Genomic DNA, 57,671 nt, shown 5'->3' with positions numbered 1-57,671 from the left:
ATGCGATTGCTGCTGCAACGCTAATTGTGCCAATTAAATTGTGACCACACGCATGACCTAGTCCTGGTAAAGCGTCGTACTCCGCTAAAAATGCGATTGCAGGTCCTTGTTTTCCAGAGCTTTTTCGCGCGATAAATCCCGTTTCATGTCCAGCTATATTGTGCTGCAACTGAAATCCTGCACTGCCTAGCAATAAACTTAACGTTCTAGATGCATAAAACTCTTGGTTACCAATTTCCGGATTCGCATGAATATCATGACTTGTTTCTATGTACTTTTCCTTATTTCTTTCGATACTCTCTTCAATTGTTTTTCTTTGTGACGCTACTCCTGTCGCTCCCATTTTTCTTCCTCCTTTTATTTTCACATAAAAAAGCCTCTTTCTAAAAGATAGAAAGAGGCTTCTGTATATACAGTCAAAATGAGCTTCTTTCTTATCTTTCAAGTTACCTTGCTGGAATTGGCACAGTATTCATAACGAATCCGCTGCCGAGGTATCATAGGGCCAGTCCCTCCACCTCTCGTGATAAGAATTTTCATAAAATTATATTAAATTATTTTTTATTCTAAGTTCATTCCAAGTAAAAGTCAAGGAATTCCTATCCGAATTTACCGAATATCTAAAAATCCTTTTAATACACCAATTGTCTCAGGTGCTTGCAGTCTTGCACATACGTACGGAAATTCCGTACTACCTTCAAACATCATTTGAGATGTAAGCGGTGCGCCTGCCCAGAAGATTTCATCATCAATTACGATAAACGGGAATGCTTTATTTTGTCTTTGTAACTTTACATTTTTCAGTGGAACTGGTCCATCACTATACACTGTTATTTGCGCATTTGTACGCATTAACGCTTGCCATACTCGTTTATCCACTTGTTTTGTACTTGGAAGTGAAATAATAATTTTTCGTTTTGCGGCTAAAATATCTTTTAATAACCCTTTCGGCTCTTCAAGATTCATTTCCATAAACCAGCGTAAACGTTTCGAAATTTTCCGTTCCCACAATTGTCTTGATGTCGTGCGATCATACACATCTCCGTGACGTTCTATATGAGCTGTTAATTGTGATAATGCTTGTTTTCTCGAAAGGTTTTTACGCATATAATGGCAATCTGATAATTGAATGAACTTCCCTCTCGCCCTTGTCACTGCTACATTGACGAGGCGATGGTTTTTGTGATCAAAGAATAATACGCCAGGTCGTTCTTGCGGATAACTGTCAACCGTATCAAAGATCATCATATCTCTTTCAGAACCTTGGAACTTATGAACTGTCGCCGCTAAAACTGGTATGTTTTGATATTTCGTTCTCTGCAACATTTCTCTAATACACGTTGATAAAAAGCGTGACTGCGCCCTGTAAGGTGTCACAATACCAATTGATTGCACACCGTCTAACAATCCGATTAACATCATTTGCATTGCTACTAAACCAGACATAATGTTAAAACGTGAACCAGAAGCAGCATCTTTTAACGAAAAAGCTCCCATTTGGCTCGTATCAAATAAAACACTCGCTTCATTTGCGAACGGCTGCAATTGCGCAAGTTCTTTACGCTCTGAAACAGACGGATGATCGTATACTCTATTTTTATAAATAAACGAATTCGTAAACTTCGATATATCCGCATGCATACGTCTTTGTTCCTGCAACATAAATAGGTTTGGGTGTGCTTCTGATTTATTAACAGACTCAACAATCCCAGCATGGTAAAACATATCTTCCCCAAGCCATTTGCGAACGAGTTCATGATTTGCCATCGCAATTGGAGGTAACTGTAAAAAGTCACCGCAAACGACGATACGTTTTCCAAGTGAAGCAGCTAATGCAATTTGCGGAACATATGCCATACTTACTTCATCTACAACAACTAAATCAAATGTGCGCTCATAAATAAGTGAATCAATGGCACATTTTGATAAAGTTGCGCCGATTACTTTTGCATTTTCAATATATTCTTTTTCTACTTCTTTAATTTTAGCCTTTTGCTTTCGAAGATCACTTTCAATCTCTTGTATGCGCTTCTTATCAGCAGATGTTGCTTTATACGATAAGATTTTTTCACGAAGATCTTGTCGTGTCTCTTCTAAATAGAGTCTTTCCTCACCCCAAGATCCGTTCGTCGTTTCAACTAACTTCGACGCAAGTAACGTTTCATGATTTCGTATATGTTCATGTTGACTATAACCGTAACGAACAATTTCGCCAGGCGTCCATTTCTTTTTCTTCTCAATTTGCTTCGTTACTTCACTCATTAATACGTCTACTGCCGCATTACTATGAGCCAACACAAGTACCGATTTTCCTTTTTGATAATGAGCTGAAATAATACGTGATAAATTGTAAGACTTCCCTGTTCCTGGTGGTCCCCATACGTACGTCGTCGGATTGTAAAACGAACGATACGCCAATTCATTTTTCGGATTTTTCATCTTCTCAATATGTTTCGGACTGCTCGTCCCATCAACAAGACGCTTTATACGATTACGTTTCAGCTTATCTTTACGTGCTTCTTTCAACCTCTCTTGTAGTTGCTCTAACAATTGCCACGGTTCACTATATAAAACAGCTTCTCGTATTTCACCTTGTATATAATCATTTAATTTCAGTTCTATTTCTAATCCATGTACAGACAATACTTCTCCTGTCGCTTCCTCACCATCAAACTCAATTCGAATGGGTGAACCTTCAGGTAAGCTTACTTCCGAAATAAGCTGAAATACGTATACTGTACTTTCATAATCTGTATATAAAAAACGACCATTCATGATAGAAATTTTACTACCACCTATCGTTTTCCAATGTTTAATTTCATATGCTAATGCATAATGCCACTCTTTCATCGTTTCCGATAATGAAGGAGTTTGAGTAGTTGTATTCATCGTATAATCTCCTTCCTTCTCCCCAAACATACTTTCTCACTATACCATATAACACGCTAAAATTTGTAAGGTTTTTATCTTGCTTATTTTCTTAATTTTCAATAATATATTGTATATAATTTTCAGAAAGAAGGAATCTACATGCCAGTTAGAAGAATTGAACACGTCGGACTTATGGTTGCAAACTTAGAAACATCTATTTCATTTTATGAAGAAGTAGTCGGCTTACAGCTCATGAAACGTATGGGTCATCCGAATCCAGACTTAAAACTCGCTTTTTTAGGTGTAGAAGAATCAAAAGAAACGATACTAGAACTCATTGAAGGCTACAACTCTTCTCTTCCGGCAGAAGGAAAAGTACATCACATTTGCTTTAAAGTGGATTCATTAGAGGATGAGATCGAAAGACTGAAGAAACACGCAGTAACCTTTTTACTAGGAGAAGAAATCGAAACATTACCAGATGGAACACGTTACATATTCTTCGCTGGTCCTGATGGAGAGTGGATTGAGTTTTTTGAGACGGAGAGATAAAGCAAACCTTTATTTTGCGGGATAGAAAAGGAGCCGGAATTCCGACCCTTGTTTTTAACCAGTAACAATGAAACATACCTCCAACCTAAGAATTTACCAAGATTAAAAACACAATCATTTTGTTAGGAGGAGAGAATGGGAAATACAGTCTTTATTATTGTTTTTTGGATACTGATACTATTTCCAATCCTTTATGTAATCAAGATAAAGGATTGGAATATAAAAATAGCTGCCTTATTTGTTGGAAGGATTCTATTAAGCATTTTCTATTTCATAAATGGAATGGTGTTAGGTCTGCAACGAAATTGGGTAGAATCTCCCTATGAAACAGAATGGGATTTCTTTGTAAAGTCTTTACTAAACGGAAAAACTGATGCACTTATACACTTGTTACTTCTAATTATTATCATTACTTTGGATCTATTCTTTACATTTTATTATATCAATAAAAAGAAATAGGAAATTCTATCCTATTTCTTTTTTTATGAGTAGCGCCATATCGCTATCAAACTAATGTTTTACGCTGCCCCTAAACAATAATTTTTTACATTTTTACTATGAGAATGTCAATTTTACTATTTTTGGGGTATTTATTTTTACTAGCTTGATGGACATGGGTTTGATTTATTTTCTTAGGTTAGTAGACATGTGGTGCTATCCCATTGCTATTAAGCTAAGAATTTAAGTGTAATATCATTTAAGGTAATACTTAAGATACAAATAAAATATCTTTTCCATGTCGCACTGTTTTATTGAAGTCTATCCCGAGTTGTAGCTAGTTCAATGCGACTGTAAATTCGGAGTTCGGTGCGCCAGCAAATACAACCGTTCCGTTCTCTGGTAGTTTCACTTTGTTATTATTACTAACAACGCTAAAATTGACGCATACTCCATTCCCATCATACACCGCGAATGAACTTCCTGATGGCAACTCCACATTCATCGTTTTCCCTGCTGCCTCTTGCGGAATCGTAAACCATTTCGCATGCCCATTTTTTTGCAGTGTAACTTTCGATAATTGACCTGCATCAAGGGATTTTACGTTAGATTCACTGACGTATAAAAAGCTGGCCATCTCCATATATTCAGTACCATTCTCTGTATAGAAATGAGCTTCCTTCGTATCCCTCCCATTCATCACAGGAATCTGAATTTGATGCGTCGCCGTATTCGGACCTGTAATTTTTTTGCCGTCCCAATAACCATCCTTGATCGTAATTTGTGTGTTAAGAGGTATTTGTTGTCCTAGATAATTTATAGAATTAAATTTTTCGTTAACAAGGTAGAACTTGCCGCCCTCGCGCTTCGCCCATGCAGCAGCTGTTTTCTTCGGTAACACATTGTTTTCTAATTTCTGAGCTAAATAGTGAGTCAGCACATTTTGCCCCAATCCCGGTGATAATTCATATGTGCTCTCTCTTAAATAAACTTTTCCATTCTTCTCAGTGACGAAGTTAAGCTTGGAAGTACCCTTTTCATTTATAAAGCTTCCATCCGCCGTATATACATATTTTTCTTCCGGTTTAGTTGGTAAAAACAGTTCTCCCTTCTTCGTAATCTCTATTTTGAAATGGCTTTGGATATTTCCATACAATCCTGCTTTTTTTACCACATCTTGAGGCACTTTAGCCTTGACTGGCTTGCCGAAGGATTTATCTGGTTTTATATCCTTAATTGCCCCTTTCTCTTTAAGCCTAGCTAGCAGTAATTTATTTGCCAACAGTTGATTTGTCATGCTGCTCCCACCGGAGGACAATACAGCTGCTGCCATCTTCTGTTCTGGAAGCACGACTAATGTAGCATGTTGCAGCATCGTATCCCCACCCTTAGTCAACGCTTTTATCCCATATTCACTGAATGGGTATAGTTTCACACTATCCCAGCCAAGACCATAGTTGAACATATTTCCGCTATCTCCTGGCCACATTCCTTTTTTATATTCTTCTTGTTCCATCGCCTTGACTGCTTTATTAGAGAGAATTTCTTTTCCCAGTCCCATAAATATTTGTGAGAATCGCACCACATCTTCTGCAGTAGAGGAGATTCCTCCCGTACCAATCACATTTACCATTTCACTTGGAAGCTGTCCCTGGTATGTCGGAGAATACTGTCCAGCCCGCTTTTCGTCTTCCCATTTGTCTTGCGATGTTATCGTTTGATTCAGTTTTAATGGCTCTGTAAACTTTTGATGTAGAAATTCAGTAAAACTCATACCGCTGACTCTTTCTACCAAGATCTCAGCCAGCGTAAAACCGTCATTACAGTATACTGAAAACGCGCCAGGGTCTGCCTTCAAGTTTTGGTTGGACAATTGTTGCAACAAGATATCATGGGCATAAGCATCATTATCTTTAAATAAAAATGCATTATTGAACGTCGAACCTTGCAAACCTGAGGAGTGATTCAACAGCATACGCGGTGTAATGCGTTTATATCGTTTATCTTTCATTTTGAACTCAGGAATATAGCCAGTAACAGGAGCATCCAAATCAACTTTTCCTTCGTCTACTAGTTTCATAACAGCCGCTGCTGTATATACTTTACTGGTTGAACCAATTCCGTATAAAGTATCTTTAGTTAATGGTTCTTTCCCTTCTATGTCGTTCTTGCCTGTCTGCCCCGACAAAATAAGTTTACCATTATCAATCAGCGCATACTGCACGCTAGTCGTCTCATAGGACTTCGTGAGTAGTTCAGCGTTCTCTGCAGCAATCTTCTCCAAATCTTTGCTAGCAACTTCTTGGCTAGATACAACCGGAGCCTTACTGCTAGAAGACGCTATCGCTCCTGTTGGCAGGCTCATCGTTAGAGCTAAAGTAGCGGCTAACACCCCAGATAATTTATTTTCCATAAAAAAATGCCTCCTTAGATAAATGATTAATTTCATCTTTTATTTGTTCAATTACAAACATCACATAAACTACTATTCTGGCTTTATCCCTACTGTCGTAACAAACAGTAAAACCTCTCTTTTTCACATGTATGTTAGTACCATAAATGATTTTTTTATTTAGAATGTACTTATTACTAGTTTGGTTTTCGTATAAATAAATCCTATTTATCCTCCCTCTTTTGTGCTTCTCTATATTTGTATCCTACATAATAAAAATTTCTTTTTTCTTATGCATTTCTTACAATTTCCTTACGTTCAAATCACTTCTATAATTAGGTAGGTTTTATTTTAAAATCCCCAGGATAATAACTGCTTATATAATCCCACGATTTCATAGAAGATGGATTAATACCCCTGCGCCAAATCATCATGCACATCTCTGATATTTCCTTGCATCCCCCCTCAACCTTTACAACAGTTCCAACCGGCATCAACACTTCTTCACGTTCTTATTACTAGTAATAACTAATCAACTCCTTACCTGAAAATAAATTAATATAGAAAAAGAGAGATAAGGTTAAAATACCTTTATCTCTCCTTTTCTCTCACAAATTTTGCGAAGTTTTTTTGTTTTTGGGTTCATCTGTTTTCTTAGCTTGATGGGCATGGAACGTTAAGAAAAAGCAGACTGAAAGAATTAAAGGAGAAGAAATTATTTCAATAAAATTTCTTTAAAGTACTTTTACATCACTTTCACAAATGTAAGAACTCTCATATATTACACTTCATACATCCTTTTCCAAGGAACAATATACCGATATACAAATCCCTATTTATATAGGGATTTTTTTGTGCAAGTCCCCTCACCGTCAATTTAAGAATTAAAAAAGAGGGGATTATCCCCCTCCTTTTTACGCTTGCTCCGACTGTCGAAATTATTTAATATACCCACGATTCAGTTCCGTTAATTTTTCATTGATGTTAAAAATTCTTACTCTAATATCTTTAACACCAACTGCTTCAAGTCTGTTCTTGTGCATTTCAGCGTATTTTTCAGCATCTTGTTTTTCCTCAAATACATAAATGCCTCCAGCTTCTTTTTTTTCTTCATTCTCAGTCCATATTTTCCAGTGAAATCCTTCTTCTTCGTTAATACTATTTGCTAAATCCCAAAATGTTTTTTCCATTTCTTCACCAAAAGGACCTTCAAACGGAAAATCAACTTGTAGTAAATATGCCACCTTCACTCACTCCTATTTTAATATAAAATTCTTCCCGTTCTTTTACTGATTATGATTCAAATGATAGTAATGTCTAAATCCGTATTGCTATTATTATTCAAGCACTAATTTGAGAATCCCCCTATTTGTAAAATAATCACATAATGATAGTAACTTGAACGCATAAAGTGAAAGTTTAATAGTTTTCGGTTATTTTTAAAAAATGTGATACAAACTTATCCCTAAACTAAGGACAAACAAAACAAGTGCAGGTATCGCTTTCTTAAAGGGATCTCTCGCTAATACAATTAGAGTTAATGCGGCTGCAAGCATCGTACCAGCTAATAACACTCCTGCCCATAAAGCTATTACTGGAATCCAGATTCCTATCAACATTCCAATCGCTCCTACAATCTCAAAAGCTCCAGTTAAGAAATTAAAAAACGAAGGTAAACCAAATCGTTTGAACTCATCTGCCATTTTCCCGGATATAATTTTCGTTCCTGTCATTAAAAAGAACAGAAACAACACTACTTTTACAATATTGATGAAAATTAAAATAGTAATCACACCTTTCTTATTATTTGGTAAAAACTCAGTATTGTTCAGATAGTAGTCACTACCTTTATCCTATTTCCTGAGATTACCCGTATGGAAGTCGCTTCAATTTACATTACCCTTTTCAATATTAAAGGGCCAGAAATTACATGCTATAGCATATATAATACAAAAAATTTGACTGGTACTAAGCAAAAAAGTGACCCTGAATCAGATATCATACAAAATAAAGTTATCTTCCCATTCGTCCAAACAAAAAATTATATGCTACAGCATATATAATACCTAAAACAAAGTTTGTTCCTTATGAATAGCATAGCATCAATAAGGAACAAATATTAATAGTGTGTATCATACAATTTGTTTAATAACGATTGTAATATTTTAATTTCTTCCTCGCTCAAATTACTCGTAACGAAATGGTGAGCGTCTTTCACTACAGGTAAGATTGTTTTCTTTAGCTCGTCGCCTTTTTCAGTTAAAAAAAGGTTATGTGAACGCCTATCTTGGTCATTCAAAGCCTTCCTTACAATCCCTTTTCTCTCCATTGACTGTATCATTCTAACAACAGTAGTTTGATCTTTATCAATAGCTTCCGCCAACTCTTTTTGAGTAGTGCTCCTTTGGCTACAAAGAACACTAATAATCCCCCACTGCTCTGGCGTAACTCCATACGGCTTTAATTTCTTCGTAAAATAATTGGTCATTTTCACATCAGTACGGTGAACAAGATAGCCTATTAAATCATGTAAGTTCATATATCACCTCTATAAATTAAGATATAAAAGGATACAGCATACCAGTCAATCATTCACAATGAATGTATTTGTTTCACCATATATATGCTATGGCACATATATTAAAGTAGATTATTTTAATTGTCAAATGATTTACCTATTATTTTTCGAAAACCAAATCGTCCCTTTAGATTATAGAAGGAATGACTAATTTGACGTATTTCTCTGGCGATTTCTCCCTTATCGTTTTATGATATGCTAATAACATTTGATAAAATATGGTATCTATAGACAGTCAAACACCTTTAAAGATACCTCATCCAGTTTTCTTGCTGTTGCAAGATAAACAGCATGTAATCAGTTAACCACCCACATTAGTAACGAAAACATAAAGAAAAGGCATTCCAAATATGAAACACCTTCTTTCGTTTTATAAAACCATCCAACACGCTGAACTTTTCAATTTAATATAATGACTCGTTTAACTAAAGAAATTGATTACGTGCATAACGCTCTTCTCACTTTTCTTGCAAAATTTAGTGGATCATCAACGTCTTCGATATTAACGTAAATTAAATTTGGATCATCACATAACCACTCATTGTGTATAGACGAAACGATTATTCCTTGTTTAATAATTGTCGCCACAAATTCAGTGACTTCTTTTTGTAAGAGTGCTACTCGGCCTAGGCATAATGCCCGTCCAGTTTTATTGTCTCGTGATTCGAATGAAAAGGAAGTTGTTACTCTAAAACGTTTTCCCAAGATTGTGGCTCGTATTTCATCACGGTTTATTGTTGCCACGCATTTCCCACCAGCGAATCCTTCTTGACCGCCAATGATTCTTGCAAACTGTTGACAAATTGATTCCTCATTAACCGCCATACCTTTAATCATTCCTCCTTTTACTATTAGATTATGAATTCATACATAGGTCTGAAACGGCAATGAATCTAATCTATTATAAAAAAATGATGGCGATCTACCGAAAGCTATTAACTCAATTATTCTTGATCGTATGAATTGTTATCAGAGTTTAAATGGTGCAGAATTTTTATTTTATGCCTAATGGACATCGGAGACTGAAAGCAAAACTCAGCTATTATAATGGTAAGACATTTTTAAAAAGCATAAAAAAGACACCCTAAGGTGCCATCCTCCGACTTGAGAATTATATCTATGTATGGAGAAATTTAGAAAAGACAAATACAAAAGAGAAGATTCTAACTATAATTTATAGAACTCTTATGCTATGACTTACTTACATATTTCCTTATTTACCAGAAGAAGAATCTCAGTTACATTATTTTCTGAACAGTCTCGTTAAAGCCATCCCAAGAAATCCAGCACCCATTCCTATTAGCCATCCAGTTTGGGCATTTCCTAACATAGATCCCACTCCTCCACCAAGAAACATACAGCCAACGAATACTAATCCTCCAATTCCCCAATTCAGCCGTTCCATAGTTCCATCACATCCCTTCCATAAAACATATGCGATTAACTAGCCTAACTTTCTTGCATAGGATTGGTAATTATTTTGCTTATGTTTTATTGAAGGGCATTCAAAAGATGCGGAGATTGAGTCATTTGAATAAATTACAGAAGGAGAATTTCATTTTTTCATATCAAATAACTTAAGAGTGTGTTCCACAATTTATGACTCCCCCCACCGCTATCCAGCTCAGATAAGAAAGCAAAAACGAAAATTATATGCATCATTGACTACTGTTAATGAGACGTTATGTTAACCTCACATGAAGACCCTATTCATCCAAATTTACACAAAGTTGTCCTTGCTGATGGTACAATTAAAATCATGGAGGGATATTATGGGAATTTTTTTGTAATAACACTACTTCTTATAGACGGCACTGCAATATTGTTATTTTTCTTGTCTGTTTCACCAAAAATTAAGGCTAAAAACCTATCTTCAATAATGATCTGTTTAGGAATAAATCTAATCATAAGTCCAGCGGCTTTTCTTATAGGTGGGATAGCTGATTATGCAGGTGTAGCAGCTAATTATGGGGCTTATTTTGCGGGCGAGTCGACAACAGCGCCTCCTCTAGTTAGTCGTGCACTTTATTTTTTGGGAGGATTTCTCTTTATTCAGGGAATACCGCTGCTCATACTACTTGCAGCTTTTTGGAAGTTTGCTAGAGCAAAGAAAATAAAACAAGTATAGAAGGATGAGTGGATGCATTTTAGAGTAGGGATCCGCTTTTTTCTCGGTACCAATAATAGGATTTCATGTCATACAATGGAGTTAATATTAGAAAACTGTGGGGATGATTACGTTGATAAAATTTGTAATTAGTTATGCTGCAAGTATGTTTGCTTTTATTTTTGGATGGTTCTTGATTTCATATATTTCTCATCCTAGCTTTATTCACCCGAACGTTGTATTAGGATTCATTAAAACGATCTTCACTTATGGTAGTATACCAGCTCTTATAGCTTGTCTAATCGGGGAAGTGTTATACAGGAAAATCAAGCGATGTAGAGAATTTCAATTTGGAGTCCCTGTATTTATAGGACAAGCAGCTCTCTATACAATTATACCATTTCTTGTTCTTTTTCCTTTTAATTTTTCGCATTTCTTTGACTTTGTTGCACCTGTTATTATGGGGTCCTTAGCTTTTTATTTCGTACGTAGAAAAATATAATTAACTTCAAGAGTGTGACAAAAAGAAGCCTGATTAGTAAAACCACACTGTGTAACCAAACGGAACGAGAACAATCAAAACGCCGTCATTGCTTCTATTAAAAGAAGAATTGAAAAGTTAGAGAAAAAGAATAAGGTATTTGAGGAAGAAAGTAAGAGTGAAAAAGAAACTGTAAAGCTTACTGATTACCTTTTAAAGTTTACAATCATTTCCTAATTGCAGTTAAATATTGTAGTAAGAAACCGAATCCCACCGCTTAAGGGTTTCGGTTTCTTTATTATTTTTTCTTTTTTTAAGAAGTGGTATTTGGATCCATTCATTTTCCACATTTATTTTTATATTTTTTTCTAAAAGAAGGTTTCCATTCTGATAAATCCTGATAAACAAACGTTATATTATTACATATTCTCTCTGCAGCTTCGTACATATGTTTTATATCATTAGCCGTAAATACTATAGACCCTTTGCGTTGAGTGCTATCTACAATAGTTGGTATGGTGTCACCCTCTTTTACTAATAGATCAATTAATACAACCTCCGATATGTTAGTTAACTCTTTATACTTGATTTCTTTTATGCAACCTGGTTTTGGGATCAGACTTAAAGACATAGCTTGACATTTTGAAGGTACACATCTAAATTCATCTATAGTCTCAGTAGCTAACGCATCATAATAGTATCCAAATTGAGAAATGCCAGTTGTTAGTTCCACCATCTTCCAGATGTTGCCGCCACCTATTCTAACTTGAGATTCTATAATTATTGGCTTATTTTGTTTGTCTATCTTTACTTCTGTATGAGTAATGCCGTTTTCCATTTGCATGTCGTCCAAAAATTGCATTACTTTTTCCATAATTAATTGTTTTTGAGATTCATCTATAGGTGCTGGCATAATAGTATAGTTTATTATAAACGTATCTTCTTTAAATACTTCAGCTGATATCGCTAGTATAGAATGTTTTTTGTTATAAGAAACGGTTTCAACCGTATAAACTATATCACCTTCAATATACTCTTCCACTAAAACAGGTAGTTGAATACCATTCTCTTTAATAAATACCTCTACGTCATCTCCCGTGTCTAGCTTAGATACACCTTTACCACCTGCGCCAATCGGGGGCTTTATTATAATACTATCTTTTTTGTTCAAAAATTCATTAATACCTTTAATGTTATTGCAAACTTTCGAATCTATAGAAAAGTCTTTACCTGCTAGCATTTCACGCATCATGTCTTTATTACGGGTTATCATATTAGCATTGTAAGAAGGTCCTTTAACATTAAAAATCTTTGCAATTATGCAAGCCGTATCTAATGCTGTTTCGTTGAAAGATACAACCACATCAAATGGTTTCTCTTTGAATAATCCTTCAGCGTAGTATATAGACAAGGGTATGTTTGTCGTGTCTAATTCTTTTTTATAGAAACATTTTTCTAAGATAGCCCCATCAAAATATATGTGTTTAGCGTAAGATCCTATATACGAAACAGTATACCCACTGTCTAATGCATCTTGTATAGGCTTTGTCCATCCCCCTATAAATAAAATGTGTGTTTTATTTTCTATGTCATTTCCTTTTAATACCTTATGCATCATAATCATCTCCTCTAATATGAACTCGTATATTCAATTTCATTTCCTTTTGATACGCCTCGTCTTAACAACGCCACTAAACACAATGTTGTTCCGAAGCCCCCTATAAATAACGTAGTTTGAAGCCCAAATATAGAAATTAAAAATGCACTAGCAAAACTTCCTAATGCCCAAGCTCCCCAATTCAGCGTACGCTGTACAGCATTTACTCGGCCTAGCATGTGATTTGGTGAGGCAAGTTGTCGTATAGTTGCAGCGTAAGGGCCAAATACACCTTCTCCCATACCATGTATGATACTTGCGGCTACTATTCCGTAAACTGTTCCCATATACCCCATTATCGGTATAAAAGCCAAACTGGTAACTGATACAGCAGCGCTATAAATAAGCATTTTTGCATTATTAATTTGTTGACTTTTTTTCATAAGTATCGTATTACCTATTAAAAATCCCACCGCTGCTGAACCTATAACAAATCCTATTTCAATTTCAGATAGATTCATTACCTTATAAAGGAATATTACTAAAATGCTATTTAATATGTATTTAAAAAAACCGTAAACAGCACCACAAGTTACAATCGGCTCCAATACAGGGTGTTTTTTGAAATATACCAAACCTTCATATATGTTTTGGTATATAGATTTTACATTTACGTCTTTTAAAGAACCTTCTGTATGCGGTTTAAACTTTGAAATAATTAATACAAACATAAAGCAAACAAAATACGTTACTGCGTCAACAGTGAATGAGCCTGTTAATCCAACTAGAGTAATGACGATTCCAGCTAGCATAGGACCAATTACTATAGAAAGAGACTCCGAAAGTGCTAGTTGTGCATTTCCTTTTTTTAAGTGGTCTTTATCTGTTACTATTTCCGGTAAAAAAGAAGGAATGGCAATGTTGTAAAACGTGGTGAATATTCCATTTAAAAACATGATAAACACCAACAAAGGGAACGTTATAATATTTGTTACAGTCAGTATGAATACTGATAAAAACAATACTCCTTGACATAAACTACAAATTAGCAAGACATTTTTCCTATGAAAAATGTCTATTAAAGCACCGGCTACTAACCCGAAAATTAGATAAGGAACGAATATAATCCCACGAAGCATAGCAGCATTTGCTTCGCTTGTTTGTAACACCTCTAATGCAAAAAGTGGCAAAGCTACTATTGTAAACTGAGTACCCAACAAACTTATAGACTGTCCTAACCAAAGCTTGTGAAAATTAAAATGTTTGCTACCTTTCATAATATCCCCCCACTAAATTCATATTTATAAATTATCAAGTTAACGATATAAATAAGAACAGGAAAAGCCTATCTTTCAACTAATGTCTGTAGCACATAAAAATTCGAAGCCTAATATAAAAGCGATTTTAGTTTCAAAATGAAGACTTGATCTTTAGAGCTCTCTTGGCTATTAAAAAGCTCATTTTCCGAAAAATAATTCTGCATTCGTTTATAAATCAATTGATATACAGATGAGATTTATTTGTAAGAATCTAGTTATTAATTAGCTTGCTTCGAATTCATTTTCCGATTGTATGTCACTTTGAATTACCTCCAGCATCAGTATAACCTTGAAGGCACGCTGTTGTACGCATTTTGGAATGTAACAGCAAGATAACGAAGCTACGATGACGAACTGAATGGATTTAACCTTGTTATTAGAGGACACATATATACATGACAATTGATTAAAATAGGTCATGCACGATGAAATAAATTTTTAGATAAACCAAAATAACCAGCAAAAAGCCCCTTCAAATTTGAAGGGGCTTTTTAATATATAGAAATTAGCTTAAAGCAAAGATAACATCTCTTGAAGGGGGCATTTTTTTATTATTCATGTTTATTGAGGAGCCTTCGCTTGAAGCAACTTTAACCCCATCCCAATAAAAATTAGTCCTGTTACTTTATTTAGAATCATTCCTACCTTTTGACTTCCTCTTAATTTTTTGGTGACATAGGAAGAGAAATAAGCAACAAATAAACACCACAATAGTCCTGTTACTGTAAAAGTAATTCCTAAAATGATAAAAGGTATAGGACCTGAAGCCTTTGTATCTATAAACTGCGGCAGAAACGCAATAAAGAATAAAGAGACTTTTGGATTCGTAAGACTTGTTAAGAGCCCTTGTAAATATATCTTTCTAATGTTCAATTTATTGGATGGGGCTTGAAAATCTACATTTGTCTTATCAAGTATCATTTTCATTCCTAAATATACAAGATAGATAACACCTATAATCTTAATGGTGTTAAATAACACAACGGATTTTGTAAGTATAATAGATAAACCAAAAGCAACCAATAACGTATGGACTAAAGAACCAGTAATAATACCAAAAACAGAATACACACCTGCTTTTCTACCTTGTGAAATACTTTTTCCCACAATATACATGGTGTCTGCACCAGGAATTAGATTTAATAAAATTCCTGTTAGTAAAAACACTTCATAATTAATAATACCGTACATTTTAGCACCCCTATCTATTTTTTAGTGCCCTTATTGATATTAAATGAAACACAAGAAAAAGAAAATAATTTTCTATTTATTCAATAAAATCAGCGAATTCTTGATTTACAATCGATAAAACTGATGGAATGTACCATTCGTATCGCGGACCGAAAACTCACTATTGAATAAATAAAACCCCAGAAATCCAAAGGTCTCTGGGGCTCCATTATATATTTAGCTCTTTTTGCTTTTTGTTTTGTTTATGTCTATACAGCAATTTTCGGCTTATTAGAGAAATCACTAATAAGGTCAGAATTAATAAGATAAGTTGCATAAATGATAAATCAAAATATTTAGCACCTGTAACGATTAAAAGTGTAGAAATCGTGCCTTTTACAACAAAAAAAATAATAACCCATAATCCGCCTTTTTTCCAGTTCATTTTATATTACCCTTTCCTACGTTTAAATTCTTAAAATATTTAATGATAGTTCTTAAATGTGACAACTTAATAGAAATCTATTATATTAACAAAAAATTCATGTCTAATTACATGCAACGATTCTATATTAAATGAAAATGATATTCATCGTCAATTTTATTGACTATTTGAATACTTATTATTTCTTTCTACTTTGTTTCTTATAAGCAACACACTTTTATATTCAAACAAAAACACCTCCATTACATTTGCACACTTAGTATGCGAATGCAAGAGGTGTTTTTTCATATACCATCAGGTAAGATTTCCTGCTTTGTTTATTTCTTGATACGTAGCTATTTTTTAATACACAATAACTGGATCATACGTGTTCAAACTATCATATACAGTTTTTGCAACATTAGGAAGAAGGTTCACACACCCACCTGATCCTCCTGTTAAATAAGCATTATTTCCCCAGTCTTTTCGCCAGCCGGCATCGTGAAATCCTTGACCACTATTTGTGAATGGAACCCAGTAATCTACTTTAACCGCATAATCAGCTTTTCCTACTGCGTTACCTCTTAGCGTATATGGTGTTCGTTTATAAAGGACGTACCACACACCTGGTGATGTATCTTCACCAGTACTATGTTTACCAGTTACTACATTTGTTGTAACAACTAATTTTCCATCTTTGTAAATCCAAATTTGTTGCTCTGCAATTGAAACTTCTGCATACGTGTCTCCGATGCCATTATTCGATGTTGTTTTATAACCGATACCTTCCTTCTCCCAACCATTCCCGTGAATATTAGAAGCAGAAAGCGATTTGTCGCCTTTCTCAAAGGCTTGTTGAACTTGTTTAGTTTCTTTTTCAACATCTAGTGCCCAGCCGTATCCTTGTCCTTTTACTGATATGACTGAACCGGAATGAGTTTTAAATGAGAAATCTTTATTTAATGTTGATTTGGCATTATTAATTTCAGTGATTTTCTTCTTAATGTCACTCGCATCAATTGTAACTTTCATATCCTTTGACATAGAGGCATTTTGAATTAAATCTTTCGCTTTTAAAGGATAAACTTCATCCTGCACTTTATACTCAACAGACTGCCCAAGAAGATTCTGTAGTGCTTTCTCCTCTTTTTTGACAATCGGATCGTCTTCTTTAATAGGTTTTATGTATGCAGACTTCAGATGAATTTCGCTTTTATATTTTTGTTTATCATAATCTTTCAGTAGACTAGTAACATCATACTGTTTTCCTTCAACACTTTTCGAAATAACAATTTTCCCTTGTTCTAGCTTCGCCATAGCATCTTGAGGCGCTTTTAATTTCTCATTCATAGAGATGAGCTTTTCTTCTACAAGTTTTTTCATCGTTTCACTACGATACTGATCTGCCTTCTCTGGTAGCAATGAATAATTTTCTCCCTTTGAGGAAGGGAAAAATGTCCACTGGTTTTTTAATAGTTTCTTAACTTGAGGCAAATCTTTTTCCGTAAGTTCCGTTTTTGTATCTTTTTCATCTAAAATTTGTTGTTGATCAACATAGACTTTGTTTGCTAGTCCAGATGTCTTTAATTTCTGTATTGCCTGATCAGCGCTCAGACCACCAACTTTTGTGTCATTAATTGTAACATTCGAATTGAAGTGAGTTGCCTGGTAATAACTCATTCCCCCAATAAGAAGTGCAATTACACCAATACCCGCTGCAATAAACTTCCAATTTGTATAACGTTTTTTTGATCTTACTCGTTTTTGATCAATTTCTTCAACTGATTCATTTGTTGTATTGTTGTTCATCAATCTTTCCCCCGTATGCATTAACGTCAAACGATTTTCAACTAAAATCATAAACTAGTGTACCTTATTTTCCCTAAAATTTCATTATTTCCGACCACATTTTATCGCAATTTAATGATTAAATTTAGATTTTTCAATAGTACGATGCATTGCACAGCCCTTTACAACTTATAAAATGAAATTTCAATCAACCGTTATACCAAAGGAATTAACTACATCTTCTTTGGAAAACTTTTTCTCTTTACGCAAATACGAATTATATTATCCATTTTATAAACATCACCTCCTAATTTTGTCAAAAAAATAAACGATAGTCCTTCTATCTAAAATGTAGAAGGACTATCGTTTTTTCAGTTAGAGTATTTGTATAATCGTTTAACTTTTTATTTCCTGAAGGTCAAACTTGATGAAGATGATGAAATTTCATCTCATAGCCTTTAAATGAAAACATTATGTTTTTTATGGCAACCAAGTTTATTTTCTTAGCTTGATGTCCCCCACATCTCCAGCAGCCTAAGATAAAGTAAGAGTCTGTTCAACTAGATTTTTTCTAATATTTTTAGGAGCATCTTATTTCGCCTCGTCATATTTCACTAATTGAATTTAAAACACATCCGTATGCTATTTAGTAAAATTTACGATTCGAGACGTAATTATTGCAGTAATTAAGATAATACTAGCGGTTATCAAGCCAGATTCTCCAATCCAAATCTCAGTTTGATACCCTGTACTTGCACGTGTGAAAGGTCCTTGAATAATGGCATTCCAAGTAGCATGGATGATAACCGAAGGCCAAATGCTACCTGTGATAAGTCGTAAATAAGCTATAATATAACCGAATGGTACAATACAAAGATAAATACCAAGTACTGAAAGAACGACAGATGGTCCCGCTACATATAGACCAGCAATAACTATTGGAACATGCCACGTTGCCCAAATCAATCCACTAATAAGGATGGGCCGTGAAAACTCTGCATCGACTAGCCTTGTGAGCATATAACCTCGCCAACCCATTTCTTCTCCCAAAGCTGGGATTAAGCCAAGCAAACTTCCGAAAATGCCGCTCAATACTACTAGATAAATGAAGCTGAATGGTGCCGTTACATACTGAAGCCCAAGCATATTGTAGATCGGTTCTAAAATAAACATACCAACTTCGGGATACTGAAACCCCGCAATTCCGCTCAACCAGGCGATAGAATAAGTAATTCCACAAATAATCATAGGGATTAGCAGAGCAAAACCAATCCCTTTCCATATCTTTAAGTTACCGAGACTAAAAGATACATCTTTAAACCCTTCTTTCAGTATTATGCGAGTCAAAATAGAAGATAATGCTGGGGTAAACATATATACCACAATAAGTGGCATACTTTTCGTAATTATTACTACTACATTTAGGATAATTGAAGTAATGATTAAGATACTCAGAAAAAGTTGAAGTCCTATTTTAGCACGTTGGATTTTATCTTTATTGTGGAACGACTTTGCGTGTAATATCATTTTAATCCGCCCTTCCCCTATAATTCACTTGTTTATCGAATATACTTCTTGTCATTTCCACAGACACAACTTAGAATAAAAATATTTTTGTATACAAATTCATTCATCTTTAAAATCCCTCCCCAATTTATAATCTAGTCTTACTTACGGCTCATCAATGTAATTATTATTTATAAGTTGTCATAACCGATAGTACAAAAGTGTAATGATTAGTCTATGACCTGTGTCAATTAACCTTATGACACTATGTAACTAGAAAATATGATATGGAATAAATAACAATTGAATTAAGGCAATTGATTCGTGCAAGTACAATGAATCATTCTTGCTTTTACAAATAATTCAATTGAGGTGGAAAAAATGAATAAGAAAAAAATAATTGCAATGGTTAGTACAGCTCTATTAGTCACAGGAGGTGTAGAAGTAGGAAAGGCTCAAACAGTAGCAGTCGAAAATTCAGGTCAATCAATACAAAAAAATATAGTTAAATCAATACAATCACAGGCTAACCCATTAAAAACGATAGAGCCGTCAAAATCATTTGAGGATTTAAAACCACTTAAGAAAATGATTGGGAGCGCACAATATGTAGGATTAGGAGAGAATACTCATGGAAGCTCTGAAATTTTCACTATGAAGTTTCGCCTTGTGAAATATTTGGTTACTGAGATGGGTTTTACAAATTTCACAATGGAAGAAGATTGGGGAAACGGCTTAAAACTAAATGAATATATCCAAACAGGAAAAGGAAACCCTAGAGAATTTTTAAAATTGTTATATCCTACTGATGAAATTATAGCCATGATTGAGTGGATGAAAGATTATAATGCTGATCCATCCAATAAAAAAAAGATCCAATTTATTGGGCTCGACTTAAAAACGTTGGACCAAGGCAGCTTTAATAAAGTAATTGATTATGTAAGGGTGCATCGACCGGATTTGTTGGCAGAAGTAGAAGAAAATTATAAAGAATTATCGTCTTTTACTGAAAGTATACAGGAATATATGAAACTTACTCCTGAATTGAAAGAGAAGTTCAAAACAAACGCTGAGAGGGTAGCTCGATTACTAAAAGATGAGAGTGAGCAAGCCAAAACAGAAATAGTTTCACCTGAGTACATCTGGGTGAAAGCAACGGCAAGTGCAATAGAGAAATTTACCACAATGCTACTTCCTAACGACTATCCAAGTATGATAAAGCTACATGAGCAATACTTGGCCGATCATGCAATGTGGGCACAAGAGACATTTGGTGGTAAAACGATGGTATGGGGACACAATATTCATATAGCTAAAGGAATTATCGATGAGCAATTATATCCTGATGTTGCGGGGCAGTTTTTAAAGGAACGTTTAAACAATAATTATGTCACAATTGGTAGTACAACTACGGAGGGGAATTTCACCTTATATAGCGAATATAATCCTTCCACCGGAGGTAAGATTACAACAGACGCTATTCCACAAGATGTAAAAAGTTTCAATTACACTCTCGGAAAAGTGCCCTATAAAACGTTTTTATTGGATAACCGTCACCTTAAAGGACAAGCAGAGAAATGGGTTAAAGCAAAAAGACCATTACTAAGTATAGGAGGACAAATCATCCCCAACAGTTCGGTATACTTTGATACTTCATTGCTTGAGCAATTTGATATTATTTTTCATATTCGAAAAACAAGTCCATCTCATATTAAATAAAAGTACAAAACAATCCCGTTCTTGCAGATGTAAGAACGGGATTGTTTTGTGGGGATTAATAAAGTGAAACTTTAATCAGCAAGTTTTTGTTCATCCCCCACTTATTATTAGCCTTCACCAATCGTGCGTTTACCGGCAGCCCGCCCCCCACCTAACGCTGAATTTTGAGGCGGGGGTCTTACTGCCTGGCAAATAGCGGGATACAAGCATCTTTGTTAACTAGAAGTAAACTGCTCTCCCCCTTTTTAATATCATTTAGAACTGTCATATGACACTTTTACACTAGTGAGAATGACAAAAAAAGCAGTATGATTCGGTTATTACATAGATAGGAGCGATGAACTTTATGAAATCAAAATTCATCCAGAATGGTTATTTTTTATTGCTAACTTTCGTTACAGGATTATTTTATTTTTGTTTTTATCTAATAGCTCTGCTATTCAGTTTTACCCTTTCATTTACGGTAATTGGGATTCCACTAGTTATACGCGTACTACAGACTACGACACCTTTTATCCAATTCGAGCGCATACAGACGAAAATTTATACTGATATTTCGACCGACTCTTACGATAAAAGTATAAAAATGGCTACATCAAACTGGACTCAGGTGAAATTAGTGCTTACAGATCGTCGCACTTGGTCTGCTGTCTTTTGGTTAATGCAGAAATTAGTGATTGGCATTTTCAGTCTCATTAGTGCAATCATTTTTTATGTAATGCCACTTATGCTCCTGTTGGCACCACTACTGTATCGCCACATCGAAATGAATATTATATTCATACAAATAGATACTTTTGCCAAGTCACTCTTTGTAATGTTTATAGGTATAGTATTTACCGCCATAAGTATTAGGATAGTAGAAGGTTTGACAAAGAAAATTGGGGGCTATACACGTAGTATGATTCGGCAACTAAATCAATAAAAGTTTGCAGTCTGTGAATAGTATCGTAGTTTTAAATTAAAAAGTATAATAAAGCAGGAAGGATTAAATTATAATATAGGAAGAAAATGGTAGGCTATTTAGGGGGTAAAGAACTTGTTAGATATGGTTAAGTATTGGTTTTGGTATGATTGGATTATGTTGGGGGTACGCCTACTTGCTAGTGTGTCTATCATTCTAGCTACATTAAATTTTCAGGATGGTTTAACATTACCACTTTGGAGTATTATTCTTTGGGAAATTATTGCCTTCTCTATTCCATGGGTAGCCTTACTATTCAATTATAAATATTATTTGTTCACAGAAATACTGCTGTATGGTGGACTATGTATATATTTAACCTCATTATTTCCAGGAGCTTACAACACATTTCTTATATCAGTGTTTCTAATTGCTGCGAATAGTAAGCATTTGTCCTATTATTGGACAGCTCCAATAACAGTTTTTATAACGACTGGAATTTTCTATGCGGTTGCGCCAAGTAATAGCTATTGGGTTATGGTCACCTATTATGGATTCGCATATGTAATGGGTTTCGCTTTTCATTTATTAATCGTCAATCATAAACAAAATGAATCAATTCGTAAACAAAACGCGGTACTTGAGCAATATATGTCTCAGATTGAACGCATCACACTGGCGGAAGAACGGAACAGACTGTCGAGTGAGCTTCATGATACAGTTGGTCACGCTTATACTTCTATTATTATGGGGATGGAAACGTTGCGCACCGAACTTGCTACTGAAATGGGTATACAGAGGCTAGATTCTCTGCTTGAAATGGGACGGAAAAGCATCGAGGACGTGAGAGGTTACCTACATCAAATGGATTCTCCGTGTCAATCGCCTTCCTTAATTCAATCTCTCCAAAATCTTGGAGCCGAATTTCAGGAGCACGCTCAGGTTAATGTAAGTTTTCGAGCATACGGAGAGGAATATGAATTGTCTCGTCAAGCAAAGATAGCGTTCATTCGTTGCTTACAAGAGTCCCTTACGAATGCAGTACGCCATGGTCAGGGAACTGAAATTATAGTTTCATTGCAGTTTGAACAACAATATACGAGATTAGAAATTCAAGATAATGGAAAAGGAAATGTAGAATGGCAGGAAGGCTTCGGTATGAATGCGATGAAAGAACGAGCAATGAACTTGCAAGGTCAATTGTCTGTATATACAAAGCCAGAGGAAGGAATGCTTGTTACTTGTACCATACCGCGACAAACTGAAATAAAAGATGGACTTATTCGTTTGTTAATTGTAGACGATCAGCCATTTGTCCGGGAAAGTTTGAGGACACTACTCGATAGATATGAAGATTTAAATGTAGTCGGTTTAGCTGAAGATGGCAATGAAGCCATCGATTTGTGTGGGCGCCTTCAACCCCATGTTATACTTATGGATTTAGATATGCAGCACATGGATGGAGTCGAAGCAACCAAAAAAATCAAGCAACAATGGCCACATATCCGCGTATTAATTTTCACAACGTTTCAGGATACCGAACAGGCGTTGGAATCACTTCGCAACGGTGCGGATGGTTTTTTACTTAAATCTATTGAAACGTTGGAGCTAGCCAATACGATCCGACTTATTCACAAAGGTGGGACACTAATTGATCAGGGAATGTCTCACAAAATATTTGAGAAGTTTGATGAGCAAAAAGAGACACCAGAATCAAAAGCAGCCGCTTATGAGCTAACAGCTAGGGAGATAGAAATATTACAGCTAGTAGCAAAGGGACTTCGATACACTACCATAGCATCAAGGTTATATTTATCGAATGGTACGGTCAGAAATTATGCTTCTACAGCTTATACAAAGCTAGGAGTCTCTAACAAAGAAGAAGCTGTTCAAAAGGCTCTAGAAATTGGAATTATTGAATAAAAAAGTGTTTTTTGTTTCTTTACAGCAAGATGAAATGTAGTTACAAAATACATAGAGGATAAACTTATGAATTTAATTGGATATCATTTTTTATGGGTAAATTTCTTGAAAAATTTAACCCTGTTTAAAAAATTTAAATAGCGTTGCTACATATTGAATGTAGCAACGCTATTATTTTCTATATTAGAAATTAGACATCTTTATTATTGCTATAGGGAAGGCTGTTTCAGGTCTTTTCACATGAAGATTCCTCTAAGCCAAATGCCCCCTCCCTAATACACTTGTTGCCTCTGAAAATAACTATTTAAAAATATGGTTGCTAATTTCATTTCAATCTTCCTTGCACCCAAGTGGCAATATTATTTATAACATACTCTGGGATATTAGCAGGCTATAATATTCATTCGATTGACTTAATTCTCCATCTCCTTCTGTAAAGAAGTGATTTCACTTCCGATACAGTCGATAATTAATGTTATCTCTCTCTTAATTGTTCTTTCCAAAAAGGATTATCTATCATTCTTTATGAATAACATCATTACATTGATCTTTTTTTCGAGAGTACAATTCCTTTATATAATTGAACTGTAATCAAGTAATAAATCGAATAAATTACTACAAAAATAACAAGTGGTAACCAAATACGAGAGTACGGATTGATTAAAATAGGACTAAACATGTTCATACCAAATAATATATGAGTAATCCCGACAATTGCTGGGAATAAAAATATGAAGTATAACTCTTTATAGATTGAGTTTGTTAATAATTCTCGGCGGACAACAATTTTACGAAACGTTTGATAACGTGCCACATCTTTTGATGCTCCCGACAGAACTTTAAACATTAAGCAACTTGCCATCGTTGCTAAAAATGCAACTCCAACGAAGAACCCCATAAACATTAGTCCGCTAGCAAAATCATGACTCACAATATTGTGACGAAAAACCGGGAAAATAATAATAACTAGTTACTATTATTATTTATTTGTCACTTTTAAAGCATCTAACACTATCTTGGTTGCTTCTGCAATAAGCTTATCATCGTATTTAGCATCCTCTTTATCATGATTAGAAAGTATCGCAAGAACAATTGGTTTTTTATTTGGTGGCCAAATAATTGCGATATCATTTCTGGTTCCATAAGATCCCGAGCCAGTCTTATCAGCTACTTCCCATCCTCCTGGAACTCCGGCACGAATTAAGTTGTCTCCGGTAGTATTCCTTTTCATCCAATCTATTAATAAATCCCGTTTCTCAGTTGAAAGTACATCTCCTAGCGTAAAAGCCTGAAGACTAGTAGCTAATGCCTTTGGGGTACTAGTATCACGTACGTCTCCTGGAGGCACTTCGTTTAATTCTGGTTCAAAACGTTCAGGATTTGTAACGGTGTCTCCTACTTCTCTTAGTGATTTTTTGAATTCACTAGGTCCACCTAATTGTTTAAGAATAAGATTTTGTGCAGTATTATCACTATATCGAAGAGAAGCATCTGCAAGCTCTTTCAGGGTCATACCACTATCAACATACTTTTCTGTAATTGGATTGTAATTAACAAGATCTTCACGGGTATACAAAACTCTTTGATTTAGATCTTCTATTGATTTCTTTTGTAAAAGTACTCCCACAGCTAAAGCTTTGTGGGTAGATGCGTATGCAAACCGTTCATCTGATTGATAAGTAACGGTTTGATTCGTATCAGTGTCCAATGCATAAATACCGAGTTTAGCATCAAATTCTTTTTCAAGTTTAACAAAAGAATCATTACCAGTAATTTCTTGTTTGATTTGATTTGTTTGTTTCGTTTGTTTAGGTAATTCAGATTGAGTATTACCATCGGAACAGCCTATAAGCGTTGCACATGAAAGAAATACTACAGGTACCATCTTTTTGTAATGTAAAATGTTAAAAAACTTGTTTAAGACTATCATACATTTTCAACCTCTTTCAAGAATATATGTTTTTTTAGGTGTTATACATATCGATACAATTAAAGAGTGTATCGGATATCACTCTCTTGCATCTCACTTTTCATAAAATGAGTGAACTATCATGAACCCCTGTTTTATACGTATACTTAATAGACAACCTAAATAACAAGTTTGTTCCATTTTTATCAGTAGTCGTATCTAGAAACCTAAAAAAGTCCATTTAGAAAATCTAAATGGACTTTTTCACTCATATAATCCTATCTATAGTTAAACGAATAAGATTAAATAAATTTAATTTTTCTTATTTTATCTAATAAACTGTTTAGGCATTTCTTTAACGTGCTTATCGTCATCACGCCAATCATAGGTTTCTTTCTGTGAAACATCTAAAGTTTGATCTCCAATTCTAACAATATTCTTATTTACCCATTCAATATATGGATCTGTATCTGGATAGTTCCAATATATATTTTTCTCTGAATCTGTATCAAGGTTAACTAATTCACCCCTAACAGCATCCGCACTTAATGATCCTGCATTATGAAAATAAGTCTTGATGAGATATTTTCCATCTGGAGATTTCACTGTTCGAATGAATTCCCCTTTTGGAACACCTTGCAAACTAAAAAGTTTCCAATATCCAAATCCAATTATAATTACTAACATAGTAAGTATAGTTAGTAATACTTTTCTTTTTGTTTTTTTAATTTCACCTTTTGTATTTATAATACTCATTCAACTCCATTCCACAGAACGCATACCATATTATACCATTAAATAAATGGTATAATATATCAAAAATAAAAATCCTCCCGTAATAGCATTATAAAAAGGGCATGTGATGGTCTCCCTATTTATAAAGTGAAACTTTAATCACCCTCACCAATCTGGCTGCCCGTTAATGCGGGATAATTATGAAAATTCCCCTTTAAGAAAAAAATAAAAAATCAGACAGTATACTTGAATTGCTCTTCGCATGAGAATATACTAATAAAGCAGGCTATGACGTTCCTTCCTTCTAACTTCTTTGGCCAAATAGGGATGTTACTTTCCTGCTAAACACATAGGCTATGACAATTCTTCCTTCTTTGTAGAAATTTCAAATTGTTTTAGAGTTGTCAATTCCCTATGAAAAATAATTAGACTATAAAACCTCTTTCTTCTTTGGGATTGCATAAACTTTAGTTTATCAACCATTGATGTAGAGGTTTTCTTTTCTTAATTAACAAATTACCACTTAACAACTAAATGTTATATCCCTAATTTTCCACTAAAAAATAGCTATGTACCCTCTGTGCATTTTTCTACAATTAGTGTGTTTATACATATAAAAATAAAAATCTACCACTGAAAGGAGGACAGTCAGACTATTCCCCTCTTTTATAAGGCGTGAATAGCTGGCGTTCTCATGAAAAATTCTATTTACATAAGAAGAAGTTTGAAAGTAATTATAAAAAGAGAAGAAAATAAACTACCGAACATTTATTTAGCCACTGTTTTAAAAAACTTGGAAAATTTAGGATTTACTTTTTCCGAGCCTTTAATAGAAGAGTTGCAAACACTTTCGGTTGATGCATTCACATCGTTTTACAAAGAGTTGGTAAAACATTTAAAAGAAATGGTTGGAGCACATATTCAGTTTACTCCTATGTATCCAAACTTTCCGCAACAAATGATGGATTTAAGTGACGCTGATTTATACATTAATGCCATTATTCATTATGTGACGTTGCGCCTACCTGTATCAAAAGTAGAAGAACGACTCCCTCTTTTAGATAGAGTTGATTTGAAAGTTATTGACTTAGGAAGTGAAGAAGATTTCAATCAAATGATTTCTCAATTGATTAGTGCAAACAGCTCTATTTCCTCAACTGATAAGACGGATGTAGAATGGGCTATTACACACACTGAAGATGTTTCCTGTTTTCTACCTAATGTAATTCCTCATAAGGAAAATATGTCTTTTATAATTGGGGTTTTATTAATAAACAGAAAAATATCAGCCGATGCTGCTGCAAAGTATTTTAAAACAGCAACTGATGTTCTTCGCCTTGCAGTTGCTTTATCTGAAGGCGATGTGAGTTTAGCATCCTCCGTCCGATTCAAGAAGTTTAACCGAGCAGAAAGACGCTTCCTTTTAGGATTGTTAGAGCAATGCGGAAACATTACCGAAGATATGCTTCGATACAAAAAACGTTGGATTCGTTTAGGTGAAATTCTTCATCCAGCAGAATATCATACTCGTTTCCCAAAAACCCACCGAGCATTTGAGATTCTTCGCAACAACATTAAAGTTGAAACATTTAATGGAAAAATAGAAGCAGCTTTGTTGAATCGTGATATCATGACAGCAAAAAATCTTTTAAAAACTCGCCCGGGGGAATTTGCCAGACGCTTGGATCATTTAATCCGTTTATGTAGTGATAAGTCAACAGATGTTTTCAATATTCTCGAAGATTTTCTAAGTATAATAGGAAACGTTTCTACTCCTGTATTACTTCAACTCACAGCTCATTTTAAGCATCGAAATGATAAAAATGAATTTCGTACCTTTTTTCCAAAGGGAAATGTAGCAAAAGCTATAGGTATCGAAAATACACTTCCATTTATCTCAGAGGATATTTGTTTAATGATTGTAAAAATGTGTGAAGATACTTTAAAAAATCGCTTCGCAGAACTTCCAAGTCTCGGAAAAGTATTTTTGGATGAACAGTTAAAAAATCACTTAGTTCCCTTCTCTCAACGTTCAGCCAGCAAAGCGCTTCGCACATTATCTCGAGGAAGTAAAGTAGATTTGCCAGAAGGAGATACGATTCGTTTTTTCCTATGGTGGAAAGAAGGCTATGTGAATGGACAACATACAGGACGTGTTGACATTGATTTATCTGCTGCAATGTACGACGAAGATTGGCAATACAAAGAACATGTATCCTTCACGAACTTACGTTCAAAAAATTTCAAAGCCTACCATAGCGGAGATATTACTTCTGCACCAAAGGGGGCATCTGAATTCATTGATTTCGATATTCCGTCTGTGCTGAAATATGGTGCACGCTATGTAGTAATGACTTTGCTTTCTTACACAGACCAACCGTATAAAGATTTACCAGAATGCTTTACTGGTTGGATGGTTCGTCAATATCCTGGTTCAGGTGAAATATTTGAACCTTCTACTGTTCAAGATAAAGTGGATATTACTGCCGACACCCAAATCTCTATTCCAGTTATTTTAGACTTAAAGGAACGAAAATTGATTTGGACAGATTTGTCTCTTACGAGAGATCTAACTTATGATAATACCATCGAGGCTAATCAAAAAGGTATGATACTAGTTGGGAAGGCTTTAACTAATTTAGTTAAACCGAATTTATATGACTTGTTCCGATTACATATTGAAGCTAGAGGTGAACTCGTTCAAGACATCGAAGAAGCAGAAAGCATTTTTTCTTTGGATAAAGGGATTACTCCTTTCGATATTGAAAAAATAATATCTGATTTTATAGCTGACTCAAAAGGCTAACTACATTACAAACATTGATAATGCGTGGAAAATATCGATGTATAATGTCTATGTGAAACAGGACCCGATAGATGCATATCAGGTCCTGTTTTTTTATTTAGTAGATACTAAATAGTCCGGTTAATCACTATTCATCTAAATACACTATACTAATAAAGTGAAATTTATTCGAAAGAAGTTCATTAGTTAATATGTATCTAATTAAGAAACAGTCATATACCAGCCCAAACATCTTTTCCATATCGCCCTTCATCTTGCACACAATCCAACCAATTTCTTGCTTCTTGTTCACTGACTTCATGAATTTCTTGATATGCTTGACAAAGGGTATCTTCTACATCCGGAGCCATTTTACTTCCATCACCACATATATAAAGATGAGCTCCATTATCTAATAACGAAATTAAATTGATTCTATCTTGTTTTATTAAATGCTGTACATATGTTTTTGGATGTCCCTCTAGACGAGAAAAAGCTGTGTGTAAAGAGATTAATCCATCTCTTTCATCATTTTCTAGTTCTGTACGATAAAGATAATCTTTTTCAGGATGACGACAACCAAAATATAGATGTGCTTCTCCTAAGTTAATACCTTTTTGCTTTTGAACACGACGCGCTTGCAAGAATCCACGGAATGGTGCAATTCCAGTACCTGGACCAACCATAATAATTGGTGTTTCTGGATCTTTAGGTAATTCAAAGTTTGATTGTGGCGTTCGAATGAAACAGATAATCTCATCTTTATTATGACGCTGAGCTAAGTAATTAGAAGCGACTCCTTCATATGTCCCTTCCCCACTCCATGCAGGCGCATTAACAACACCGACCGTAATGCTCAGACGATTCTGTGCAACGAGTGGAGAGCTTGAAATAGAATAGTAACGCGGTTTGAGCGCAGGAAGAAGTTCTAAAAAGCGTTCAAATCGGATTTCACAAGCCTCATACTTTTCAAGAAGGTCCAACATTGAAATCCGTTTCTTTAATATTTGTTCATGGTAAACTCCTTCTTCTAATAATGCTTCCAATTCTTTTTTATGAGGAGGACATGCTGTGAATGTTACCATTTCTCGTATTTGTGCACGAGTGGCTGCTTCTTGAACTTCGACACTATAACTAAGAAGGTCCAATAAACTAACAGGACTGTCTAAAGGTATGTGATTTATACTTCGTCCACTTGCACTCAGTATAACTTGATCCTTCCCATTTAATCCAAAACGTTTTAAAATTCGGTTGATATTTTTCTCGCTATTAACTGGCAGCACTCCAAGGTGGTCTCCTTCTTTATATGTAGCGCCTTCCGGCAAGGATACCTCGATATGTCGTGTACTTCTATCACTGCTGGATGATTGGAGTTCACGATTTTCTAGTATAGATGCATAAACTGCTTCATATGTTCGTGCAAGAGGAGATCCTCCAAGACGACTGACAAATTGCAAACTCAAAGTACTGCGCTCTTTTTCCATATTTTTGTTGAGCTCCAATCCAAATGCCTTCATTGCATCAGACCACATACTTTGTTTCCATTGCTCGAGCTGTTCCTCGAAATCACCACTTGCATCTGCTTCTCCGCGTTTAGAAAATCTTGTTGCTCCTTTTTGAGCCATCTGCTCATCAATGTATCTTGGAATCCGTTGATAGGTACTAGCCCAATTATGATCTCCACAACCAAAAACTGCGTATTGAACCCCTTTTAGCTCATCCGGTTTTAGTTCCTCCAACCATTGCACAAACTGCCCTGCATTACTTGGCGGTTTTCCATTATAAGAAGAAGTCACAATAAGTACCGCTCCTTCTTTTGGCAAACTTCCAATTCGATCGTTAAGAGCTACCACTTCCGTTTGAACTCCTTCTAAACTAGCTGTATCCGCTAATTCTCTTGCAATACCTTCTGCTACACCTGTATCCGAGCCGTACAGAACAAGAAGTGAAAGATTATCGGCCCCAATAATAGAAGGTGTCTTCTGAACGTGCTGCTTAATTTCATCGTTTTTCAGCTTGCCCTCTGTAGGTGCAAGAACAGTAGGATGGCTAATAGTTTGTTTTCGGGGTAGAATCCTAATCTTAAAATCGCCGGGCTTTAGCGTTAATGTTTGTTTTACTTCCAGCTGATAGTTTTGATAATCGATTAATTCAAAATGTTGAAGAAGCATTCCCATTACAAGAGTGGCTTCATGAAGTGCAAATTGCATACCGATACATGCTCTCTGGCCATTTCCAAATGGCTTATAAGCATGATGAGGAACCTTATCCAGCTCTTCAAATCGTTCAGGTTGGAATTCTTCCACATTGTCTCCCCATGCATCTTTATCCCTATGTAGCTGTGGAATAAGAACAGAAATACGATCTTCTCCTTTCTTAATTGGGTATTTCCCGCCAATCACTGTATCTTCTTTTGCATAGAGACTGAATGCTGGAGCGGTAGGCCATAGACGCAGTGATTCATTTAAAATCATCCGTATATACTTCAGTTTCATAACTTGTTGGTATGTTGGAGTCGAATCTGTCAAAACACGGTCTACTTCTTCATAGGCTTTTTTCAATTTATCCGGATTCTTTAATAAAAAGTAAATTGCAAAAGATAACAATCCACTTGTTGTCTCATGCCCAGCTATTAAAAAAGTGATAATTTGGAAACGAATGTTTTCATCATCTAATTTTTCACCAGTTTCCGGATCTGACACATTTAACATACGGGAAAGTAAATCATTTTCTTCCTGATCTCCACTACTTTTACGTTCAGCAATAATATTATCTACTAAAGAAAACATAGATTGGATATCATGCTGAAATTGACGTTTCGTTCTCCACATAAGTTTGTCTTCTATATCCAGCCGCTGCAATTGGTGCATCGCCTCATCTAGAGCACGGGTCATGCTAGTAATAAAAGGATGAGGTGTCTCACGATAAAAGCTATTAAATCGGTAATTAAAACCACATAGACCAATTGTATCTAGCGTAAGGCGAGTCATATCCTCTGGAACATCTACGTTTTCATTCGGATTAAGCCGTGCCCATTTTTGAACGAGTTGTACAGCAATATCAACCATCATAGCATGGTAATCTTTCATTGCCCGTTGGCTAAATGTAGGCATCAAAATATTATGAGCTTTTTTCCAGTTAGGCTCGTGAGTCTCGCTTGTAAATAATCCGTCTCCAGCAAAGGCACGAACTTTTGCTAAAGCACCATCTATACTTTTATCGAACCGTGTTTCGTCACAGACTTCTGCTACCAGTTCATGTCCGGAAACGACAATTATGGCATCACTTAAAGTTTGAATTCGAAAAATGGGACCATACTCTTCCGCCAGCTTAATAAACGATAGAGTCGGTTTATCTTTATCGATTAATGGGAGATTACCCAGCGGTCCATATGTTTTCGGCTGAGGAATGGCAGATACTTTTTTTTCCATTTAAAACACCCTTTCAAAAAAGCATGAAATAACATATCCCATTTAATAAAGAGGAAATAGCAACTAATCGCCTGGGATAAAGATATGTAATTGATTACCTTATTTTATCTTTTCCCTAACTATTCATGATTATGATATTACGTATAAGCTTGGCAATTAGATTTATAACTTGTAGAAAAATACTAAATTAAAATGAAGCGAATAAATATAGTTGGAGCCTTTTAATGTTGAGGTTAAAAGATAATCTAAACTTGTAATGTTTATGAGAAATTGCAAATGGATCTCATCTCTTGTATTTGTTTATAAAAACGATTATTTTGATTCATTTTCTTCTAAAACACCCCAAAACAAAGAAGTTGACGCTCTTAAGATTGTAGTATTCGAAAAATCAGTAGTTTAGTTAAAGCAATACGATAAGCAAATATACCGTGTTACTAGTGAAAGAGGACCTGATATGAACATCAGGTCCTCTTTTACTATATAATTATTTCCCTGCTTCTTTTAGTTCTTTTCCAGCTTTAAATACCGGCGCCTTAGCAGCAAAAAACTTGTAGGAATCATTATCAAGCGTTTTATTTTTCTCTACCGATTTAGCTTCTCGACAGCTTCCGCACTTGTATCTACACGTTTAACGAAAAAAACTAGTAGTAGTGCAACAACATTCATGCCAAGCGCTACATAAAATGAATATTGAATTCCAGATAATAAAGCCTTCTGAGTTACTATTGCCTTCGTAGTTTCTGTAAAGGTTGTTGGATCTATATGAGACATTAAACTTTCAGCTTTTGTTTTTGTTACAGAATTCATAATCGTAACAAGAATAGCAGTACCAATCGAACCAGACACTTGTTGAGCTGTATTATTAACAGCTGTACCGTGCGGATTTAAGCGAGTTGGCAATTGATTAAGACCATTTGTCATAAGTGGCATCATAACCATCGCCATCCCAAACATCCGCAGTGTGTAGATAAGAATAATATGTGTGTGACTAGAGTCAATTTGCAGACTTGCCAACATATACGTTGAAACAGCTGTAATGGAAAGCCCCACTATGCCAAGAATCCGAGGACCATATTTATCAAATAGTTTACCTGTAATTGGTGACATAATCCCCATTATTACCGCACCTGGAAGCATCATCAGCCCAGAGCTCAGCGGCGAAATACCACGGACGTTTTGTACATAAGCTGGTGTTAAAATCATACCCGAAAACATGGCCACCGCGTTGACAATTGCAATTACAGACGCAAGTGCAAACATTGGGTACTTGTAAACACGTAAATCCAATAACGGCTCATCCATTTTTAATTGACGAATAATGAAAGCAATTAGGGCAATAGCGCCTATGATTAAGGTTGTTAAGACAACTTTATTCGTCCAGCCATCGGAGCTTGCAGAACTGAATCCATATAACAAACCGCCAAAACCGACAGAAGATAATAGTAATGAGAGATAATCAAGTTTTGCATTTTTGTTTTGTTTCATGACATTCTCAGATTTCCAAATCCCTAACAGTAAGCTAATGATTGCTAACGGTAAAATCATTTCAAAAAGCAAACGCCAGTCATAATACTCTACAATATAACCTGATAGTGTCGGCCCAATTGCTGGAGCTGTAATCATAACTAGTCCAAAAATCCCCATTGCTGTTCCCCTTTTTTCTCTCGGAAAGCTTACTAGCATAATATTCATTAACAAAGGTCCCATAACTGAAGAGCCTGCCGCTTGAACCATCCGACCAGTAAGTAATAAACCAAAGTTAGGTGCTACAGCCGCTAAGGCAGTACCAAGAATAAAAATCACCATAGATGTAATAAATAGGCTCCTATTCGAGAAACGCGTTATTAAAAATGCTGAGGCCGGAATTAATATACCACTTACAAGCATATACCCTGTAGAAAGCCACTGGATCGTTGAATAATCTTGAATGTTTAAATCTTTCATTATTGATGGCAAGGCTACATTTAAAAGGGAGTTATTTAGAAATGAAACAAATGCCCCAATAAAAAGGATTACAAGCATTACATATGGTGGTTTTCTTTTATGTAATGTTTCACTCATATATTTAATTGCCCCTTCATTATAAATTTCATTGATTCGTTTAAATCGTTTACATATTTGCACAAGAAAATATTACCCTTGCAGTATTTTGCCAAACTCTTCGAATGGATATTCTCTTTTTAGCAATTCCACTTGCTCAACATACCATTTTAAAATCTTTTTGTTGATTAAACCTTTATAAAAATGTTTGTTAACGGAATTTAAATTAGGCTGAAATACACAAAATAAGCAACTGAAAATCCCCTTCTAAAATAAAGTGAAGCTTTAAATCAATGGGAATTTTACAGGCAGCGAGAAAAACCAAAAAGACCACGCACCCATTCCTTTAAATACAGGCTTGTAGATCTAGTTATGTAACCATCCATAAAAAGGAATATTACATAGGCTAAGTCTAACATTACATTTTTAAAGTGAGGAGAATAAGCGTATGGACCAATATTGGTATTTGAATTCACAGGGAAATGGGCAACAATATAATAACCAAATTTCATTATATTCACAGTCCGAAATAACTACATCTGAGGTAATGAATGATTTGAAGATTCCTGAAAATTGGAGTTACCGAGTCTATCCAGTTAGTTGGGATTCATCAGCCAATTATACGGGGTTCAATCCCCGCCCCCCTCTCTTCTCTTGGGGGCAGCCAATTAATTATGGAGGGATAATGCCCCAAGGTCATCCTGCTAATTGGACTCCATTACCAAGTCATGCAGGTTTTAATTTTCAAAAACCTCCCTTCCCCTGGGCGCAACCATTCAATCATACAGGGATGTTCGCACAAGGTCATCTTGCAGCTTTACTATCGCCGCCAGCCAAGCCTTTTCATTTCAATACCAATAACTCGGGTGTTTTTGGAAACCCTCCAGGATGGGGTGGTCCGTGGGCCCCAATGGGATGGGGAAATAACGGAGGTAACGGTCAGCTAGGAATGCTTGGAAACTTACTTACAGCAGGAAAAGGCACCATGAGTGGAATAGGAATGATCAGTAGTCTAATCGGGATGGGGAAGTTCTTCTTTTAGTTAATTAGAACAGGAGAATGTGGCTGTAGCTTTAATCAGCCACATTTAAGGACAGTAATCTCCCACCTAACTTCCTAGCATAGCATTCGCGGAAATTTTAGGTGGATATGTATTGTTACAAGTTACTGTTTTACTTTGAGTGCTCCTTTACTTTCTTATCAAGTGCCTTACTATAAGCATCTTTGTTTTCCTGCGATAACTCATAAATTGCTTTTTTCCAATGCTCTCCGTCTACACCTGATAAAAATTCAGTACCTTTCATTGTAGCTTCTTGAATCTTCTGTTTATCTTCTTTACCAGCATCCTTAATTAACTTGGTTGCTTTTCTTGCCTCTGTTACCCCTTCTTGTATGGATTTGTGAATGTCTTTGTATGTATCAGGTACTTTTATGTGTTCCATATTGTCTAAAATTTTATCTATCTCGTTTGATGTTTTTAAAACAGCTTTTGCTTTTTCTTTGTCCTTTAAGGATTCTCCTAAGTTTAGTAATAGTTCATCCTTCTTAAATTGGAACTCTACCACTTGCTCACATATGTAGTACGGATACTGTTGTTCAGAAATTACTGTTTTCGTTATTGCTTTACTAGTTTGCTCAGTCTTATGAGTAGAATCTTTATCTCCTACCTCGCATCCGACTAACAGCATAAATGGAACTGCTAACGTTACTAGTTTCTTTGCTCTCATTATGTATTCTCCTTGTAGAAAGTATTGTAAGTAATTAACATATCAAACTATAACATACATTACATTATGGTTCACTTCCATTACGCTTTTAAAATGCAAAATAAGAATACACCCCATAAGCCGCAAATAAGATTAATAGAATAGAAATGCCGAGTGCCGTATATATAATCCATTTTAAATTTGAATTCATATCATCCTCCTACCTCTCGGTAATTCCAGTATATAACAAAAAAAGCATTGGATACCCAATGCTTTTTACACTTACGCAAATAAAGAAGTATTCGCATATAAAGCTGGTGAACCACCTGAATGTACGAATAAAATATTGTCTTCCTTATTAAATTTACCTTTTCTAATTAAGTCGATTAATCCCGCTACTGCCTTACCTGTATACACTGGATCAAGTAAAATACCTTCTGTTTTCGCAAGTAACTGAACTGCCTCTACCATTTCCGGCGTTGGTAACGCATAGCCTGGTCCTACATATTCATCAAAGCACGTAACAGCGTCGCGCGAGATAAAGTTTGGAATACCAACATGTGCTGAAGTTTCATCTACAAGTTTTGCTACTTTCTCTTCTTGCTCAGCTTTTCCTCTACTTACATTAATCCCGATTACAGGAATATGGCTTTGTGTTCCAGAAAAACCAGTAATTAAACCAGCATGCATACCGCCGCTACCACTTACACAAACAACTGAACTGAAATCAATTCCTTGCTCAAATGATTGCGCCATAATTTCTTGCGCACAAGCAACGTATCCCATTGCGCCCGTAGGGTTTGATCCACCAACTGGAATTACATATGGTGTACTACCTTTTTCACTTACTTCTTTTGCTACTTTATGCATTTCTTCCATCAGGTCTGCTCCGTTCGGTACAACAATTACATTTTCAGCACCTAATAAGTGATATAAGAAATAGTTTCCGTTAAAGTCTCTCTTCTCTTCTGGCTCAAGCCCTTCCTCTAATACAAGAATACATTTCATTTTTTCTTTTACCGCAGCTGCCAGTGTCAGGCGGCAATGATTTGACTGAATACCACCAGCTGTAATTAACGTATCTGCACCCTTTTCCTGTGCATCTGCAACTAAAAATTCTAACTTTCTCGTCTTATTGCCACCAGCTGTTAAACCAAGTAAATCATCTCGTTTAAAATAAATAGTCGGGCCACCAAGTGCTTCAGAAAAGTTGTTTAACTTTTCAATTGGTGTATATGATTCTGTATATTTTTTTCTCGGGAATTTAGCTAAATTCATTGTAACGCTCCTTTTGTACTTCTTTCACAATATATGTAACGTTACTATTATTACACGTAAAAATGGTGAAGTCACCTTTCTCGGTTAAAAATGTATTAAAATTCGGTACATGAAATTTATATCGGCGGTTTTTCAAATATATCAGCGATTTTCAATTTATATCGGCGATTTTCAAAATATATCAGCGATTCTCAATTTATATCGGCGATTTCTCAAATATATCGACTTACCGACAAAAAGTGACAAAATAAAAAGAGCCCACACATTCAAATGCAGACTCCCTCCAATCACTTATTTACCGAAAAACGAAGTAACTGTGTTAATCCCGGCTCTAAATTCATTTCACCTTTATGGCGTACGTATACGACTTTATCCCCATCAAATTTCGGAGGGTTTGCTTTACTATACGTATGCCACTCATTCGTTCCTTCTATAGAATACTCCATATATTCAGTTGCACCGACAATTATATTTTCACTATCATCTGCCGTTACATTTGGTGCCATCTGCGCAATTTTTGAATCACTAATTAATAACTTCTTTATATCCTTATCACGTTTGTAATCGTAAGCTGTCACAATTACATCGTTACCATATGCTTTCACTTGCAACCCTTGTTTAAATGAATAGCCATCAGGAGCAGTTTTCTCTCCTCCATTTGGTCCTGCTGACATCCAGCCTGTTTCAATCCCGCCCGTATTTACAACAGTGAAACCTTTTTCATCTCCACCTTTAATTTTCTTTTTACCAGCCCAGTCAGGTAAGTTTAAATCCCAATGCGTATGACTCGTGAAGAAAACAACCTGCGGATAGTCTTTTAATATATCGTACAATTTATCCACGTTTAAATAATCTTGTAAATACGGCGATTGTCTTGATCCCGATACCGTATCAGGTAAAACGTGATGAGAGAAAATAAAGATTGGTTTATTTTTATCTTTTTGACTATACTCTTCTAAATTTTGTTTTAACCAACCTAATTGCTCATCACTCATATATACTTCATCCCACATTTTTGAATCGTGGTATTTCATATATTTTTCAGTTCCTAAAAATAAAAGTGGATAGCCATCTAATTCTTTTTTATGATATACCTTTTCTTGTCCACTAAATTTCAGATAGCGGTTAAATAAAGTTTCCTCAGTTACACCATTTGGCCATGTACTTTGAGAGAGTTTCCCATCTGCTGTCCATTTACCAGCATAAAACTCATGATTCCCAACAGTAGACCATACATTTTCTGGATGCTTATTTTTATTTAACACACGCTTTACATCATCATATTGTGACTGTTGTCCAGTCGGCGTTATATCCCCATTCATAATAAGCGCTCTAGAAAGTGGCGTTACTTTATTCATATCTTTTAATACGTGATCAAAATCTCCTAAATCACCTTGAATGTCACTAATAACATTAAAAGTTGTAGCTGATTTTCGAACTTGCTCTTTCCCTTCCGCATGTGCTGAAAATGTCGGTAATAATGCCGCCATAACTGCTAACGAAGCAACTGTCTTTTTCATACAAATTCTCCCCCTAATAATAGAATGTACCAACTGACATGTTCTGCTTCTCTTAGGTGCTTGTCCAATTCACATTATAGGGGGAGATTGTAAAGATTAATGGAATAAAAAATTAAGTGTTTTTTAAGAGATTTTGTCTTTTCTACACACTCCACAATTAGCAATTCGCGCCAATATAGCTTTTTAGTCTTTAACATTACATAAATGTAAATGAATATGATGAATCTCTTAGTTTAATATGTTGTCTTTTTAATCTCTGTTATATAACCGCCACAAAATATGCTATTTTTTCAAGTTCTCTTTCTTTAATAAAAGTTACTCCTCTTTTAATTAGCCTTAAAATTGTAAAGTGGCTTAATAATATGTTTAATATCAATTGTTTCTTTTGTATTCTCAATAATTTCATCCATTGGCTTATATACCATTGGTGCTTCATCTAAAGTACTTTCTGCAACAGATGTAGTCCAAACCTCTGTCATTGTATTTTGAAAATCCTCTAAGTTAAGTACTTCTTTCGCCTTCTTGCGACTCATAATACGCCCTGCTCCATGAGGGCCAGAAAAGTTCCAATCTGGATTTCCTTTACCAAATGCAATGATTGAACCATCTCTCATATTGATTGGAATGATTACTCGTTCATTTTTCTGAGCTGAAATAGCACCTTTTCGTAGAATCATATTTTCCATATCGATGTAGTTATGAATTGTAGTGAATTGATCGGTTACTTTCCAATCCATTTTAGTGACGATTTCATCAATCATTGCCTTACGATTTAACTCCGCATATTTTTGTGCAATTTTCATATCATTCATGTAATCTTTAAATCCTTGTCCTTCTAAATAAGCTAACTCTTTACGAATCACCGGTTTCTTAATTTCACGTAAAGCTTCATGTATTTCTTGTTGTCTGCCTTCTTTCGTTAAACGCTCAATAATTTCTTCTTTAATAGATTTAACGTTTATAAGTTGCTCGTAAGCAAAGTTTTGATAATACTCTGCTACTTGTTTCCCTAAATTACGCGAACCACTATGAATGACAATGTATACATTTCCTTTATCATCCTCATTCAGTTCGACAAAATGATTGCCCCCGCCAAGTGTACCAATACTTTTTTGAGCACGTTGCAATGTAAACGGGGCTCTTACACTATCAAAATCAATCATTTTTGAAAATCTATGTTCCTTATCTCGAATACGAAAACCACTTGGGACAAATTTACGTATCGTTTCGTCTAAGTGATCGAAGTTGATTTCCTCTTTTTTCTTATTAATCATAACAACTTCCATGCCACAACCAATATCGTACTTACCTCTCAGTTTCCTGAAAGAGTGGACTATACCTTCTCTACAATCATCGAGATATGCAGTCTCTACTGTAGGCTCACCGTATTAATTATTCCTCTTCAATTCAAAATAGATGAGGAATAATTCTGTACCTTAGTCTGCTAACATGGTACAAGTCTCTGAACCATTCGATTATGTCACCATAACCACTGGCTGCTGATTGCCCTCGTCTTTTATCGTTAGGGTTCCCAGTCAATTGAGTGAGTAGTTTAAAGTCTGAGCCGATTAGTTAACCCCGACTAAATTAGGAACAATCTTATCTTGAATTGTCATTGTTGTCCCAATCGTACAACCTGCACCCGCATGTGTATCTGGCATAATACGAATCTTGCTATCCTTTACGAATTCTTGGTTACAAAGATCAATAATTTGACCTGCTGCAGTTTTTTCTACATTCGTAGTAAACACTTTTGCTTCATTGTATTTCCCTTGTAATTTCAACATCTTCTATTTCCCCTTTCCTTTAGTTTCTACAAAACATTAATTTATATATATTTATAATTATATTTTCCACCACTACAGCTCATTTCCTTTTTTATAAAAAAAGACACAGAGATTCCTCCCCATGCCTACTAATTTCCTACCTTTTCACCGCATGCACATAATGCACTGTCTCAAAAGCTTTCAAATAATCGTTTCGTCCTTCAAAATATAATTTATTTATGTCTTCTGGCGATAAATGTTCATAAATGAGTAAGCCCGCCTTCTCTAACAGTGCTTCCATTTCGGCATAAGAAAAACATGATTTCATTGGTTCTCCGCCTACCGCAGCCATTTTCACCATATTTTCAACTCGATTGGACAGTCCCTTTTCCGTAAACAAATTTTCATCGGGATAATCAAAAACGATAGAACTACCTGCCGGAACCATCTCGAATAAACATTCTAATAAACTAGCAAGTTCCTCTTTCGTTAAATAGTACGTAACACCTAAAAGGCTAAAGAAAGTCTTTTTATTTTCAAATCCTTCATTGCGTAACTGTTCATAGGAAAATCCTTTCGTAAAATCCATTGAAACAAAATGAAGGTTATTTGGAACTTCAATTTCTACTTCTTTTATTCTTTCCTTCTTAAACGCCTGCGTAGAAGGATGATCCACTTCAAATATTTCTATTTTATTCTCTAACTCTCGGTTTCTAAAACTGAACGTATCTAAGCCTGCACCGAGTATGACGTATTGTTTCGCTCCTAATGTAATTTCATGTAGTAATACTCTTTCACAATATGCGGCACGTGCTAAAGGTGTTGGTGATAACTGAACTTGTGTAATCCATTTTAATATTTCTTTTGGATTGTCTTGAAACTGCTCTGCAATGTCTGTATTGAAAAAGTGAATCCCTTGAACCATGTTCGTTTCAATATTGTTACGTTCTTTTTGTGAAATGAAATCTTTAGCTACATAATCATTAAAGATTTTAGGACTATCAAATTCACTATGATACGCCCTTCCGAATGCTGATACTAACGACGTTACACTTGCTTCACCTTGTTTCACGCACATACACTCTCCTTCATTTTCACAACAAAAATAGGGTTCCCCTGGCCAGGAGAACCCTATTATACACCTTATTTTCGTATTGGTAAATTATATCATAAATAAGTTTTTTTGTCAAGTTTTCAGCCTACTAACGCTCCAATAATTTGTGTAATCTCTAGCAGGAAGATTTCGATCTACACCGAATATTCCAGTTCATAACAATACAAATGGAGGGCGTCATGAAAAGATTAGTCATCATTACAGTTGGAAAAACACACAGTGGAAAAACTACATTTGCAAGAGCATTAGAAAAAGAGTTACCCCACTCTTTCGTTATGGATCAAGATAATCAAGCTGAATTTATTAACACGCATTACGAAAAATTACAGCCGGCTAAAGGCCCTAATACATTTAAGCACGGTCTTTCAAAATTCATTGTTGATTATGCGAAAGAACATTCAAATTTACACCTTATTATTAGTAACTCCAATCGCAGTAAAAATGGAAGGTTATATTTACTAAACGAATTATTTCCACAGAATGAATATGTACGCATACTCGTTCATTTTGACATTCCAGATGATGTACTTTACGAAAGAGTGGCTCGAAGCACGCGAAGTACGAATATTTTTAGAGGTGGATATTCTAGTTTCAAAGAAGTATTTGATCGACAACAAACTGAATCACTTCACGATGATGTGGTAGATCCTATAGAAAATGAGGCTGATTATTTGTTTGTTATTCGCAATAATAAAGATGTAAGCTTTACTATAGAAGAAATTGTTCATCTAGCTAAAGGTTTATCCCCTACCCCAAATAAGAGATTATAAAAATTACATAATCATAGATTATTATGCAAATCCTTCCTCTAAGCGCCTAACATAGTATATAATAATAAGATAATCTACTTCTATATGCTCATTTTTACACAAAACAGTTCATGCATATGAAAGAAAAGAGGTACAAAAATATGAAAACAAAACAAACAATTGCTGCGTCTACACTAGCTTTAGCAATGATTGCTGGCGCGAACTCTGCTCATGCGGAAGTAAATGATGCTACTCCTCAGCAAAGTACGGGAGATCGATTAGCTGAAATTAAGCAACATAAACAAGAGTTAGATGCAAAATTGCAGCAACACAAAGAAAACGTGGATCAAACATTAAATGAACTTAACAAGGTTAAGGAAAATGTTGATACGAAGGTGAATGAACTACATGAACGTAAACAAGTTGCTGATGAAAAAATTAACGAAGTTAAACAGCATAAACAAGAACTAGATGCAAAACTGCAGCAAGACAAACAAATCGCCGAAGATAAAATCGCTGAAATTAAAGAGCATAAAAAACAAGTAGAAGATAAAGTTGCTGAAGTAAAAGAACATAAGCAAAATATCGATAACAAAGTGAATGAGATTAAAGAACATAAACAAACTGTCGATGAAAAAGTGAATGAAATGAAGCAACATAAAGAGAACATTGATCAAAAGGTTAATGAACTTAAGGAAGTTAAAAAACAAGTAGATGAAAAATTAGCTGAGTTAAAGAAAGCGAAACAAACTGCTGAGGACAAACTCGCTGAACTAAAAGAAAACAAGCCGAATACCGGTAACACGTTAGAGGAACTTAAGAAAATTAAAGGCAATTTAGACAGTCTTTCCGCTAACTTAGAATTAGCTAAACAAGATGTAAAAAACAAACTAGCTGTTTTACAAGAAGCTAGACAAGATTTAATTAATAAAATTAACGAAATTAAACAATCGAAACAAACTGTTTCAGATGATTTATCAAAGAAAAAACAAGACTTAGATATTAAAATCAACGACTTTAAGCATACTGAGAAAAAAATTGACGACAAATTAGCTGAGTTACATACAACGAAGCAAAATGTTGATAACAAGATTAATGAAGTATCACAGTCTAAACAAATGCAAGCAGATAATGGTACTAAAAACAATAACGCTAAAGAACTTCCTAACGCTGGTAGCGAGCAATCAAACAATATGGCTCTAGGAATGCTATCTGTATTAGGCGGTGTTTTATTACTTACTCGTAATAAAATTAAAACGTTATTCTCTAAATAAGTCCATAAAAAAAGGAAAACCGCACATACATGTACGGTTTTCCTTTTTTTATATTAACTGTCCATCTCGAAGCGTCAATATACGATCACATACATCAAGCATTCTTTCATCATGTGTAATCATAATTGCTGCTTTTTGGCTCTCTTTCACTTCGCGTTTCATCATTTCAACAACTTCACGTGCGCGTTTTGAGTCTAAGCTTGCCGTTGGCTCATCCGCTAATATTAAATCTGGGTTGTTCATGAACGCACGAGCGATTGCTACCCTTTGTTTTTCCCCGCCAGATAGTTGATTTGGATAATGATTCTTTCTTTCTCCTAATCCAAATGCCGCTAATAAATGATCTGCACGCTTTTCGGATTCTTGTTTACTTTCTTTTTTTAGCTTTGCAATGTAAAGTAACTGTTCTTTCACATTTAAATATGGAACAAGGTTTGCAAACTGGAAAATGAAGCCGATTTTTTTCAAACGAATGTCTGTCATTTCCTTTTCTGATAACTGTGTAATATTTTGCTCACGAATGTAAATATCCCCTTTTGACGGTGATAATAATGCACCCGCGATTGATAATAACGTACTTTTCCCTGATCCAGAAGGACCGACGATTCCGATAAATTCTCCGGCTTTCACATCAAGCGATATCGGATGAAGGGCTGTTACTTCCGTATTCCCTTCTCCGTACACTTTACTTACTTTGTCTAATTTTAATAATGAAGTCATTACATCCCGCCTCCAATTGCTTCTAATGCATCAACTTTTAATACTTGGTATAACGAAATAAGTGTTCCTAAAATACTAATTACGATAAAGATTGCTGCATATTGCGCAATCATCGGTGTTGTTAATAAGAACGGCATACCTGCTGGTAAAATTTGTTCTAACCCTTGTACAAGAACGATACTGATTACCATCGCAACGACTGATAAGAATAACGCCTGCACGACTAAGCTATTTGCTAAATACGAGTTCTTTGTACCGATTGCTTTTAATACACCTAATTGCTGTGTTTTTTGCAGTGTAATAACGTAGAAGAATACACCGATTAGTAATGCAGCGATAACAAGTAAGAACGCAATGATCATCGTTAATGTTCCTTGTTCTTCTTTAAATCCTGGAATACTTTGTAGCACTTCTTTTTTGTCAATTACGTGTGCATTTTTAATCTCTTTATCTGTGTTAAGTGCAATTGCACTATAATCTTTTTGGTTTGGTTGTGAAATAGCACCCCATACGTCTTCATTTACATAAACGACTGGTGTATGGCTAAACATTTGATCTTTCGTAAATCCAACGATTGTAAATTCTTTCTTTGAAACAGGATCAATAATTGTATCTCCAATATCAATTCCTTTTTCTTTAATTGATTCGTCAGCAACCATCTCGTTGTTTGCTGTACCTAATTTCTCCCCTTTTACAATTTTCGGTTCTAAAAATGAATCCCGTTCACTTGAGAAAATAGCGATATCAACCTTTTTCGAACTATCTTTCTTTTCATATGTTGAAACTTTCACACGAAACGGAACGGCTTCTTTCTCGCCTACTTGATTTACTACGTTATCTACATCGTCTTTCTTAATTTGTGAACGAAGTAATTTATTTTCCGCATCATCTGCTAAAACGAACTTATTTGCCTCCATATTTTGAATCGATGAAGCATTATCATATGATAGTCCATTTGCTAATCCTGAAATAACAAGAACTAAAAATGATAATAACACCATAATCAGTCCGATTAATCCGTATCTTAATTTTGATTGTTTCAATTCACGCAGAGCTAAAAACATTTCGCTCGCTCCTTCCTCTTTCTTTCTATGCACTTATCATAAAAAAGAAATATGAACGGAATATGAACAGAAGATTACAGAGGGGAAATTAAATTACATCTGATACTTTTTGAGCGCGGGAAAGGTGTGGCTTTATAGCAGAAATACAGTACGTGAAATTTATATCAGCGATTTTTCAAATATATCAGCGCAAATAGAATTATATCGGCGCAGCTCAAATTATATCAGCGATTTTCCGATTATATCGACTTGCCGACATAAAACGACAAAAAAGAGGCAGTTCCGAAACAGCCTCTTTCTTTCCATCTATTTCGGAAGCTCCACCCGAACGGTCGTTCCTTCCCCCTTCGTACTATACACCGAAACGTTTCCATGATGCAGTTCAACAATCTTCTGCACAATCGACAATCCTAAACCGCTACCTTCTACGTTTCTCGTCCTTGCTGTATCTACTTTGTAAAAACGGTCAAAAATACGATCCATTTCTTCTTTTTCCATACCGATTCCGTTGTCTGATATAGAAATAATGACACTAGACTCTAACTCTTCGACGAAAAACTCAATCGTTCCACCATCGTTTGAAAACTTAATGCTATTCGTGAAAATGTTACTCCAAACTTGATGAAGTAAGTTTTCATCACCTTTTATAGTGATATCTGGCACATTAAATTCAACGGCGATATCTTTTTCCCGCCATTTCCACTCAAGCATAAAAATGACGTCTTTAATTTGCTTCTGCAGATTGAATTCTCTTATTTGTAGAACCTTTTCCTCTTTATCTAATGAAGCGAGCGTAAGTAACTGTTTACATAAACTAGACATTCGCTTACTTTCACCCTCAATAATTTGTAAGTAATGATTTCTTTCTTCCTCACTCATCTTTTCTGTTTGCAACGTCTTTGAAAAACCTTGTATGGAAGAAAGTGGCGACTGAAATTCATGTGAAACGTTCGAAACGAATTCTTGTCTCATTTCATCTAGTTCTTTAATACTCTTCGTCATCTTTTGGAAGCTTGTAGATAACGTTCCTATTTCATCTTTTCGTTTTACATCTAATTCAATTTCATATTCCCCACTCGCAATTTTTTGCGTAGCCTTCGTAAATTTACGGATTGGGCGAACGATGTAACCTGCTGCAATCGCTATAAAAATAATACTTAATAGTACGATAAACCCTAATAATACCGCTAGAAAAATTCTCATCTCGCCGAATTGTTGTTGAACGTCAGGGCGAATGAATAAAGCGTACTGTTTATCACCGTGTTGTACTGGGACACCGACGCTATTAATTAATTCATTATCGAAAAAACCTGTAATAAAGAGGCGCGTTGGATAAGTAGAAACACCATTAAATGTCTCCCCCTGCAATACTTTATGAACGGTATCATCACTTATTGTCGTCTTACGAAACGCATTACCGATACGCTTTCCATTCTTTTGATCATCAACAATGTAAATCTCATACCCTAATTTTGCAATAGAATGCAAATACGTCTCTTGATTTTCTTCACTTTGCTTTTCATATAACGATTTAACTTCTTCCGCATACTTTAAAATCTTTTCACTGTTATATGGTTTTAACTTCACTTGATAATATACGTTTGTTAATAAAAAGCCGATAATACTACTAAGTAGCATAATGCCGACCGTCATAAATACAAATCTAGAATATAGTGATTTCATCTTATTTCAACTCCAACTTATATCCGAGGCCGCGCACTGTTGTAATTTGAAAATCATCCGTTCGTTTTGAGAAACGATCTCGCAGCCTTTTCACATGAACATCAACTGTTCGTTCATCTCCTTCAAAATCCATTCCCCATACTAATTCAATTAGCTCTTCTCTTGAAAATGTTCTTCCAGGATAACTAGCAAGTTGTGATAATAACTCAAATTCCTTTAAAGGAAGCAAAATCGTTTGACCGTTACACTTTACTTCTACACCTTTTCGATCAATTGTCGTTCCGTGCAACGTAATAATATCTGCACTCAGCATTTGATAACGTCGTAATAAAGCTTTCATACGGAAAATCACTTCAGCTGGTTCAAATGGTTTTACGATATAATCGTCCGTACCAGAAATGAATCCTTTTTCTTTATCAACTAACTGATCTTTCGCCGTTAATAAAATAACCGGTATATCATGATACTTCCGGATTTCTTCACATAACGTATAGCCATCAACGAACGGCATCATAATGTCTACGATCGCAAGATGAATATTTTCCTTCTCTAAAACGTCTTGCGCTACCTTTCCATCTTCTGCTTCAAAAACTTTAAACCCCTCTTTTTGTAAATGGTAATGCAACAACTCTCTAATATGCTTATCATCATCAGCTAATAAAATATGTATCATCTTCATTAAACCCTCTCTCGTTCATCCTTCTACATCACTACATTAAGAAACAATTGGATTTTTTGCAAGAAAAAGAAAAAGAATCTATTTTGAAAAAAGATTATTCAAAATAGATTCTTACGTTTTAGTATTAAGATTATTTTAATCAAAAACAATTTCTAAGCCTTCGAAATATCAACAAATCCTTCTCCGAACACATCACGAACATCGTGTATAGCGATGAACGCCGCCGGATCCGTAGTTTGAACAATCCGCTTTAGCTTCACTACTTCTTGCTTATTAATAACAACATAAAGAATTTCCTTCGGAGTTTTCGTGTAATAGCCATGCCCTGAATATACAGTAACCCCTCTCCCCATTAAGGTTGTCACCTTCCCGGCAATTTCATCTGGATTATCAGAAATAATCGTAATAGCCTTCTTCGGATTTAACCCTTCAATTACAAATTCCATCACTTTCGTTGCTACATATAGCATAATAATTGTTATCATCAGTTTTTCTGCACCAATGATGAAATAAGATGAAAATGCAACGATTAAATCGAAGAACAGTAGACCGTAGCTAATGCTCCAGCCTAAATATTTATGTGTCATCCTTGCTAAGATCGTAGTACCTGCAGTTGTTCCGCCAACGCGAATGATAAGACCAATACCACACCCGATAAATATTCCTCCGAAAATGGCATTTACAAGCATTTCATCCGAAGCAATCGTCCAGCCTTCTGTTAAATGAAGAAATAGCGAGTTAGTCACTACAGCGATAATCGTATAAATTGTTGTGATTTTATTTAAAAATTTATAACCGACTATTAACAAAATCGCATTTAAAATTAAGTTAACTAAACCTGGTGACCATTCAAATAAATAGTACGTAATAATCGTGATACCTGTTACCCCACCCTCACCAAACTCGTTCGGGATAACAAATAAATTGACACCTAAAGCAAAAAGAAATGCACCAATAATAATAAAAATAATGTCTGTCGTTCTTTTTTTCATACAGTACCTCACTTCTTATGTAAATATTTATTCTGTCATAAACTCTCACCATTATATCGTGGAATATTCAAATCGAACAGTGGTTTGTTTTTTATTTTAATATAGGATGATAAATCAACTTTATCCTATATCCACTTGTAATTAAGAAAGTAAAATAACTGTATTTATTATGTACTACAACTAAAGTTTTGATTTCACATGCAATTCATGCTAAAAATGAATAGGAACACGTACTCGCATTAACTTCGAGTACAAAACAAATAGGCGAAGCTATAGAATAGGCTTCGCATCAAACGTGTGCTCACAGAGATTTATATTCATAAATCTCTGATTTTTTCACTTATCTTTCTCCATATACTCTTTAATTTTCCGTTCTTCCCATTCTTTTCCGAATATCCCAAATGGAAAAGTTGTTAAACCGTGTATAACGATACCAATCCCCCAACCTCCAAGTGGATATAAAAACCATAATTTACTTGAATCAGAGCTTATATTTATGAAAAAAAGCATTAAGTTAACTAATATATAGACCGTTAAATGAATGTAAAACGCTTTTAAATTCTCCACTCTTTTTTTAGCTCGTAAATAATTCTCATCTCGCTCCATATATAAACACCTCTTTCATTATTGTATTTTTTAACTCGCTCTGATTTAAACATCATATTCTAGTCGGATATCCCTTATTCTCAAAAAATACAAAGCAAAAAAGTATCCAGCAAATGGTCATACACATCACCATTTGCTGGATACTACATGATACATTTGTTATTTACAGGATTTTAATTAAGACCAAATCCATACACCATCATTATTTTCAGCGTTCGTCTTTGCTTCATGAACTTTTTCAATATGGTCAACTGTGTTCCAGTTAATAGAACTTCCGCCCCACCCTACATACTTCATATCAATTTTCACTTTCTCACCCGCATTAAATACTTGTCCCTTTGTTAAGAAAACATCAATAATAGCTTTCTTCCCATTTAGCGATGGATACTCAACTACAACATATTTAGTAGCACCGTCTCCCTCATCTTCCATCGTTCCTACTTTTGATACTTCTCCAATTACATAATTAGGTGAGCCATCTTCTTTCATGTGCATACCTAACTTGTTTGTTGTATTTTCAACTGCAGTTGCAACCATATATTCTGTAAAATTACGCATCATAGATCCAGTAGCTTTTACTTCATCTCCTACTTTCACATTTGAAAGTGAATCAATATACACACTAACCGGTTCCTCATATTGCTTAGATTTTACAACAATTACACCGTTATCTACTTCTACTACTCGTCCTTCTAACGTCGAGAAATTCGATTCAATAGAAGCTGCACTCGCTTTTGTTACTTCTAGTCCTGGTAAATTTGTTCCTGATAATGCTGCGATCCCTAAAGCACCTGCTAAAATTAATTTTTTCATACCCATTATGAAACATCTCCATTCACGATGATTTTATTTTTTTGATTGGTATCGACCAACCTGTAATTATTATAGTTACAGGTAGTAAAAATAACAACCGTTTTCCTCATGCAATGTTGCATACTTTGATTTTCAAATATAAATCGGTTATTCCTATATTCAACACTAAGACTGAATTCTTGAATCCCAGCAGGTAAACGGATTGATGATGAAGAAACTAATGTCATACATCATGTTTTTCAATGATACAGTTTGTATAATCGTAGTCCATTACATTATGTAGGAGCGGAGTTAACATGTTAAAAAAACAAAGAGATTACAGCCAGGAGATACCGTGGCGACAGTAAGTCCTTCGTGGGGAGGAGCAGGTGATTCTGAAATAAGATAACGATATGACAGGACTCAAATAAATAAAAACACTCCTATAAGATATGACTGTGAATTGGTACTTTTCAAATGATATGAAGATTACTTATCTAATGATAAAGGGGGATTTACGTGTATGGACGTAACATTTACAGTAAGTAAATGGGATGAAAAACTAATTGATGATACTAGAAAAGATTTCCCTATTAATATTGCCCATGTTGAATATGATATTGATGGAGAATTAAAAGGAAAAGCTTTTGTTGAATACTTATTATATTATCTAGACTCAAATATAAATGATGGTCACTTGGCTACGGCTAAAATTTCTGGATTTTTACACTTTGAAGGAATTTATAAGGGGCAACAAGGGACATTCACAGCTATAGAGCAAGGAATATTTGATAAAGGAAATTTAGATTCCCCAGGAACAATTATTAAAGCTACCGGTAACTTAGAAAATCTGAGAGGGTCCTATAATTATCAGTTTACAGGTCAAACTAGTAAACTGATTTTAGAGTTTGAATTTTAGCAAAATACCTTACATTTTAGCAGAAAGGACATTTCTTGTAATACTCGGAATGTCCTTTTTGTTGACGAGCTTATTCAACTATTTTCTAATAGTTAAGAAAAGAACAGAATATACGTTATGGGGGAATTAAAACGCTAAGCCTGAGAGGCATGGAGAACCCACTTATTCATTACTTCTCCTATTAAAGAATAATCCCCGAAAAACTTCCCTTCATAACTTCTTTTCCAACTTGATTCACACATGTAAACATCGCAATTATCTTTGTACGTTTTTTTCATCAGGTTCTAATTGTTCAATTGTTACGTCACAACGAATCGTTACTATTAATTGGTGACTTTCGATCAAATGAAAATCGCCTCTTATAGAGAGCAGTTTTACTTATATTTATTCTTATGCAAATTCTGAAGCATATTCTTCGTATGTCTTTAATGTATTAAGCAATCGAGCTGATTCAATCATGATTTCGTTCGAAGAATCAGTTACACAAATGACAATAAATCGATTATCATCTCTATCTCCAAACAATCCTTCTGATTCAAGTTCCATTAACACATTTAACGTTTCTTTCAACAGTGTATTTACTCGTATATTAAAGTCATCTTCGACAATATTATGATATTTCTTAATAATTTTTTTCACTTCATCAAACATTCCAAAATCGTCCCATTCGCTCCACTCAACAGCTCCGTATCTATAATAATTGTATAAAGGGTCCGATTTATTAACTTTGATTAGTCTTTCTTCATTAGCCACTGGTCCAATGCTATTGACACAATCGTCTGTTAATATGGAGTACCCATATATTGTGTCAACACCGCACCTAGTTAAAAGTTCGTTATAATGACAACGAATTGCATTTTTCAATTCAACATAAAAACTTTTTTGAAGATGCATTTTCATCGTATTTCCTCCATTTTTTGTAGCGACCTGCTGTTACATATTTCAATCTTAACATGAAAATCAACATTAAACGTTAACTGAGCCAAAATAAGAAAAACCGAAACTCAAATCATTTCGGTTTTTCAAAACTATAGAAGTCAATATTTACTTTAAAGAATGAACAAACAATCCACTACGCAGTTTCGGTTCAAACCACGTTGATTTCGGCGGCATGACTTCTCCGGCATCTGCGATTGCTAATAAATCTTCCATAGATGTCGGATATAATGCGAATGCTGCTTTGTATTCGCCGCTGTTCACAAGGCGTTCTAGTTCTTCTAACCCCCGTATTCCGCCAACAAAATCAATGCGTGAATCAGAACGCGGATCATGTATTTCAAGTACTTGGCTTAATAAATGATCTTGCAGGATAGATACATCTAAACCTCTAACAAGATCATTCGCATCAAATGTTTCTTCTTTCACAGTAAGCTTATACCACTTCTCATTTACATACATTCCAAATGCTTTTGGTTCATTTGGTTTATACGGAGAAACAGGTGCTTCTTCTACATAGAAGTATTGCTTGATTTGTTTTAAAAACTGTTCTTCTGATAAACCGTTTAAATCTTTCACAACTCGGTTATAGTCCCAAATCGATAATTCATCATGAGGGAATAGAACCGATAAGAAGAAATTAAATTCCTCTTCTCCTGTGTAATTTGGATATTGTTCTCTTCTCATAAGTCCTACTTTTGCAGCTGATGCAGAACGGTGATGCCCATCTGCAATATAAAGATTAGGAATATCTTCAAATGCGTTTACTAAAGTCGTAATTACATCTTCATCTGCAATCTTCCACGCAACATGCTTAACACCGTCTTCTGCTGTAAATGTATAAATTGGCGCATGCTCTTCTTTCCAGCTTCTAATTAAATGCTTTACTTCATCTTTTGTACGGTAAGTTAAAAATATCGGACCTGTATTTGCGTCACACACATCTACGTGGCGAATACGATCTAGTTCTTTTTCATGACGTGTTCTTTCATGTTTTTTAATTGTATCATCTTCATACTCATCAATAGATGTACAAACGACAAGGCCTGACTGCGTTCTTCCTTGCATCGTCAGTTCATAAATATATAGCGCTGGCTCTTCATCTTGTATGAACACTTCTTCTCGTATAAATTGCTTTAAATTGTCGCCCGCTTTTTCATACACGCGATCATCATACGGTGACAATTCAGGATCTAAATCAATTTCTGCTTTATCAACATGCAAGAAAGAATATGGATTCCCTTTTACAACTTCCCTTGCCTCTTCACTATTTAATACGTCATACGGTAAAGCTGCCACTTGTGCCGCTTTTTCCTCTACTGGACGAATGGCCCGAAACGGTCGTATTTTTGCCACATTCCTCTCTCCTTTACACAATCATTCGAACGGCTACAACACCTGTAATTTTGCTTATATTTTCTACAATATTCTCTTTTATTATATCATCAATTCCGTTATCGATATCAATCATTGTGTATGCCCAAGAATGTTTACTACGATTAATCATATCGGCAATATTAATATGATGTTCCGCTAAGCATCCTGTAATTTGCCCTACCATATTCGGGACGTTTTGATGCATAATTGTAATTCGTTTCTTTCCGATATACGGCAATTCTACGTTTGGATAATTTACTGAGTTACGAATATTTCCTGTCTCTAAATATTCACGTAATTGACGCGCCGCCATTACTGCACAATTTTCTTCCGATTCAGACGTTGATGCGCCAAGGTGAGGCGTCGCTGTTACATTTTTCATCTTTATTACATTTTCATTCGGGAAATCCGTTACGTAATGTGTAATAATATCTTCTTCTAATGCTGTTTGAAGAACCTTTTCATCTACAAGTTCTCCTCTAGAGAAATTAAATAGACGCATCCCTCTTTTCATCTTCTCTACAGCGTGTTCCCCAATGATCCCCTTCGTTTGATTCGTAAGAGGAATATGCAGTGTAATATAATCACACGTTGCAAAAATTTCATCAAGGCTAAATGCTCTTTGCACATGTGTAGAAAGACGCCAAGCTGTTTCAACTGAAATATAAGGATCATATCCGATAACATCCATGCCTAACGCTAACGCATCGTTCGCAACTAAAGCACCGATTGCGCCAAGTCCGATAACACCTAGACGTTTCCCTGCAATTTCTGATCCAACAAATTGTTTTTTTCCTGATTCAACAAGCTGTGGTACTTCTTCACCCTCTAAGTTTTTCGTCCAACTTACACCATTAATAATGTTACGTGAAGACATAATAAGACTGGCAATAATGAGTTCCTTTACAGCGTTTGCATTTGCCCCCGGCGTGTTAAATACTACAATTCCTTTTTCTGTACATCGCTCGACAGGAATATTATTTACACCAGCGCCAGCTCTTGCAATCGCCTTTAAGTCTTTTGAAAACTCTTCTTGATGTAGAGAGTAGCTACGAAGCAAAATTCCATCTGGATGATTGATTCTATCTCCTACTTCATAACGTTCTTCAGTAAAAACTTGCAAACCTTTTTCTGCAATTTGATTTAACGTTTGAACACGAAACATATCCCCATCTCCCTATCTATTCTCAAGCTCAAATTCCTTCATATAATCTACTAATCGTTTTACGCCGTGTGCTGGCATCGCATTGTAAATACTGGCACGCATACCGCCAACTGAGCGATGTCCTTTTAACGTAACAAGGCCGCGTTCCTTCGCTTTTTGTAAAAACTCATTGTTAAGTTCTTCTGACGGTGTTGTAAATGGAATGTTCATAAGTGATCGATACGCAGGATCAACTGGTGAAGTAAACAATTTAGATTCATCTAAAAAATGATAAATAAGTGAAGATTTCATTCTATTTTGTTCTTCAATCGCAGATACTCCGCCTTGCTCTTTCAACCACTCTAGTACAAGTTTTGTTACGTAAATACTAAAGGATGGCGGTGTATTATATAAGGAGTTATTTTTACTGTAAGTTTCATAATTTAACATTGTCGGACAAGAGCGATCTGCTCCCCCAATTAAATCTCTTTTTATAATAGCAATCGTTAAGCCCGCAGGTCCTAAATTCTTTTGCGCCCCCGCGTATATAAGACCAAACTTCGAAACATCATATTGTTCTGACAAAATATTTGAAGACATATCCGCAACGAGCGGCACTCTTTCTATATGTGGAATATCCACATATTTTGTCCCCTCAATTGTATTATTCGTTGTAATATGTACATAATCTAGTTTTTCATCGCTTAGTAAACCGTCCAGTTTAGGAATCGTAGTAAACTTCTCTTGCTCGGAAGAAGCAATTACTTGTACTTCCCCAACTTTTCCGGCTTCTTGCAGTGCCTTTTTAGACCATGAGCCAGTTAGTACGTATCCAGCTTTTTTATACGTATTCATTAAGTTCAGTGGTATCATAGAAAATTGTAATGACGCACCACCTTGTAAAAATAAAACTTCATACTCATCAGGGATGCTCATTAATTCACGAAGTAAGTTACTCGCTTCCTCTATAATACTTTGAAAATAAGAAGATCGATGACTCATTTCCATAATAGACATGCCTGTCCCGTTATAATTTACAAGCTCCTTTTGCACTTTCTCTAAAACTGGCAAAGGGAGTATTGATGGTCCTGCTGAAAAATTATAGACTCTCTCCATTACCCTCATAACCTCCCTATTTCTCATTTTTATTAATTTTTAAACTTTCTGAATTATAACCCAAAATATAATACGTGGTCAATTTGTTTTCTATTATTACGGCGCAAGACGCAATGGAATCGCTTGCATGTGCAAACTATTTTTATAAACATACAAAAAAGTGTTAAGTACATAATCGTACTTAACACTCTAGTAATAAAGTATAATTGCTAATTATCCGTGAAGAACCGATCAAAAATTTGATAAATAGCAGAAAGACCAATGAGCCAATAAATAGTGTCCACAAGCGCCGGCATAGAACCAAACCATTTCTCAACTACATTGTAATCTAACGCTACAAACAACCAATTCAAACCGCCGAGAATCACCAAAATTACTGTAAGGTAAGACAAAAATTTCATTATGATTGCCCCCTAGGTGATAAGATGGTGAAAGGCCTTTCACTAGAAATATATGTAGTAAACTTCAAAACTTACCTATTTTGTAAAAATTATTTTCGGTACCAGCCGTTAATAACTGCCTCCGCTTCTTTACTATGTATTTGATACGGATGTGTACTATCATTAGAGCCAATAAACCAAATTGAAAAACCTTTAAAATATGGTTTCGGTTCTAATACATCGCGGTAAGCACGCCATCCATTTAATTGTACATCTTTCGAAAACACATTAGAAACATCTGGATTCCACGGATTTTGCAGTCCAAGTTCACGCGCTGGAACGTTAAATCCACCAAAATAAACGGGCTTTCCTGTTGCATTATGTAATTGTTCCAATTGCTGAACAACATTTTGTCCACGGTTATATACTGTCGTCGCAAATAAACCTTGCTTCACTTCTTCATATGACGGATTCCTTTTTCCAGAAACTTCAAACCAACTATCGATACTAACAATATCTACCTTCTTTAAATACGGACGGTTTATTTTCTCTATAAACTTCGCTTCATAAGAAGAATCCCAGCTTGCTGTTAACCACCAGTTCATTTGATACAAAACATTTCCTTTATACTGATTACGAACAAAATCAATTGTATCGCTCCAGTATCCTTCTGCATACTCCATATTCACGAAATTAGAAGCAATCTTTAGTCCATACACATTGTATTTACTTGTAATGGAATTAAAAATATCTTGCAGAATAACCGTCTTCCAATTCCAGAAGAAATCATTAATGTTACTTGGGTTCCATTCTGTCTCTCCAACATTCCCCTGCTGAATATATGGGAACGGTTCCACTATAACTTGAATATTACGCTTTAATAATTCTTGAATTAAAATAATAGCTTGTTGCTTTTGCGCTTGATTAATTACCATATTAGTAGAAGTCACATTTGGGATATCTACTTGAATCGGTACATTTACTGTATTTAAATTTAAGCGCTCCACATCCGCTAATACTTTCGCTACATTTCCAACTTCCCATACTGTTACGTTTCCTGATTTGATTTTTCCAGATTGAACAGTATTTACATCTGCCTGTACATTTCCTTGAAAACAAAAAGAAAACAACATAATAAACACTCCTAAAAAACTTATTAAACTCTTATTTTTCTTCACAACTTTCCC

The 57,671-nt window shown here is 35.1% G+C and carries 50 protein-coding genes, 2 pseudogenes and 1 riboswitch (1 of these 53 only partly in view); of the genes and pseudogenes, 12 read left to right on the top strand and 40 right to left on the bottom strand.

The genetic code is table 11. From position 1 onward, the window contains the following. Together ACK1U5_RS02565 and ACK1U5_RS02560 are read right to left on the bottom strand one after the other, a co-directional pair. Positions 1 to 343 carry the 5' end (the start) of a M20 family metallopeptidase gene (locus ACK1U5_RS02565; protein WP_069604634.1) on the bottom strand. 863 nt of this gene lie to the left of the window's left edge, so only the first 343 of its 1,206 coding nucleotides appear in the window; its start codon is at positions 341 to 343; its stop codon lies beyond the left edge, outside the window. Between the two features lie 88 nt (positions 344 to 431). Continuing rightward, a riboswitch (SAM riboswitch) is annotated at positions 432 to 533 on the bottom strand. 76 nt (positions 534 to 609) lie between these two features. Beyond that, positions 610 to 2,919, bottom strand: a complete 2,310-nt coding sequence (locus ACK1U5_RS02560; RefSeq protein WP_002005395.1) for an AAA domain-containing protein — start codon at positions 2,917 to 2,919, stop codon at positions 610 to 612. Positions 2,920 to 3,030: 111 nt separating this feature from the next. Between ACK1U5_RS02560 and ACK1U5_RS02555 the strand changes: the two genes are divergently transcribed. Together ACK1U5_RS02555 and ACK1U5_RS02550 are read left to right on the top strand one after the other, a co-directional pair. Further along, on the top strand, positions 3,031 to 3,423 hold the full coding sequence (locus ACK1U5_RS02555; RefSeq protein ID WP_001145284.1) for a VOC family protein: 393 nt from the start codon (positions 3,031 to 3,033) through the stop codon (positions 3,421 to 3,423). A 135-nt stretch (positions 3,424 to 3,558) separates the two neighbouring features. Continuing rightward, a complete protein-coding gene (locus tag ACK1U5_RS02550; RefSeq protein WP_000528634.1) occupies positions 3,559 to 3,882 on the top strand; it encodes a hypothetical protein in 324 nt (107 codons plus the stop codon). A gap of 316 nt (positions 3,883 to 4,198) precedes the next feature. Here ACK1U5_RS02550 and ACK1U5_RS02545 read toward each other — a convergent pair whose 3' ends face one another. The 7 genes from ACK1U5_RS02545 to ACK1U5_RS02515 form a co-directional block, all read right to left on the bottom strand. Then, positions 4,199 to 6,274 carry a serine hydrolase domain-containing protein gene (locus ACK1U5_RS02545; protein ID WP_000428432.1) on the bottom strand — a complete coding sequence of 692 codons (2,076 nt, stop codon included), beginning with the start codon at positions 6,272 to 6,274 and terminating at the stop codon, positions 4,199 to 4,201. Positions 6,275 to 6,588: 314 nt separating this feature from the next. Then, positions 6,589 to 6,693 carry a hypothetical protein gene (locus ACK1U5_RS02540; RefSeq protein ID WP_229180647.1) on the bottom strand — a complete coding sequence of 35 codons (105 nt, stop codon included), beginning with the start codon at positions 6,691 to 6,693 and terminating at the stop codon, positions 6,589 to 6,591. Between the two features lie 498 nt (positions 6,694 to 7,191). After that, entirely contained in the window at positions 7,192 to 7,497 is a 306-nt protein-coding gene (locus ACK1U5_RS02535) for a monooxygenase (RefSeq protein ID WP_000323774.1), read from the bottom strand. A gap of 195 nt (positions 7,498 to 7,692) precedes the next feature. Then, positions 7,693 to 8,043, bottom strand: coding sequence for a DoxX family protein (locus tag ACK1U5_RS02530; protein WP_029960785.1), 351 nt, complete (start codon positions 8,041 to 8,043; stop codon positions 7,693 to 7,695). A gap of 329 nt (positions 8,044 to 8,372) precedes the next feature. Continuing rightward, positions 8,373 to 8,792 carry a MarR family winged helix-turn-helix transcriptional regulator gene (locus ACK1U5_RS02525; protein ID WP_001048565.1) on the bottom strand — a complete coding sequence of 140 codons (420 nt, stop codon included), beginning with the start codon at positions 8,790 to 8,792 and terminating at the stop codon, positions 8,373 to 8,375. A gap of 477 nt (positions 8,793 to 9,269) precedes the next feature. After that, positions 9,270 to 9,656, bottom strand: a complete 387-nt coding sequence (locus ACK1U5_RS02520) for a DUF1259 domain-containing protein (protein WP_001986336.1) — start codon at positions 9,654 to 9,656, stop codon at positions 9,270 to 9,272. Between the two features lie 418 nt (positions 9,657 to 10,074). After that, positions 10,075 to 10,236, bottom strand: coding sequence for a hypothetical protein (locus tag ACK1U5_RS02515; RefSeq protein WP_000440499.1), 162 nt, complete (start codon positions 10,234 to 10,236; stop codon positions 10,075 to 10,077). A 354-nt stretch (positions 10,237 to 10,590) separates the two neighbouring features. On the opposite strand from ACK1U5_RS02515, the gene ACK1U5_RS02510 reads away from it, so the two are divergent. Continuing rightward, a complete protein-coding gene (locus ACK1U5_RS02510; protein ID WP_033685804.1) occupies positions 10,591 to 10,959 on the top strand; it encodes a hypothetical protein in 369 nt (122 codons plus the stop codon). A gap of 103 nt (positions 10,960 to 11,062) precedes the next feature. Then, entirely contained in the window at positions 11,063 to 11,440 is a 378-nt protein-coding gene (locus ACK1U5_RS02505) for a hypothetical protein (protein WP_069604651.1), read from the top strand. Positions 11,441 to 11,756: 316 nt separating this feature from the next. On the opposite strand, the gene ACK1U5_RS02500 is transcribed toward ACK1U5_RS02505, so the two are convergent. The 6 genes from ACK1U5_RS02500 to ACK1U5_RS02475 all read right to left on the bottom strand — a co-directional run bounded on the left by ACK1U5_RS02500 (position 11,757) and on the right by ACK1U5_RS02475 (position 19,244). Beyond that, positions 11,757 to 13,034: an ATP-grasp domain-containing protein gene (locus tag ACK1U5_RS02500; RefSeq protein WP_113710653.1), complete on the bottom strand. Its 1,278-nt coding sequence runs from the start codon at positions 13,032 to 13,034 to the stop codon at positions 11,757 to 11,759. A gap of 14 nt (positions 13,035 to 13,048) precedes the next feature. Continuing rightward, positions 13,049 to 14,293: an MFS transporter gene (locus ACK1U5_RS02495; protein ID WP_069604635.1), complete on the bottom strand. Its 1,245-nt coding sequence runs from the start codon at positions 14,291 to 14,293 to the stop codon at positions 13,049 to 13,051. Positions 14,294 to 14,896: 603 nt separating this feature from the next. Further along, entirely contained in the window at positions 14,897 to 15,526 is a 630-nt protein-coding gene (locus ACK1U5_RS02490) for a LysE family translocator (RefSeq protein ID WP_000274241.1), read from the bottom strand. 208 nt (positions 15,527 to 15,734) lie between these two features. Further along, complete coding sequence (locus ACK1U5_RS02485; RefSeq protein ID WP_001104104.1) at positions 15,735 to 15,950, bottom strand: hypothetical protein; 216 nt, start codon at positions 15,948 to 15,950, stop codon at positions 15,735 to 15,737. A gap of 342 nt (positions 15,951 to 16,292) precedes the next feature. Then, positions 16,293 to 17,738: a L,D-transpeptidase family protein gene (locus ACK1U5_RS02480; RefSeq protein WP_044584629.1), complete on the bottom strand. Its 1,446-nt coding sequence runs from the start codon at positions 17,736 to 17,738 to the stop codon at positions 16,293 to 16,295. A 621-nt stretch (positions 17,739 to 18,359) separates the two neighbouring features. Beyond that, a complete protein-coding gene (locus tag ACK1U5_RS02475) occupies positions 18,360 to 19,244 on the bottom strand; it encodes a CPBP family intramembrane glutamic endopeptidase (RefSeq protein ID WP_000600468.1) in 885 nt (294 codons plus the stop codon). Positions 19,245 to 19,604: 360 nt separating this feature from the next. On the opposite strand from ACK1U5_RS02475, the gene ACK1U5_RS02470 reads away from it, so the two are divergent. The 3 genes from ACK1U5_RS02470 to ACK1U5_RS02460 all read left to right on the top strand — a co-directional run bounded on the left by ACK1U5_RS02470 (position 19,605) and on the right by ACK1U5_RS02460 (position 23,769). Continuing rightward, entirely contained in the window at positions 19,605 to 20,942 is a 1,338-nt protein-coding gene (locus tag ACK1U5_RS02470) for an erythromycin esterase family protein (protein WP_113710652.1), read from the top strand. 346 nt (positions 20,943 to 21,288) lie between these two features. Further along, positions 21,289 to 21,867 carry a sensor domain-containing protein gene (locus tag ACK1U5_RS02465; RefSeq protein WP_069604637.1) on the top strand — a complete coding sequence of 193 codons (579 nt, stop codon included), beginning with the start codon at positions 21,289 to 21,291 and terminating at the stop codon, positions 21,865 to 21,867. A gap of 114 nt (positions 21,868 to 21,981) precedes the next feature. Further along, positions 21,982 to 23,769 (top strand): helix-turn-helix transcriptional regulator, encoded by a 1,788-nt coding sequence (locus ACK1U5_RS02460; RefSeq protein WP_069604638.1) that lies wholly within the window; start codon positions 21,982 to 21,984, stop codon positions 23,767 to 23,769. 325 nt (positions 23,770 to 24,094) lie between these two features. On the opposite strand, the pseudogene ACK1U5_RS02455 reads toward ACK1U5_RS02460, so the two are convergent. The 4 genes and pseudogenes from ACK1U5_RS02455 to ACK1U5_RS02440 all read right to left on the bottom strand — a co-directional run. After that, positions 24,095 to 24,286, bottom strand: a pseudogene (locus tag ACK1U5_RS02455) (alpha/beta hydrolase); the annotation flags it as partial. A 21-nt stretch (positions 24,287 to 24,307) separates the two neighbouring features. Then, positions 24,308 to 24,703 (bottom strand): annotated as a pseudogene (locus ACK1U5_RS02450) (ABC transporter permease); the annotation flags it as partial. Between the two features lie 45 nt (positions 24,704 to 24,748). Further along, positions 24,749 to 25,699 (bottom strand): class A beta-lactamase, encoded by a 951-nt coding sequence (gene bla / locus ACK1U5_RS02445; RefSeq protein ID WP_000636458.1) that lies wholly within the window; start codon positions 25,697 to 25,699, stop codon positions 24,749 to 24,751. A 306-nt stretch (positions 25,700 to 26,005) separates the two neighbouring features. Further along, on the bottom strand, positions 26,006 to 26,434 hold the full coding sequence (locus ACK1U5_RS02440; RefSeq protein ID WP_000022538.1) for a DUF5412 domain-containing protein: 429 nt from the start codon (positions 26,432 to 26,434) through the stop codon (positions 26,006 to 26,008). A 673-nt stretch (positions 26,435 to 27,107) separates the two neighbouring features. Between ACK1U5_RS02440 and ACK1U5_RS02435 the strand changes: the two genes are divergently transcribed. Continuing rightward, positions 27,108 to 29,219 carry a TerD family protein gene (locus tag ACK1U5_RS02435; RefSeq protein ID WP_000798021.1) on the top strand — a complete coding sequence of 704 codons (2,112 nt, stop codon included), beginning with the start codon at positions 27,108 to 27,110 and terminating at the stop codon, positions 29,217 to 29,219. A gap of 212 nt (positions 29,220 to 29,431) precedes the next feature. On the opposite strand, the gene cypD is transcribed toward ACK1U5_RS02435, so the two are convergent. Further along, positions 29,432 to 32,629, bottom strand: coding sequence for a bifunctional P-450/NADPH--P450 reductase (gene cypD, locus ACK1U5_RS02430; RefSeq protein WP_113710651.1), 3,198 nt, complete (start codon positions 32,627 to 32,629; stop codon positions 29,432 to 29,434). A gap of 582 nt (positions 32,630 to 33,211) precedes the next feature. Then, positions 33,212 to 34,690: a DHA2 family efflux MFS transporter permease subunit gene (locus ACK1U5_RS02425; protein WP_000005138.1), complete on the bottom strand. Its 1,479-nt coding sequence runs from the start codon at positions 34,688 to 34,690 to the stop codon at positions 33,212 to 33,214. Positions 34,691 to 35,117: 427 nt separating this feature from the next. On the opposite strand from ACK1U5_RS02425, the gene ACK1U5_RS02420 reads away from it, so the two are divergent. Continuing rightward, positions 35,118 to 35,711 (top strand): hypothetical protein, encoded by a 594-nt coding sequence (locus tag ACK1U5_RS02420; protein WP_000373146.1) that lies wholly within the window; start codon positions 35,118 to 35,120, stop codon positions 35,709 to 35,711. A gap of 130 nt (positions 35,712 to 35,841) precedes the next feature. Here ACK1U5_RS02420 and ACK1U5_RS02415 read toward each other — a convergent pair whose 3' ends face one another. The 6 genes from ACK1U5_RS02415 to ACK1U5_RS02390 form a co-directional block, all read right to left on the bottom strand. Continuing rightward, entirely contained in the window at positions 35,842 to 36,396 is a 555-nt protein-coding gene (locus ACK1U5_RS02415) for a hypothetical protein (RefSeq protein WP_001201801.1), read from the bottom strand. Positions 36,397 to 36,657: 261 nt separating this feature from the next. Next, positions 36,658 to 37,653: a D-cysteine desulfhydrase gene (locus ACK1U5_RS02410; RefSeq protein WP_001046604.1), complete on the bottom strand. Its 996-nt coding sequence runs from the start codon at positions 37,651 to 37,653 to the stop codon at positions 36,658 to 36,660. A 287-nt stretch (positions 37,654 to 37,940) separates the two neighbouring features. Then, a complete protein-coding gene (locus ACK1U5_RS02405; RefSeq protein ID WP_000754277.1) occupies positions 37,941 to 39,173 on the bottom strand; it encodes a DUF4073 domain-containing protein in 1,233 nt (410 codons plus the stop codon). A 326-nt stretch (positions 39,174 to 39,499) separates the two neighbouring features. Further along, a complete protein-coding gene (locus tag ACK1U5_RS02400; protein WP_069604640.1) occupies positions 39,500 to 40,459 on the bottom strand; it encodes an RtcB family protein in 960 nt (319 codons plus the stop codon). 282 nt (positions 40,460 to 40,741) lie between these two features. Beyond that, a complete protein-coding gene (locus ACK1U5_RS02395) occupies positions 40,742 to 40,960 on the bottom strand; it encodes an RtcB family protein (RefSeq protein WP_000916240.1) in 219 nt (72 codons plus the stop codon). 136 nt (positions 40,961 to 41,096) lie between these two features. Next, positions 41,097 to 42,017 carry a class I SAM-dependent methyltransferase gene (locus tag ACK1U5_RS02390; RefSeq protein WP_053078843.1) on the bottom strand — a complete coding sequence of 307 codons (921 nt, stop codon included), beginning with the start codon at positions 42,015 to 42,017 and terminating at the stop codon, positions 41,097 to 41,099. A gap of 215 nt (positions 42,018 to 42,232) precedes the next feature. Here ACK1U5_RS02390 and ACK1U5_RS02385 point away from each other — a divergent pair, with 215 nt between their 5' ends. Further along, positions 42,233 to 42,823 (top strand): ATP-binding protein, encoded by a 591-nt coding sequence (locus tag ACK1U5_RS02385; protein WP_000826988.1) that lies wholly within the window; start codon positions 42,233 to 42,235, stop codon positions 42,821 to 42,823. A 140-nt stretch (positions 42,824 to 42,963) separates the two neighbouring features. Beyond that, complete coding sequence (locus ACK1U5_RS02380) at positions 42,964 to 44,076, top strand: LPXTG cell wall anchor domain-containing protein (protein ID WP_000851006.1); 1,113 nt, start codon at positions 42,964 to 42,966, stop codon at positions 44,074 to 44,076. A gap of 48 nt (positions 44,077 to 44,124) precedes the next feature. Here the strand turns inward: ACK1U5_RS02380 and ACK1U5_RS02375 are convergent, their stop codons facing one another. The 7 genes from ACK1U5_RS02375 to ACK1U5_RS02345 all read right to left on the bottom strand — a co-directional run bounded on the left by ACK1U5_RS02375 (position 44,125) and on the right by ACK1U5_RS02345 (position 50,639). Beyond that, positions 44,125 to 44,796: an ABC transporter ATP-binding protein gene (locus ACK1U5_RS02375; protein ID WP_000202597.1), complete on the bottom strand. Its 672-nt coding sequence runs from the start codon at positions 44,794 to 44,796 to the stop codon at positions 44,125 to 44,127. Continuing rightward, the gene (locus tag ACK1U5_RS02370; protein ID WP_000477749.1) at positions 44,796 to 45,860 is read right to left on the bottom strand and encodes an ABC transporter permease; all 1,065 of its coding nucleotides are present in this window, start codon (positions 45,858 to 45,860) and stop codon (positions 44,796 to 44,798) included. The genes ACK1U5_RS02375 and ACK1U5_RS02370 overlap by 1 nt, the downstream gene beginning before the upstream one ends. A 306-nt stretch (positions 45,861 to 46,166) precedes the next feature. Then, the gene (locus tag ACK1U5_RS02365) at positions 46,167 to 47,543 is read right to left on the bottom strand and encodes a sensor histidine kinase (RefSeq protein ID WP_000839528.1); all 1,377 of its coding nucleotides are present in this window, start codon (positions 47,541 to 47,543) and stop codon (positions 46,167 to 46,169) included. 1 nt (position 47,544) lies between these two features. Then, on the bottom strand, positions 47,545 to 48,222 hold the full coding sequence (locus ACK1U5_RS02360; protein ID WP_000781961.1) for a response regulator transcription factor: 678 nt from the start codon (positions 48,220 to 48,222) through the stop codon (positions 47,545 to 47,547). 152 nt (positions 48,223 to 48,374) lie between these two features. After that, entirely contained in the window at positions 48,375 to 49,214 is an 840-nt protein-coding gene (locus tag ACK1U5_RS02355; RefSeq protein WP_000747492.1) for a YitT family protein, read from the bottom strand. A gap of 336 nt (positions 49,215 to 49,550) precedes the next feature. After that, positions 49,551 to 49,820 carry a 2TM domain-containing protein gene (locus ACK1U5_RS02350; RefSeq protein ID WP_000438994.1) on the bottom strand — a complete coding sequence of 90 codons (270 nt, stop codon included), beginning with the start codon at positions 49,818 to 49,820 and terminating at the stop codon, positions 49,551 to 49,553. Between the two features lie 177 nt (positions 49,821 to 49,997). Then, positions 49,998 to 50,639: a F0F1 ATP synthase subunit alpha gene (locus tag ACK1U5_RS02345; RefSeq protein ID WP_000525525.1), complete on the bottom strand. Its 642-nt coding sequence runs from the start codon at positions 50,637 to 50,639 to the stop codon at positions 49,998 to 50,000. A gap of 496 nt (positions 50,640 to 51,135) precedes the next feature. Between ACK1U5_RS02345 and ACK1U5_RS02340 the strand changes: the two genes are divergently transcribed. Then, the gene (locus ACK1U5_RS02340; RefSeq protein WP_069604641.1) at positions 51,136 to 51,531 is read left to right on the top strand and encodes a DUF3224 domain-containing protein; all 396 of its coding nucleotides are present in this window, start codon (positions 51,136 to 51,138) and stop codon (positions 51,529 to 51,531) included. A 390-nt stretch (positions 51,532 to 51,921) separates the two neighbouring features. Here ACK1U5_RS02340 and ACK1U5_RS02335 read toward each other — a convergent pair whose 3' ends face one another. From ACK1U5_RS02335 to ACK1U5_RS02310, 6 genes are all read right to left on the bottom strand, one after another. After that, positions 51,922 to 52,431 carry a DUF4303 domain-containing protein gene (locus ACK1U5_RS02335; protein ID WP_000781769.1) on the bottom strand — a complete coding sequence of 170 codons (510 nt, stop codon included), beginning with the start codon at positions 52,429 to 52,431 and terminating at the stop codon, positions 51,922 to 51,924. A 144-nt stretch (positions 52,432 to 52,575) separates the two neighbouring features. Next, positions 52,576 to 53,823, bottom strand: coding sequence for a DUF1015 domain-containing protein (locus ACK1U5_RS02330; RefSeq protein ID WP_001063069.1), 1,248 nt, complete (start codon positions 53,821 to 53,823; stop codon positions 52,576 to 52,578). Positions 53,824 to 53,836: 13 nt separating this feature from the next. Further along, positions 53,837 to 55,009 carry a 3-phosphoglycerate dehydrogenase family protein gene (locus ACK1U5_RS02325; protein ID WP_000490230.1) on the bottom strand — a complete coding sequence of 391 codons (1,173 nt, stop codon included), beginning with the start codon at positions 55,007 to 55,009 and terminating at the stop codon, positions 53,837 to 53,839. A 12-nt stretch (positions 55,010 to 55,021) separates the two neighbouring features. Then, a complete protein-coding gene (gene serC / locus ACK1U5_RS02320) occupies positions 55,022 to 56,104 on the bottom strand; it encodes a 3-phosphoserine/phosphohydroxythreonine transaminase (protein ID WP_069604642.1) in 1,083 nt (360 codons plus the stop codon). A 209-nt stretch (positions 56,105 to 56,313) separates the two neighbouring features. Beyond that, entirely contained in the window at positions 56,314 to 56,505 is a 192-nt protein-coding gene (locus ACK1U5_RS02315) for a DUF378 domain-containing protein (RefSeq protein WP_000670803.1), read from the bottom strand. Between the two features lie 89 nt (positions 56,506 to 56,594). Beyond that, on the bottom strand, positions 56,595 to 57,662 hold the full coding sequence (locus ACK1U5_RS02310) for a glycoside hydrolase family 113 (protein WP_000739775.1): 1,068 nt from the start codon (positions 57,660 to 57,662) through the stop codon (positions 56,595 to 56,597). Between the last annotated feature and the right edge of the window lie 9 nt (positions 57,663 to 57,671).

It is taken from the genome of Bacillus sp. XB1, from assembly GCF_053557995.1.
Note: the sequence above shows the minus strand (reverse complement) of the source record. Positions and strands in the feature narration are given on the sequence as shown.

Excerpts from the sequence above, each read along its gene's own strand:
- ACK1U5_RS02560 (WP_002005395.1), bottom strand. The coding sequence starts at position 2,919 with ATGTTTGGGGAGAAGGAAGGAGATTATACGATGAATACAACTACTCAA.
- ACK1U5_RS02555 (WP_001145284.1), top strand. The coding sequence starts at position 3,031 with ATGCCAGTTAGAAGAATTGAACACGTCGGACTTATGGTTGCAAACTTA.
- ACK1U5_RS02550 (WP_000528634.1), top strand. The coding sequence starts at position 3,559 with ATGGGAAATACAGTCTTTATTATTGTTTTTTGGATACTGATACTATTT.
- ACK1U5_RS02545 (WP_000428432.1), bottom strand. The coding sequence starts at position 6,274 with ATGGAAAATAAATTATCTGGGGTGTTAGCCGCTACTTTAGCTCTAACG.
- ACK1U5_RS02540 (WP_229180647.1), bottom strand. The coding sequence starts at position 6,693 with ATGTGCATGATGATTTGGCGCAGGGGTATTAATCCATCTTCTATGAAA.
- ACK1U5_RS02525 (WP_001048565.1), bottom strand. The coding sequence starts at position 8,792 with ATGAACTTACATGATTTAATAGGCTATCTTGTTCACCGTACTGATGTG.
- ACK1U5_RS02520 (WP_001986336.1), bottom strand. The coding sequence starts at position 9,656 with ATGGCGGTTAATGAGGAATCAATTTGTCAACAGTTTGCAAGAATCATT.
- ACK1U5_RS02515 (WP_000440499.1), bottom strand. The coding sequence starts at position 10,236 with ATGGAACGGCTGAATTGGGGAATTGGAGGATTAGTATTCGTTGGCTGT.
- ACK1U5_RS02510 (WP_033685804.1), top strand. The coding sequence starts at position 10,591 with ATGGAGGGATATTATGGGAATTTTTTTGTAATAACACTACTTCTTATA.
- ACK1U5_RS02505 (WP_069604651.1), top strand. The coding sequence starts at position 11,063 with ATGATTACGTTGATAAAATTTGTAATTAGTTATGCTGCAAGTATGTTT.
- ACK1U5_RS02500 (WP_113710653.1), bottom strand. The coding sequence starts at position 13,034 with ATGCATAAGGTATTAAAAGGAAATGACATAGAAAATAAAACACACATT.
- ACK1U5_RS02495 (WP_069604635.1), bottom strand. The coding sequence starts at position 14,293 with ATGAAAGGTAGCAAACATTTTAATTTTCACAAGCTTTGGTTAGGACAG.
- ACK1U5_RS02490 (WP_000274241.1), bottom strand. The coding sequence starts at position 15,526 with ATGTACGGTATTATTAATTATGAAGTGTTTTTACTAACAGGAATTTTA.
- ACK1U5_RS02485 (WP_001104104.1), bottom strand. The coding sequence starts at position 15,950 with ATGAACTGGAAAAAAGGCGGATTATGGGTTATTATTTTTTTTGTTGTA.
- ACK1U5_RS02480 (WP_044584629.1), bottom strand. The coding sequence starts at position 17,738 with ATGAACAACAATACAACAAATGAATCAGTTGAAGAAATTGATCAAAAA.
- ACK1U5_RS02475 (WP_000600468.1), bottom strand. The coding sequence starts at position 19,244 with ATGATATTACACGCAAAGTCGTTCCACAATAAAGATAAAATCCAACGT.
- ACK1U5_RS02470 (WP_113710652.1), top strand. The coding sequence starts at position 19,605 with ATGAATAAGAAAAAAATAATTGCAATGGTTAGTACAGCTCTATTAGTC.
- ACK1U5_RS02465 (WP_069604637.1), top strand. The coding sequence starts at position 21,289 with ATGAAATCAAAATTCATCCAGAATGGTTATTTTTTATTGCTAACTTTC.
- bla (WP_000636458.1), bottom strand. The coding sequence starts at position 25,699 with ATGATAGTCTTAAACAAGTTTTTTAACATTTTACATTACAAAAAGATG.
- ACK1U5_RS02440 (WP_000022538.1), bottom strand. The coding sequence starts at position 26,434 with ATGAGTATTATAAATACAAAAGGTGAAATTAAAAAAACAAAAAGAAAA.
- ACK1U5_RS02435 (WP_000798021.1), top strand. The coding sequence starts at position 27,108 with ATGAAAAATTCTATTTACATAAGAAGAAGTTTGAAAGTAATTATAAAA.
- cypD (WP_113710651.1), bottom strand. The coding sequence starts at position 32,629 with ATGGAAAAAAAAGTATCTGCCATTCCTCAGCCGAAAACATATGGACCG.
- ACK1U5_RS02425 (WP_000005138.1), bottom strand. The coding sequence starts at position 34,690 with ATGAGTGAAACATTACATAAAAGAAAACCACCATATGTAATGCTTGTA.
- ACK1U5_RS02420 (WP_000373146.1), top strand. The coding sequence starts at position 35,118 with ATGGACCAATATTGGTATTTGAATTCACAGGGAAATGGGCAACAATAT.
- ACK1U5_RS02415 (WP_001201801.1), bottom strand. The coding sequence starts at position 36,396 with ATGAGAGCAAAGAAACTAGTAACGTTAGCAGTTCCATTTATGCTGTTA.
- ACK1U5_RS02410 (WP_001046604.1), bottom strand. The coding sequence starts at position 37,653 with ATGAATTTAGCTAAATTCCCGAGAAAAAAATATACAGAATCATATACA.
- ACK1U5_RS02405 (WP_000754277.1), bottom strand. The coding sequence starts at position 39,173 with ATGAAAAAGACAGTTGCTTCGTTAGCAGTTATGGCGGCATTATTACCG.
- ACK1U5_RS02400 (WP_069604640.1), bottom strand. The coding sequence starts at position 40,459 with ATGGAAGTTGTTATGATTAATAAGAAAAAAGAGGAAATCAACTTCGAT.
- ACK1U5_RS02395 (WP_000916240.1), bottom strand. The coding sequence starts at position 40,960 with ATGTTGAAATTACAAGGGAAATACAATGAAGCAAAAGTGTTTACTACG.
- ACK1U5_RS02390 (WP_053078843.1), bottom strand. The coding sequence starts at position 42,017 with ATGTGCGTGAAACAAGGTGAAGCAAGTGTAACGTCGTTAGTATCAGCA.
- ACK1U5_RS02385 (WP_000826988.1), top strand. The coding sequence starts at position 42,233 with ATGAAAAGATTAGTCATCATTACAGTTGGAAAAACACACAGTGGAAAA.
- ACK1U5_RS02380 (WP_000851006.1), top strand. The coding sequence starts at position 42,964 with ATGAAAACAAAACAAACAATTGCTGCGTCTACACTAGCTTTAGCAATG.
- ACK1U5_RS02375 (WP_000202597.1), bottom strand. The coding sequence starts at position 44,796 with ATGACTTCATTATTAAAATTAGACAAAGTAAGTAAAGTGTACGGAGAA.
- ACK1U5_RS02370 (WP_000477749.1), bottom strand. The coding sequence starts at position 45,860 with ATGTTTTTAGCTCTGCGTGAATTGAAACAATCAAAATTAAGATACGGA.
- ACK1U5_RS02365 (WP_000839528.1), bottom strand. The coding sequence starts at position 47,543 with ATGAAATCACTATATTCTAGATTTGTATTTATGACGGTCGGCATTATG.
- ACK1U5_RS02360 (WP_000781961.1), bottom strand. The coding sequence starts at position 48,222 with ATGAAGATGATACATATTTTATTAGCTGATGATGATAAGCATATTAGA.
- ACK1U5_RS02355 (WP_000747492.1), bottom strand. The coding sequence starts at position 49,214 with ATGAAAAAAAGAACGACAGACATTATTTTTATTATTATTGGTGCATTT.
- ACK1U5_RS02350 (WP_000438994.1), bottom strand. The coding sequence starts at position 49,820 with ATGGAGCGAGATGAGAATTATTTACGAGCTAAAAAAAGAGTGGAGAAT.
- ACK1U5_RS02345 (WP_000525525.1), bottom strand. The coding sequence starts at position 50,639 with ATGGGTATGAAAAAATTAATTTTAGCAGGTGCTTTAGGGATCGCAGCA.
- ACK1U5_RS02340 (WP_069604641.1), top strand. The coding sequence starts at position 51,136 with ATGGACGTAACATTTACAGTAAGTAAATGGGATGAAAAACTAATTGAT.
- ACK1U5_RS02335 (WP_000781769.1), bottom strand. The coding sequence starts at position 52,431 with ATGAAAATGCATCTTCAAAAAAGTTTTTATGTTGAATTGAAAAATGCA.
- ACK1U5_RS02325 (WP_000490230.1), bottom strand. The coding sequence starts at position 55,009 with ATGTTTCGTGTTCAAACGTTAAATCAAATTGCAGAAAAAGGTTTGCAA.
- serC (WP_069604642.1), bottom strand. The coding sequence starts at position 56,104 with ATGGAGAGAGTCTATAATTTTTCAGCAGGACCATCAATACTCCCTTTG.
- ACK1U5_RS02315 (WP_000670803.1), bottom strand. The coding sequence starts at position 56,505 with ATGAAATTTTTGTCTTACCTTACAGTAATTTTGGTGATTCTCGGCGGT.